Source organism: Rhizobium sp. R693, from assembly GCF_002211315.1.
In the GTDB taxonomy this organism is placed as follows: Bacteria; Pseudomonadota; Alphaproteobacteria; order Rhizobiales; family Rhizobiaceae; genus Rhizobium.
Genome location: NZ_LOKY01000046.1, coordinates 288,358 through 333,212, shown reverse-complemented (window position 1 = coordinate 333,212; position 44,855 = coordinate 288,358). Strand labels below are relative to the sequence as shown.

Here is a 44,855-nt window from a genome sequence, read left to right as displayed (position 1 = left end):
CCCGGCGGCACCGGGTTCTTTGCAATGTCTGCCGGCATGTAGAAATAGGCAACCGATTGGCTGAAGGCGAACATGACGAGCAGCACGGCGGCAATGATGAAGCTCATGCCGCCAGCGATGATCGCCAAGCGTTTCTGCTTGCGCGTCATTCGCTCATTCCTTCCGTCGCAATCTCGAGCTCTCGCGCCAGGGCCAGCAGTTGCTTGCCTTGTTCGCTGTCGGCCGGAAACGCCGCCAGTCCGCGTCTGAGCGCCGCCAGCGCCTGTCCGTCGTCTTTGAGGATCGCGTAGGACCTGATCAGCTTCAACCAACCGTCGAGATTATTCGGGTCGGTGGTCAGCCTCGCATCCAAACCGTCGACCATTCTCCGGATCATCTCGGCCTCCTGGCCAGACCGCATCGACCCGGCCGCCGCTGTGTCGGTCTTCCCGGGTCTTTCGACAGGCGCGCCGCTGTTTGCGGCGATGTGTTCCCTTACAAGGGGCATCCAAGGAGCTGTCATTGGCGACGTCGCCGCAAGCGCTTCGAATGCCTGTCGTGCGCCGACTTTGTCGTTTGCCTGCTCCAGCGACAGGGCAAGGTAAAACCGCGCCCGCGGATTTTCGGGCTCAAGCTCAAGCACCTGGCGCAATACGGCCTGCGCCTGTGGCGTCACCGTGCCTCCCGATTGCGCCATTAATGATTCTGCAAGACCGTCGAGACGCGGAACGCCCTGCCCTAGAATCCGAACGGCGTTGCGGTAGGCGTTCTCTGCATCACCGGCTCTGCCTATCTTGAGCAGAACCGGGGCGATCACATCCCAACCGCGTCCGTCGGCGGGGTCCTGAGCGAGGTGCTGCTCGGTCTTTTGAATGAGGATCGCAACGTCCTGGCCGGGATTTCTCAAGCGAGCCTGCAGCGGTTGCGAGGATAGCTCCGGCGAACCAACGGCGACATATACGCCGATGCTCAAAAGCGGAAGCAGCGATACGATTGAGACCCTGAGCCACAGATGGCTTCGCGGCCACATCGCCTGCTCCGGCACCTTGTCCTTGGTCCTGAGAAGACGGCGGGCGGTTTCGGCGCGCGCGAGTTCATACTCGCTTGGCGCAATCTGCCCGGCTTCCTTTTCCTCTTCGAGCTCGAGAAGCTGGTTCCGGTAAACCGTGGACGCCGTTTGCGATACGCTTGGCCGCCGGGAGCGACCGGCGGACGCCAGCGGGTGAAGAAGTGCTGCTGTTGTTGCGGTCGTGATGACCGCGAAGAGAATCCAAATTGCCATTGTCTTTAGACGCCTTTGTGCGCCCGGAGACTAGCGGAGTTCATCACCCGAACATTGATGCGGATCAATTACTGGCGACTTAGGCGACCCGTGAACACATATCCAACCCCACGGACTGACTGGATCAGAGCCGGCGCCTTCGGGTCCACTTCGATCTTCTTGCGCAGTCGCACAATCTGGGCGTCGATCGCCCTGTCAAAGGCTTCCAGGTTTCGGTTTCTTGTCTGGTCCATGAGCGTCTCTCGCGACAATACGCGGCCGGCATTGCGAACGAACACCAGAAGCATGTCGAACTCCCCCGTGGTGAGAGGCACGTCGCCGCCGCTCGGTGCGGTGAGCCGTCTGCGACCAAGGTCCAGCCGCCAGCCGTCGAAGACGAGGCTTTCCTCATCCTCGGCCAGAGCGCGCGAGGGAAGCGTCGCCGACGTGCGTCGACGCAAGACGGTCCTTAAGCGTGCGAGAAGTTCGCGCAGATGAAACGGCTTGGCTATGTAGTCGTCGGCGCCCACTTCCAGTCCGACAACCTTGTCCGTGACGTCGTCCTGGCCTGTCAGCATCAGCACTGGCACGTCCGACGTATTGCGAAGCTCCCTCAAGAGCTCCAGACCGTTTTCCCCATTCGGAAGGACGAGATCGAGGAAGACGGCGGCGTATGTCGCCTTCGCGAGTTCCGCGCGCATGGCCGAGCCGTTGCTCACGGCATGCACTCGGTAGCCGTTGTCCTCAAAGTAACGGACCAGCATCTGCCTGATCCGGGCGTCATCATCGACTACTAGAATGCGATCGGATTCCATTTCGCTCAATCGTCCCGCTGCGAACTTGCAACGGAGGAATAGCGCATGATTTTTGCCAACGCCACAGGCAGGATTGCAAATCCGAAGCCAGGAATGGAAACTCGACTGCGGCTCGCAGTCACCCTTAGCCTTTCGAGGGTTGGCTTAGAAGCCCTCCACTGGCTCGCGATACTAGCAGGCCTCTTTCAATAGGCTCACGCTCTCGACGGAGATGTTCTTGCCTTTGACGGCGACGCCCAATGGTGCCAGTGCGGCAAACGCGCGCGAGAGGGCTTCGGGGGCCAGCCCCAGCTTTCCCGCAAGTATTCGTTTCTGATAGGGCAGGCGTAATGTGGCACGCGAAACGGAAGGTGGGCATCTGGCGACGAGGTAATTGGCGACCCGCTGGGCCGCCGTGTGAAGCCGGTCTCCTGCAATGCAATCGAGCGCGCCGAGGAGATGCCTCGCCATTATGTGCATGATGTTTTGTTGAATACCCTGATGCTGCTGGGCGAGTGACCGCAGCTGCTTGAGATCGAACATTACGATTTCCGTAAACTCTGCCGCCCAGGCACCATGTGCATATGTGGTGCCGCCGGCAACGAGGTATTCCCCGAAGACGTCCCCGGATTCGCAGATGGAGACATCGGCTTCGCGGCCGGCCGATTCCTTCTTTGTAAGGCGCACGAGCCCGCTCGTGACGCAGAAAATGAACCCGGCTTTCTGTCCCTCTTCGACGATTTGTTCGTGGGGAGAGAATGTTTGCACTTCGGCCAATGCAGACAGCGTCTCCACGGTTTCTCGGTCCAATCCTGCGAGCAACTCGGATCGCAGAAGCACGGGATTTCTTGCAAGCATCGTCCTTCCTTTCGTGCCTGAGGCAACCGTTACGGTGTCGGTTCGTTTTCATCGTCCGCGAGTACACGCCAGGCAGCACCCTGAAGGTCCTCGTACTGGCCGCTTTTAAGCGACCAAAGGAAAGCGAGGAGCCCCATGGCGCCCATAAGCAGCGCGATTGGGATCAGGTAGATCAACATGTTCATGCTGCATTGACCTCTCTCGTGGTCGTCATTGTTCGTTCTCGCCGCTGGTGCATGCCGAGTGTGTTTAGCCGCAATGCGTTGGTGACGACGATGATCGAGGAGGTGGACATCGCCACCGCGGCGATCAGCGGCGTTGCATATCCTGCGATCGCGATCGGAACCGCCAACACGTTGTAGCCAATCGCGAGGGCGAAGTTCTGACGGATGAGCTTCGCAGCTTGTTTGGCGACCGCGATAGCCTGGGGCACGGCCTCCAGCCGCTCGTTGAAGAAGACCAGATCGGCGGCCTGGCGACCAATGTCGGAGGCTGTGGCGGGAGCCATCGAAACATGGGCCGCAGCAAGCGCCGGGGCGTCGTTGATGCCATCGCCAACCATCAGAACCCGATGGCCATTGGCACTGAGCCGTTGGCACTCTTCAACCTTCTGCTGTGGCCCGAGAGCGCCCAAGGCCTTGTCGAGACCCAGTACGAGAGCCGTGCTGTCGACCACGCTCTGGCGGTCGCCCGACACGATCACCGTTTCATATCCGCGCAGATTGAGCTCATCGACGGCGTCCCTGGCACCCGGTCGAAGCGTGTCCTCAAAGAGGAAGCGAGCCTGGACTTCGTCGTTTCTCGAGAGCACGACCTCGGAAAAGGGGCCGTCGTCACTGGGCGATGCCGCGGTGGGGTCTGCGAAGGCCGCGTTGCCCAGTCGATAGGTCTCGCCTGCGCGGCAAGCCTGAAGCCCGCCCCCGGGGATCTCGCTCACCCGATCGAATGGCGTCGGAGCCGGCCCCCCACTTCGCGCCAGAGCCTGCGACAGTGGATGCCGCGAATGAACCGCCAGGCCCTTGGCCTTCGCAATGAACCTGTCATCCAAGGCTGTGGTCGCGACAAGCCGTGGCACACCAATGGTTAGTGTGCCCGTCTTGTCGAAGGCAACCGTGTCGACCTCTGCCAGTCTTTCCAGGGCCGAGCCATCCTTCACCATGACCCCTTTTCGAAAGAGTTCGCCGGCCGCGACGACCTGTACAACCGGGACTGCAAGGCCGAGTGCGCACGGGCAAGTGATGATAAGAACGGCGACTGCGACCAGCATCGCATGCTTCCAGTCGCCGCCGAAAAAACCCCAGGCGAGAAACGAGACGAGTGCTAGAAGGTGGACTGCCGGCGAGTAGAGGGACGCAGCCCGGTCGGCGATGCGGCGGTAGCGAGCGCGGCCGCCTTCGGCCGCTTCCATCAGATTGATGATCTCTGCGAGGAGAGAGTTCTTCGCAAGTTTTGTCGCACGCACGACGAGCGAGCCAGTCAGGTTCATGGCTCCGGAACTGACCTGGCTCCCACCGGCGACCGCCACGGGACTGCTTTCGCCGGTAACGATGGAGAGATCAATGTCGCTTTCTCCGCTGACGATCGTTCCGTCGACCGGAATGCGCTCCCCGGCCGCGATCGCGACTTCGTCACCAACAGCTATGTCCTCGATTGGAATGTAATGCCGTGATCCGTCGCGCATCAGTAGCAGCGCCCCGCGGGGAGCCAGTCTTGCCAAGCCATTGATCGCCGCGCGAGCCTTTTCGCGCATCACGTGATCGAGGGTTCTTCCAATGAGAAGAAAGAACAGCAGCGAAACCGATGCGTCGAACCACGCGTGCTCGCCGTGATGCATGGTCTCCCACAGCGAAACCGCGTACGAGAGTGTGACCGCCAGGGAAATGGGCACGTCCATGTTGGTCCGCCCGTGCTTGAGCGCGTTCCATGCCGACCGGAAGAAGAAGCGCCCGGCGTAAACCAAGGCCGGGGCCGCGATCAACGCGGAGATCCAATGGAACATGTCTCGGGTTGCGGCGTCGGCCCCCGACCACACCGAAACCGACAAGAGCATGATGTTCGTGGCTGCGAAACCGGATACTCCGACGGCAAGCAGGAGCTGATTCCTCGTGGTGTCGTTTTCTGAGGCGGTGGGCGTGAAAAGATGCGCTCGATATCCGGCTGAGTTGATTGCTAAGATGATGCCGGTCGGATCCGTCGTTTGCTTATCAAACTCCTGCCGGTAAATGCACGTCACTCGCCGAGAAGTAAGGTTCACCCTTGCCTTTGTAACGTAGGGGAGCGCCGACAGCGCCCTCTCGATAGTCGAAATGCAGGCACCGCAATGGACGTCGGGGACGCTTAGGTCGAGCTGGCGAAGGCCGTCCCCCAGCGGGTGGCTTACAAGCGCGATCTCCTCGGCGCTGAACGATGTCGCGCTCATTGCCAGCACGCTCTCTGTATTCAGGTCGCAACATGTCATTGGCCGAACCCCGCCGTGTCGATGCGAGCCGCTTCATGCATGACGATGGCATCGCCCTTGCGCGAGATCACTTCGACGATCCAGTCGCCCGACGCGAGACGATGGCGCGCTTCGAACCGCCCTTCGCCCACCTTGCTGAACGGCAACTGGAAGTCCTCGTGGTCGCCGACCGGGCGCTTGAAGTTCGCGGTCACCTCATCGACCGCTGCAGGAGACCGATCCTTATTACGGATGTCGTAGTGGATCACGTCGTCCTTCAGCGAGAGTTCACCGACGATGCCCGATGCCGCCATCGCCTTCATGACCTCGGCCTTGCGATTGAATTCCTGGCTGGCGACGTAAGTGTTCTCCACCACCAGACCACTCCAGCTCGACGATGCGAACCAGGCCATCGTAACATTGACGCAAATGACGACCGCGAAGAAGGCGGAGGTGATGAGAAGCATGTGTCGGCCAGTGAATCCTTGAGCGCGAGTGGTCATTTGACGTCTCCTGGGGCGTTGAACGCGGCGCGGTAGGTCGCCCGATTGGAATGGTCGGCGTCCTCGATGATGAAAAGGAAGTCGTTGACCGCGCCGCCTGTCTGCTTGCGTGTGACGAATACCTTCAGCGAGGTGGCGACATCGGGTTGAGCGTCCACGGTGAAGCTGCGGGCATCCTCTTTCCCGAATTCAGGGATGCGCATCGTCGCCCCTTCAAGACCGGAAAGGCTGACCTGTACTTGCTTGGGCTGCGGCACCATGTTCAGGATACGCAGCGTGTAGCCATTTCGGATCGAACCGTTGCTCTCCAGAACATATTGAGGGTTGCGGTCATGGACGACATTGAGTTCGAGCCGATCCCGCAATGCCAGATGCACGAGCATGGCAATACCGATCAACGACCAGACGACCGCGTAGAACACCACTCTCGGACGAAAGATTATGCGCCAGTTGAAGTGCCGGATCGCCTCCACGAACGTGCCGTCGGCATTCCGCACCCTGGCGGGCTGGACATGTGTGCGCCCGTTGTCGGTGGCAAGCGCCATGTTGCTCGCATACTCGCTAAGCGTGGCGTATGCGATCAGTCCGCGGGGTTTGCCAAGTTTGTCCATGACCCCGTCGCAGGCGTCGATACAAAGGGCGCAGGTGATGCACTCCATCTGCTGGCCATCTCGAATGTCGATGCCCATGGGACAGACGGCGACGCAGGCGTTGCAGTCGACGCAGTCGCCGACGGCTGTTCCGTTGGTCTGGGCCTTCTTGGCGTGACGCGAGCGGGCTTCACCGCGCCAGTCGTTGTAGGTCACGACCAACGAGTTCTCATCAAGCATGGCGCCCTGGATGCGAGGCCAGGGGCACATATACGTGCAGACCTGTTCGCGCATCAGGCCGCCGAGAACGTAGGTCGTTGCTGTGAGGATGGCGACGGTCGCGTAAGCCACGGCGGGTGCCTGTCCGGTAAACAATAGAGACGCGAGATTGGGCGCATCTGCGAAATAGAAGATCCAGGCCCCGCCGGTGGCAACGCCAATGACGATCCAGGTCGTGTGCTTGACGACGCGCTTTTTAATCTTGTCGAAGCTCCATGGCCCGGCGTCGAGCTTCATTCTGGCGTTGCGATCGCCCTCGATCGCGCGCTCGACGACCAAAAACAGATCGACCCAGACCGTCTGGGGACAAGCGTATCCGCACCAGGCGCGTCCGACTGCAGACGTCACCAGGAAGAGGCCAAACCCGGCCATCACAAGCAGCCCCGCTACGTAGTAGAACTCCTGCGGCCAGATCTCGATGAAGAAGAAGAAGAAACGCCGCGACGACAGGTCGACCAGAATGGCCTGGTCCGGGGCATAGGGCCCACGGTCCCAGCGGATCCACGGCGCAAGATAGTAGATGCCGAGCGTGATCAGCATCACGATCCATTTGAACTGACGAAATCGACCTTCAGCTCTCTTGGGAAACACTTTTTTTCTGGCGGCGTAGAGCGGCTGACGGTTTCGGCGGGCGTTGACGGGCTCGGCGTTCAACCGTTCGATATTCTCGGGATCTGGCGCGGTATATAGGTTCATGGGACGTGTCCGAATTTTATTTGCCCGTTCTTGCAGCTTCTCGACCACCCTTCCTTGATGCAGATCAAGAATGGGCGATCCGAAAAAAAAGCCGCGCTCCGGACAGAAGACGGGGCCTTAATGGCGCTGGACAAGCAGCGCATAACGGATTTTGGGCTTGTTGTTCTTTGAGCCACATCAACGATGCGGCGCGATCGAAAACAAAGAATGGCCACGCCTTGGAGAGAGGCGGCGTGGCCCGGAAGATCTGCGGGGGGAGAAGATCCGCGACAACCTTCCCTTCGACGGCAGGAATCTTGAGAGTTTGGTGTGGCCGCCGTCTTTGGGATTGGCCAACTGCCACGAGGCGCCCAGCGCGGGAAGTGTCGCAGCCAGTATGCCGGACCCGGATCGCGCAGTGCGCAGCTTTTAAAGGCGGCGACTGGCAACAGGAAGATCAAAAAAATGGCCGCATCCGAGGGGATGCGGCCCAAAGTCTATACTGGGAGAGGATGCGCGCTCACATCCTCGACAGGACAGGCGCCACTTTAGCGGCTTGTGGTCTTGTGGTCTTTGAGGCAGGTCAAATTCACAATCGAACTGCCGATCTTTTCAGGGTCGTCCTGTTCACTGACGGGCGGCGCCGTTTTCGCACGTGCCGATACGCGCGAATGGATCACGGCGCGCGGAGTACCGTAGAGACCGAGGAGTGGGTTGTGGTCGTGGTTTGTCATTGTGACCTCCTTACGTCCCGCCGCCCAGCGAGTGGACGAAGACTGTGAGCTCTTTCACCGCGGTCTCCCCCAATCTTGCGGACCAGGCGGGCATCATGCCGTGCTTCGGCGAATTGACCTGACGGATGATTGCATCTTCACCACGTCCCTTGAGCCAGATCGCGTCGGCGAGATTGGGGGCACCCATATCGGCCTTGCCTTTGGCGTCCTCCCCGTGACACGCGGCGCAGTTGTCCGCAAACACCTGCTTTCCAGCTTCCGCAAGCTCCGGCTTGGATGGAGTGTTCGTCAGCCCCCACACGTAAGCTGCGACCTGCTTTGTCTGCGTTGCGTCCAAAATCTCCTTGAACGCCGGCATCTCCGAAACGTGGGTATCGGCGTCCGCATCGAAGCGAATTCCGTGCGCGATCGTCTTTTGAATCGAGTCGAGATCGCCACCCCATAGCCAGTCGTCATCATTCAGGTTGGGGAAGCCTGGGCCACCACTTGCTCCCGAACCGTGGCAGGGGGCGCAGTTGACCTTGAAGGCCGATGCCCCGCCTGCGATCGCGAACTCGCGCAGCGCTGGATCCGCATCGATTTCCTGAACGGTCTTCGTGGCGATCATGTCATGGAACTTCACCTGGCTCGCCTTCGCCAGGTCGAGGTCCTGCTGAAGCTCGGCGCGGCTCGAAAAGCCAAGAAGTCCCTTCGTCGTCGAGGTGATCATCGGGATCGCAGGGTATGCGACGGCATACCCGACTGCCCACAGAATCGTTGCGTAGAATGTCCACACCCACCATCTTGGCATCGGGTTGTTCAATTCGCGGATGCCATCCCACTCGTGTCCGGTGGTTTCGACGCCGCTGACTTCATCGATATGTTTTTCCGACATCTCAATCATCCTTCAAGGGAATATCGGCGGCCTCTTTAGCCGTCTGCTTGCTGCCGGGACGAAGCGTGAAGACGACTGCGCCTACGAAAAACGCGGCCATTGCCACGAGACCCCAACTATCGGCGAAGTGCCGCATTGCTGTGTAAGTTTCCATCAGATCACCTCAACGGTAGCCGGTCGCATCGTCGTAGGTCGAGAAGTCGACCAACGTTCCGAGCATCTGCAGATAGGAAACGAGGGCATCCATTTCCGTGAGCCTGGCCGGGTCGCCGTCGAAATCGCCGACCTTCGCCTTCGGATAGCGGGCCAGGAGTTCCGTCGTGTCCGCGTTCGGATCAGCCTGTGCCTTCATGTCGGCTTCGGCGTTCGCAAGCATGTCGGCGGTGTAGGGAACACCAACGTCTTCGTTGGCCTTCAGGTCCATTCCGACGTCCTTGACGGTGATCACCTGCTCCTTGAGGAAGGCATATTTCGGCATGATCGACTCGGGAACGACGGCCCGAGGATCGGAAAGATGCTGGACATGCCACTCATTCGAGTAGCGTCCGCCGACACGGGCGAGGTCCGGACCAGTGCGTTTTGAGCCCCACTGGAAGGGATGGTCGTACATCGACTCGGCGGCAAGAGAATAGTGTCCGTAGCGCTCCACTTCGTCACGGAACGGCCTGATCATCTGGCTGTGGCAGAGGTAGCAGCCCTCACGGATGTAGATATTCCGCCCGGCCAGCTCCAGGGGCGTGTAGGGACGCATCCCCTCGACTTTCTCGATCGTGTTCTGCAAGTAGAACAGCGGTGCGATCTCGACGATGCCGCCAATACTGACCACGAGAAGCGAGCCGACGAGAAGCAGCGTGGCGTTCTTTTCGAGGATTTGGTGTTTGTCTAATATCGATGCCATATTTCACCTCACTCGGCAGGCTGTGCCTGGGGCACGTAAGCGGTCGGGATAGCGGCTTCGTCACGGATGCGTCCGCGGATCGTCATGAACACGTTCCACGCCATCACGATGCCGCCTGCCAGGTACAGCGTCCCGCCAACTGCTCGCAGCACGTAGTAGGGGATCATCGCGGAGACGGTTTCGGCGAAGGAGTAGACGAGGAAGCCCTGCGAATTGTACTCGCGCCACATCAGACCTTGCTGGATGCCGGCGACCCAAAGAACGGCTGCGTAGATGACGATGCCGAGGGTGGCGAGCCAGAAGTGCCAGTTTACCATTCGCAGGCTGTAGAGCCGGTCGCGTCCCCAGAGCTTGGGCGTCAGGTAATAGACCGCTCCGAAGGTAATCATACCCACCCATCCGAGGGCGCCGGAATGGACGTGACCGATTGTCCATTCGGTATAGTGGCTGAGCGAGTTGACGGTCTTCACCGACATCATCGGACCTTCGAAGGTCGACATCCCATAGAAGGCGATGGCGACGATCATCATGCGGATGATTGGGTCGGTTCGGATCTTGTCCCAGGCTCCCGAGAGCGTCATCAGGCCGTTGATCATGCCGCCCCAAGAAGGCATCCACAGCATGACGGAAAACACCATGCCCAGTGTCTGCGCCCAGTCGGGCAGCGCGGTATAATGAAGATGGTGCGGGCCGGCCCAGATGTACATGAAGATCAGCGCCCAGAAGTGAATGATCGACAGGCGGTAGGAGTACACGGGACGGTTTGCTTGCTTGGGAACGAAGTAATACATCATCCCGAGGAAACCTGCTGTCAGGAAGAAGCCGACAGCGTTGTGGCCGTACCACCACTGTGTGAGCGCGTCCTGCACGCCCGAAAACGCGGAGTAACTCTTCGCCCCGAGGAACGAGGCGGGAACCGCAAGGTTGTTTACGACGTGAAGCATCGCGATGGTGACGATGAAGCCGAGATAGAACCAGTTCGCAACGTAGATATGCGGTTCCTTGCGCTTCAGGATCGTTCCCAGATAGACGATGAGATATGCGACCCAGACGACCGTCAGCCAGATATCGACGTACCATTCCGGCTCGGCGTATTCGCGTGCCTGGGTGATGCCCAGCACATATCCGGTTGCCGCCATCACTATGAAGAGCTGATAGCCCCAGAAGACGAACCATGGCAGAGTGCCGCCGAACAGGCGCGCGTGACAGGTGCGTTGCACGACATAGAACGAGGTCATGATGAGAGCGTTTCCGCCGAACGCGAAAATGACCGCGGACGTATGAACAGGACGCAACCGTCCAAAATTCAGATACGGCGCGATATTCAAGTCGGGGAAAGCCAACTGCAGCGCGATGATCACCCCGACGAGGAAGCCGACGACGCCCCAGAACACCGTCGCGATCAAACCATATCGAATGACTTCGTCGAAATAGCCGGAGGCCTCGACCTTTGGCACCCTGCCCGCCGGCGAGAAATCCAGGTTCCTCATCAGCAGTACGGTGCCGACGAGAAGGCAGAAGGAAAGTATGCCCATATGGACTGCAAAAAGGTGATCGTGGGCAAAGGCGGCACCCAGCAATGCCAGGAACGCCCCGACTGCGACCACCATCGTTTCTGTTGTGTACTTCATGAATGTCGTCCCCAGTGCGCAGACGACCGCTTTGCGGCCGGCTCTCTCGTACTTTGCGGGAAGGACTGTCACGGGCTCGAGATTGGCACCTTGATCTAAATCAACGACGCCTGACTTTCGGTCGAAACATGGTGCTGTTACAAACTGTTACAAATTCTCACCCTTTGGAACCATTCGATCATTCCCGTGTGACTCGACGACGGTCTAGTGCCCTCATCAACCAAGAGGGACGCGACGATGCTGATGCCGAACAACACCGCCTTTGAACATGCGCAAGCAACACATGACCGAATGAATGGGGCGCAGTCCCTCGCGTGCCTCTTCATGACGTCCGCGACGGAAACCATTGCGGCCGGAAAGGCGATCTGCTGGGAGGGCGACGCGGCCAAGCATCTTTTCCAGGTTGTCGAAGGCGTCGTGCGTCTCCACCGCATTATCGGCGAAGGTCGTCGCGTCATTACCGCATTCCATTTTCCAGGCGATCTCATCGGGGCGTCGCTCCAAAGCGCCTTTCTCTTTACGGCGGAAGCAGTCAGCGATTGCAAGATCCGGCGTGTGTCGCGCAAGAGCTTTCATGATGAAATCGCGCGCTCCGACGCTCTGCGTCCCGTCTATATCAACCTGCTCTGTGAGGAGACCGCGGCGGCCAACAACCAGATGGTTCTTTTGTCAAAGCTTAACGCGGAAGAACGTCTGTGCAGTTTTATCGTCAAGCTCGCATCACGCAGCGACGCCAAGATGCAACACGGCCTGCTTCGCGTCCCCATGAACCGCCAGGACATAGCGGATTACCTCGGCCTTACGATCGAGACCGTCTCCAGGACGATTACCAAGCTCGCATCGCGCAACATCGTCGTGCCGGAAGGACGGCACGATCTCCGAATCGTGAATCTTAGCCGCCTGGTTCAGTTGTCGGGGAATGGAGATGATTTCTCGGACAAAACCTGCCATAGCGTCAGCCTGCACTAATGCCATGAACCCAGCAGGTAAAGCCATGCCGCATCGCCTCATATCACCGCGTACTGCGTCGTCTCAGGAACTGGACGCTCTGGTGCACGTGCTCGATGGTGCGGACATTATCGTTCATCGCCTCGAGGGGACCATCACACACTGGTCGATCGGCTGCGAGAACATGTATGGCTGGGCGCGAGAGGAGGCCGTCGGCGAAAATGTGTACGAGCTACTGGCGACGCAGTTTCCAGAGCCGGTCGACAGTATTCATGCGCAGTTAAAGTCTCGCGGCTTCTGGCAAGGCGAAATCATTCACCGCCACAAGAGTGGACACGACATTCACGTCGCAACCCGCTGCGTGCTGGTGAACCTGACCGACGGCGATCTGGCGGTCATTCAAGCGAACAGCGACGTCAGTGCTCTCAGACGGGCCCAGGACGCGGTAAACGCGCGCGAGGCTCACTTGAGCTCGATCCTGGACACGGTTCCGGATGCCATGGTGGTGATCGACCATAGGGGCAATGTGCTCTCGTTCAGCAAGGCGGCCGAGACGCTCTTCGGCATGTCGGCCGAAGAGATCTGTGGCCGCAACGTCAGCAACCTGATGCCCAATCCTTACCGTGACGCTCACGATGGCTATATCGACCATTATCTGACGACAGGCGAAAAGCGGATTATCGGCTACGGCCGCGTTGTCACGGGCCAGCGAGCCGATGGATCCCAATTTCCGATGGAGCTTCACGTCGGCGAAACGACGGCAAACGGCGAGCGGATATTCACCGGTTTCCTGCGCGACCTCACCAGCCGCTTCAAGATCGAAGAGGATCTCCGTCAGTCCCAAAAGATGGAGGCGGTCGGTCAGCTGACCGGCGGTATAGCCCACGACTTCAACAATCTCCTGACCGTCATCAGCGGCAACCTTGAAATGATCGAGGACAAGCTTCCGCCAGGCCAGCTTAGAGATATTTTGCGGGAAGCCCAGGGTGCCGCCGCCGACGGTGCGAAATTAACCGGACAGTTGCTGGCCTTTGGGCGGCGTCAGCCGTTGAATCCGAAGCCTGCGGACCTTGGACAGCTTCTGACCGGCTTCTCGGATCTTCTAAGGAGAACCCTCGGGGAAAACATCAAGTTGTCGACCGTTATCTCCGGGTCGGGTCTGAATGTCCTCGTGGACAGTTCGCAGCTTCAAAACGCAATTTTGAACATCGCGTTGAATGCTCGAGACGCGATGCCGAAGGGCGGAAGTCTTACCACCGAAATTTCGCGCGTGCACCTCGATGCCGACTACGCCAAGATGTATCCGGAAGTGCGCAGTGGCAACTTCGTGCTCGTCTCGATGACCGATACCGGCACCGGCATGTCCGAGGAGGTTAAAAAGCGCGCCATCGAGCCATTCTTCACGACGAAGGGAGTCGGAGCCGGAACCGGCCTCGGCCTCAGCATGGTTTATGGCTTCGTGAAACAGTCCGGTGGTCACCTCCAACTTTACAGCGAGTCTGGACGCGGAACCACGATCCGCATCTATCTGCCCGCCATGAGCAGTTCCGGATCGCAGGAGCGCAGTCAGACAGCGGAGCCTGTTGAAAGCCCCCTGCCCCAAGGGACAGAACTGGTCCTCGTCGTCGAAGACGATCCGCGCGTTCGCCGTGTCGCCGTCGCAAGGCTGTCCTCCATGGGATACTCAGTTCTGGAGGCAGAAAACGGGCACCGCGCTTTGGAAATCCTGCAGGCCAACGACAACATCGCTCTGCTGTTCACCGACATCGTGATGCCCGGCGGAATGACCGGCGATGAACTCGCCCGCGAAGCGCGAGACCTTCGCCCTGAAATAGCAGTGCTCTTCACGTCGGGATATTCCGAGCCCGGCTTGGTCGGACAGGATGGCGTTCATGGAGCTCAGTGGCTTCGCAAGCCCTATACGGCGCGGGACCTGGCGGCGACGATACGGGAACTGCTCGATGCGAACTGATGCTGACAAACCTGACTTTGCACGAAATCCGTCCTGAACAGCCAAGCGATGTCGCGGCGATCCGCCAGGTCACCAAGGCGGCCTTCGCGCCGATGCCATACGGCAGCCGGACAGAGTCAGACCGACAGCTCTTTGGCGCGCGCGTTGATCTGGTCGCAGGTATCCCCGAACGGATCGCGCATCGGCACCAGCAGCGAAGCGCCAAGCAGAAGAAGCGCTTTCAAGTGCGCCCGGCCGCCTACCTCGCCCAGCACCGTCGCATAAGGTGCCATGGCGGTGTGCTCGTCACCGGCATACAGGCGCTTGTACTCGGCAAAATTGGAGAAGTTCTCGTGATTGCTCTCCGAGGGACGGAAGGTCTCGGCGGCGGCACCTTCGGCAAGGATGACTTCGTGGGTACTGAGCAGGACTGCATAGTACTCGATCGACGTGTCGTCGGCCGGCACGACCGGCGCGATTGTCGTGCCGTTCACGAGATCCCTCACGCGGATCAGAGCGCCATTCAGAAACAGCGCATGGCCGGGCGACAGGTAGAGATCGGAATGCGGCGTGCGGCTATCCAGCGCGTGGCGGCAAACCCGGATCGGCACGACCCCTTCATGCCAGCGCGCGCCGCTCTTCTTGAAGACCTGGCGGCCGACCCACCTGACTGGACGGGCGCTCCCGTCCGGAAGGGCAACATTATCACCGACGCGCAAATCCTCGACAGGCTTCTCGCCGCAATCCGTGAGGATCGCCGTCCCACGCAGAAAGCACCGCGCGCCGCCGTCACCGCTGCCGTCAGAACCTCCGTGCCCGCCGGAGCCGTTCCCGCCTCCACCGGAGTGACCCCGCCCCCAACGCCGGCCCATCGCACTCGCGGGAGACTTGGAAACTGCCGCCGCCAAGGCCGTGAGGCTGGCGAGCCGAGCACCGGCAGCTGCGGCCACGCCTAGAAAATGTCTTCGCGCGTTATTGCGTGGCAGCTGCGGATCTTCCTTGAGTGACATGCTGGCAACCTCTGAAAAGAGTAACACTAGCCCATACTATAATAAGTTGTTGTATTTCATTGAACTTCGCACAATTGCTCTGACCCCTACTGAAAAGGGCGTAGGTAAGGCATGTCGTTGCCTCGATAGGTTGAAACATGGCAACCAAACTTAATGTGAGATACGCAACGCGTTGCCGATTTCCGGAGCATCTTCACCGTCGCTAGACGGGCTCGACACGCTCACGCCACACCGAGAGAGACGCGGCGAGCGGACCAATGGTGACACCGCACAACTGGCCTTGTCAGCTAGACGCGCTCGACTCTCTTGAGCTCATCCTTCTGCAACGCTCTTCCTCTTGTGCCTCGAGTCATCACGCGACACAAACGCGATTCCTCAATCTGCGGCAGGTTTGTCTCTCAGTTTGACGAGCGTCAAAGATCATCTGCATCACGTGTCCTAAAAGCGTTCCCGAGGCCAAGACGACCTCGAAGAACAGGAGATATACAAATGCGTTTGAAGTACGGTCTGCTTGCCGCAACGGCAGCCTTGATTGCGTCGACGGCGCCGCTGATGGCTGCTGACCACCAGGTTCAGATGCTCAACAAGGGCACCGCCGGGGCCATGGTATTCGAGCCCAGTTTCGTAAAGATCGCTCCCGGCGATACGATCACGTTCGTTCCAACTGACAAGAGCCACAACGTCGAGACCTTCAAGGGGCTCATCCCGGATGGTGCGGCCGAGTTCAAGTCCAAGCCCAGCGAACAGTACCAGGCCAAGTTCGACCTTCCCGGCGCCTACGTCGTGAAATGCACGCCCCATGCCGGCATGGGCATGGTCGCCCTGATCCAAGTCGGCGATGCGCCTGCCAATCTCGAAGCGATCAAGACTGCCAAGGTGCCGAACATGGTTCGCAAGCGCCTGGACGCCGATCTCGCGCAGGTGACCCAGTAATCAAATCTGCTGCGGGTGGCGGCTTGCCCGCCATCCCGCAGGATGGAGAAATCTCATGATCAAGCAAGTCTCGCTGGCCGTCATGGCAGGGCTCTTTGCCGTGGGCGCTGCCCATGCCCACGCAACGCTTGAGCAAAGCCAAGGCATTTCCGGCAAGGCCTACAAGGCGGTCGTCCGCATCGGACACGGCTGCGAGGGCAAGCCAACGATCAAGGTTCGGGTCAAGGTTCCCGAGGGTCTTTTGTCCGCCAAGCCTATGCCCAAGCAGGGGTGGACAATCGAAAAGGTCAAGGCGCCCTACGAAAAGAGCTACGATCTCTACGGCAAGCCCGTCAAGGAAGGCGTGAGCGAGATCGTGTGGAGCGGCGGTAGTCTGGCTGACGACGAGTACGACGAGTTCGTCTTCCGCGCGACGGTTGCCAAGGAACTGCCGCTTGGGACGCGGATCTATGTCCCTATCGTCCAGGAATGCACCGACGGGGCTTCCGAACGATGGATCGAGATTCCAGCTGCCGGCAAGACGTCCGAGGACTACGAGAACCCCGCGCCGTATTTCGACGTGATCGAGCAGCCTCGTTCCTAGCATGCGAGTAGTCGCCGATGCGCTCAAAGGCTCTCAACTGGGCGACATCGCTCCTTCAACCGGCAGCGCTTCTGCTGATGTTTGCATCGGCCATGCTCCTGCCGGCTATCGCACATGCCCATGCCGTCCTCGTCAACTCGTCACCGGCCAGCAATGAGACCCTGACGACGCCAGCGGGGGCTGTGCGGCTTCAATTCAACGAGCCTGTGCGGGTCATCCGGGCCGTCGCCAGGGACGCCGATGGAGACAGTCAGAACCTGGCTGCGGACCTGTCCGGAGCGACCGTAACGCTCCATCTTCAAAATCCGATCGAGCATGGCTCGGTGATTGTCAGCTATCGCGTCGAGTCCGAAGATGGACACCCCATCGGCGGGTCCCTTGTATTTCACGTCGGCGCGCCCTCCGCCTCCACGGCGGTAGTGCCTCAGAGCGCGACGTCCGCCCTGGCTGTCGCGATATGGGCGCTACACACCATCTCTGTCCTTTACCTGGCGATCGTCGTCGGCGGAGCGCTCTTCAACCGTTGGCTCAATCCCGACCGCGTAACACCGGTACGGACGGTCGCCACGGTCGTTTCTGGCGCTGTTCTGCTTGTGGCGGGACTGTATCTGCAGGGCCTCGACGAGTTGGGCGTCGGCCTGGCGTATGCTGGGCTTGAGCCCCTGGCGAGCGCGGCTCAGGGCAATGGCATGATTGCGGCTGCGCTCGCGTTGCTGTCGATCGTCCTGGCTTCGCTTTCGATCCCTTCCAATCGTCGAGTTGCTCTTGGGGTGGCCGTGCTTGCGATGGTCACCGCGTCAGCTGCCTTTGCCTTTACCGGGCACTGCAACGTCGTCGAACCTCGCTGGCTTGCCAGGCTGTGCATAATGCTTCACGGCGCCGCCTTGATGTTCTGGATCGGAAGCCTGCTTCCGCTTTGGAGGCTCAGCAACACCCGCTTGAACCAGCGACCGCTTCTTCGCTTTTCGCGTGTCATCCCCGTGCCATTCGGCCTCATGCTGGTGGCCGGCGCAACACTTGCGTTTATTGAACTTCCGGAAATCTCGCACCTCGTTTCCTCCCTCTATGGTCGGGTACTCGTTTTCAAGGTGGGCCTTGTCACTGCCTTGTGTGTTCTGGCGAGCTACAACCGGTTCTGGCTTACCAAGCCGGCCTTGGCGGGAAATCCAGGAGCCAGGGTCCGGCTCCGCCGAAGCATAGCTTGCGAAATCGTGTTGGCGATTGCGATCGTTGGCGCAGCGTCGCTATGGCGCTTTGCGGGTCCGGCTCCATCGACAGCCGAGCAGCCAAGCTTCAAAGTTCACCTGCATTCTGCCAAAGTCATGGCTCAGCTCGAGCTAACCCCGCAGCCTGCCGGCACGGCGAACGCACGGGTCGTCCTGATGGGTCCCGACTTTGGATCACTCGAGCCACGCTCGGTATCCCTTCGCCTTATGAATCCGGACGCCGGAGTGGAACCGATCAAGTACCCTCTCGCGAAGTCGACAGAAGGTGGCTGGCAGGCAGACGTATTGACCTTGAGTGACCCAACAGGATGGAAAGTCGATGTTGAGGTCTTGATAGATGACTTCACGTCCGCCCACCTTGAGGGGAGCCTGCTCACCCAGTAGCAGGCGCTGCGCGGAGAATTCTCAAGGGCATCCATTGTTCCAGCGGCGGTGTCTCGGACCTTGGATAGAAAGCCGGATACGGGCAAGCTCTGACAGAGCTCGCCCGAGAGGCAATCATGCTGCCTCTGTCTCTACGGTCCTGGTTACTGGACTACCGCCACCAGTCGCCATCGCCTTTTTGATCAGGCCCACAATCTCCCGCTCGGAGCGAATATGTCGGCGCATCGAGCCGAAGAACGAGCGGAGCTGATATCCAACTGCATCCCAGGAGAGCGCACATCTTCCCGCTCGTAGAGAGAGAAGCGTTTCCACGACTTCCTGGGCTGCGTCGTAGTCGAGGAGCCTGCTGGCGCGCCGACGTTCGTCGGCCTCCCTAAACTCTTCGTCGTTCATGATCAGTCCAAGACCCGGGCAGACAAGTCGTTCCTCAAGCTGCTGGCTTGTGGCCAGAAGCGGGACAAGCCCAACGGTTATGGTCTCGCAAAGTCGCTCGTCGACATGGCAAGGGAGAAAGTCCGCGATCGCTTCGAGAAGATCGCACCACGAAATGAGCTGTCCATAGCAGGCCTCGAGATCAGAGAAGGCGTTCGATGTCATATCTTTCATGTCACCTCTGCAGGAACAGGCTTGCGGCGATCGCGATCGCGGCGATGACGGCCGACACGACGCCGGTTCGCTGCAGCACACCCATGCGGTAAAGGGTAATCGCAAACAGAACGATCACCGGGGTCGCTATCGAGAGTCCTATCTGTGCGTCTGTCATTACCGTCTCCTTTTCCGGCGACCATAGACGCGATGATTGGTGGCATCTTTGCGATCGATCAAAGACGGGTCGCCGCGAGGCAAATAGCTTGCCACGCCATGGCGGCGATCATTGCGACTGGAAAAGACGACTACGCGGGTGATGGATCGGATGATGATCTGCTGACCTGGATTTTGGCCTGGAGTGAACTTGTCGCGTTCGGCGCGCTGCTTGCGGCATTCGTCGTAGTGTCATGGCTGCAGCCCGGAGAATTTGCAGCCGGCAAGGCCCGGCTCCATCCAGTTTTGCCGGTTCTCAATACGATCGTTCTGCTCGCAAGCGGCTGGTCGGCCGCTGCTGCGACGTCGGAGACGGGCATGCGACAACGCCTCGGACTCTCGGCAGCGGCTCTTGGTGGCCTTTTATTCTTCTCCCTCAAGATCTACGAATATTGGCTGGAAGGCGCAACGCTCGTTTCGAGCGACATGTTTGCGCAGCTTTACATCCTGCTGACCGGCTTTCACCTGGCCCACGTCGCCTTCGGGTCGCTGGTGCTCCTGCTCGTTGCCAAGTTTCCTTCCCGTCAGAATGTCCACCTGATCACGACACTCTGGCACGTGATCGACATCGTCTGGCTCGTCATGTTCCCGGTGGTCTATTTGCTATGAACGGTCCAAGAGGGCTTTCGGCCAACCCGCAGCGTGCGCTGTTCTACCTGATCATCCTGACGATCAGCATCCTGGCCGTGATGGTCCTCCTTCCCAATACGTCGGCAAAACCGGCTGCACCGATCGTGGCAGCAGCGCTTGCGCTCCTGAAAGTACGTCTCGTCGTGCTCGACTTCCTCGGCCTTCGATCGAGGGGCGCGCATACCAGGAGGGCGTTAATCGCCTGGGCGGCGGTCGTACTGGCAATCGCCTTGGTGAAGGTCATCGCATTCTCGGCTGTCTTTGCGAATTGACAAAGACCCGTCTGCTCATTTCGGCCATCAAAGTCATCGCGAGCCCCTGGCTCGGTTTCCGACGTCGCGGCGTATCCGCCACTGACATGAAAGGATAATCGATGGCTGAACGCCTAACAAAAACCGCGGCCCGAAACGTGTTTTACGGCGGGTCGGCATTCTTTTTCGCCATTTTCGTGGGCCTCACCGCCCATAGTCACTATTACATCCGAACCGTCTCAACCGACGAGGCGACCCTTACGGAGGGTGTCGCAAGAGGCAAGCACATCTGGGAGAAGAACTCCTGTATCAACTGCCACACGCTGGATGGTGAAGGCGCCTACTTTGCGCCCGAACTGTCAAACGTATGGATTCGCTGGGGCGGTGACAAGGATCCCGCCAACGCGCGCGAAGCACTGCACGCCTGGATGGCGGCGCAGCCTTCCGGCATCGAGGGCCGCAGGCAGATGCCACAGTTCAACCTGACCGACCAAGAAGTGAACGATCTAGCCGACTTCCTCGAATGGGTCAGCAAGATGAAGACACAGAATTGGCCGCCGAACCAGGCCGGTTGACAGGCGAGAGGATCAAGCAATGAAGTACAAGACTCAAAGCGTCGCCATGCTCTATTTTTACGGAGCACTCGGCCTTTTCATGGCGCAGCTCCTTTTCGGCGTGCTGGCGGGCACGATCTACGTGCTGCCGAACACGCTATCTGTCGAGCTGCCATTCAATATCGTTCGCATGATCCATACGAACGCGCTCATCGTTTGGCTGCTCATGGGTTTCATGGGCACCACCTATTTCCTGCTTCCGGAAGAGTGCGAGACGGAACTCTACAGCCCAAAGCTTGCGATTGCGCAGTTCTGGATCTTCCTTGTGGCGGCAGCGGTCGCCGTCGTCGGCTACCTGTTCCATATTCACGAAGGTCGCGAGTTCCTTGAACAGCCGTTTGCGATCAAGGTTGGAATTGTCATCGTTGCATTGATGTTCCTGTTCAACGTCACGATGACGGCCCTCAAGGGACGCAAGACGACGATCACCAACATTCTGCTCTTCGGCCTCTGGGGTGTGGCAATCTTCTTCCTGTTCGCCTTCTACAATCCGATCAACCTGGCGCTGGACAAGATGTACTGGTGGTACGTGGTCCATCTGTGGGTCGAGGGCGTCTGGGAACTGATCATGGCCTCCGTTTTGGCGTTCCTGATGATCAAGCTCAACGGCATCGATCGGGAGGTCGTGGAAAAGTGGCTCTACGTCATCATCGGCCTGGCACTGTTCTCGGGCATCCTTGGCACCGGCCACCACTACTACTGGATTGGCGCACCCGGCTACTGGCAGTGGATCGGCTCGCTCTTCTCGACGCTCGAAGTCGCCCCGTTCTTCACCATGGTCGTCTTCACCTTCGTCATGACCTGGCGGGCAGGACGCAAGCATGAAAACAAGGCGGCGCTCCTGTGGTCGATCGGCTGCTCGGTCATGGCCTTCTTCGGCGCGGGTGTCTGGGGCTTCCTGCATACGCTGTCGTCGGTGAACTACTATACCCACGGAACGCAGGTGACTGCAGCCCATGGCCACCTCGCCTTCTTCGGCGCCTACGTGATGCTCAACCTTGCTGCAATGGCCTACGCGATACCGCAGATTAAGGGTCGCGCTCCCTATAACCAGTGGCTCTCGATCAGCAGCTTCTGGATCATGTGCGGGGCAATGTCGGTCATGACCTTCGCGCTGACGTTCGCCGGCATCATCCAGGTCCACCTGCAGAGAGTGCTCGGTCAATCCTACATGGACGTCCAGGACCAGCTCAGCATGTTCTACTGGGTCAGGCTCGCCTCCGGCGTCTTCGTCTTCGTGAGCGCGATCATGTTCATCTGGTCGGTGCTCGTCCCCGGACGTGTCCGGGCAACCAACACAGTAGCCCAGCCCGCCGAATAGGCGGGCTCCTTCTGGAGATCAGAAATGACCATAGCTCTCAAATCCCCGCTCAATCCGAACACTGAGATCCCGCACTACACCAGACATGGCAACGAATGTGCGCTTTTCGAAAGCGCATGGACGCGGCAACTGCCTGTGCTCCTGAAAGGACCGACAGGTTGCGGAAAGACCAGATTTGTCCACCACATGGCGGCGCGTCTGGGACTTCCGGTTTCGACAGTATCGTGCCACGACGATCTTACCGCAGCCGATCTGACCGGACGTTACCTGCTCAAGGGCGGCGAGACAGTGTGGGTGGACGGGCCGTTGACAAGGGCGGTCCGGAACGGCGGGATCTGCTACCTCGACGAAATCGTCGAGGCTCGCAAAGACGTCGCCGTGGTTCTCCACCCGCTGACGGACGATCGGCGAATTCTTCCGCTCGAAAGGACTGGTGAACTTCTGGAAGCCCAGCCGGGCTTCATGGTCGTCGTTTCCTACAATCCTGGCTACCAGAACCTCATGAAGGCGCTGAAGCCGAGCACCAGGCAGCGGTTCGTGTCCATCGAGTTCGATTTCCTTCCACGGGATCAGGAGATCGTCACCGTTTCTCTCGAGAGCGGGCTAGCGGAAGGCAAGGTGGCTCCGCTGGTGGACCTTGCGCGCCGCCTGCGGGTCCTGAAGGGGCAGGATCTGGAGGAAGGGGTTTCCACGCGCCTCCTTATCTACTGCGCGACGCTTATTGATGCCGGGCTGCCTCCTGCCGACGCGGTGCGAGCCGCCATCATCGAACCGCTCACCGACGAGCCGGACGTAAAGGCCGCTCTGGTGGAGATTGCAAAAGCGACGGTTGGGTAGGTCGGACATGCTGGAATTTCTGGAACTCGAGGAGACGGTCGGACGAGCGTGGCACCGGTTCGTCGGCGACACCAGCTCCTGGCCACGTCATCCGGCGCATGCCGTGCATCTGGCCGAGATCAAGTCTCAACTCGCCGTGTGTTTTCGCGCGTTCGGCGGTGAAGCGACCCTGCAGATCCAGAAATCGCGGCAGAAGACTTCCCTGCATCGGCTGCGCTTGCGCCAGGTTGTCGGACTCGGCGAGGAGCGGAGCGACCATCCGACGTGGGACGGCTCCGCCATCCACCTCCCGGCGGTCATAGACATGTTCGAGGACCGGTCCCTGAACCGGGAGCTTTACTTCTGGCTCGCCGGCTATATCGCGGTCGCGCCAATCGCGCAGCCGCGGCCAACCGACCCGGCGCTTGCCGACATTGCTCGAATCGAAGCCGGCCGGACAAATTCCGCTCGTGTCATCGAAATCTTTCCCGGCATGGGAGAGCGATACGCGCGTCTGAGCCACGCCATACTTGCGTGCCGCACGCGCGGCAAGCTGCCAGGCGCAGAGAGGCAGATCGAGGAATTCGCCAAAGCCGCGCTCACTTTTCCTCTGCGGCACCCCCTGCCTGACGCCTCGCGGCCGACGATACGTGTGGCGCCTGCGGGATATCTTCCGATGCTGCCACTTCCGATCTGGCCGGACTATGCCGGCAAGGCGGAGTGTGACCCATCGCATCGTGACGATCTTCCGTCGGATGGAAGCGACGGCAATGCCAACGGGCCGTCGCATGAAGCCAGGCGAAAGAAGGATGCCGACGATCGGAAGCGCGATCCGTTCATCTTGAATCGCTTTGAAAAGATCCTTGCGATGGCAGAGATGGTCAACGTCGACCGACCGACGGACGACCGGGAGGATGAAGATGCCGCAGCGGCCGAGGAGCTTGACGAAATTACCCTGAGCGAGACGAAAGAGCGGCCAAAGTCGAAGTTCCACTTCGATTTGGACCTTTCTCCCGAAGCCTTCGATCCATCGCGAATAAAGGCCGAACTAACCTACCCGGAATGGAACTTTCGAAAGCAGGAATACCTGCCGGATCATTGCCGCGTGGTGCTTGGCATGGCATCGGAATCGGACGACAAGCCAATTGCCAGCGATCAGGCGATTGTTCGGAAGGTGAAGCGCCAGTTTGAAACGCTGCGGCCGAAGCGCGAAATTCGAAGAGCGCAATTGGATGGCAACGAACTCGACGTCGAGGCCGTCGTCCGCTCGCGTGTGGATCTGGTCGCAACCGGACAACCAGACGACCGGATCTACGAATGCGCCCGCCCCGCAGCACATGAGTTGGCGACGTCCATATTGGTTGACGTTTCGCTGTCGACCGATTCGTGGGTGGACAACCGAAGAGTTCTCGACGTCGAGATCCAGGCGCTGGACGTTTTGGCACGCGGTCTTGACGCCTGCGGTGATAGGTTCTCCATCGACACGTTCACGTCGCGCCGTCGCGATTGGATACGGATAGAGACCGTCAAGGGCTTCGATGAGAGGTTTTCGCCGAACGTCGCAAGGCGCATCGCCAATTTGAAGCCCGGCTACTACACCCGCATGGGAGCTGCCATCCGCCACGCTTCCAAGCAGCTCGATGATCAAGGTGCGCGAAAGAGATTGCTTCTGATCCTGACCGATGGAAAGCCGAACGATGTTGACCACTACGAAGGCCGGTTCGCTCTTGAAGACTGCCGCCGTGCGGTGATGGATGCCCGGGGTTGCGGTCAGGCTCTGTTTGCGGTCACCGTCGACCGCAATGCGGGCGACTACCTTCCGGCCATCTTCGGTCGAGCCGGGTTCGCCCTGGTTTCGGACATCGCCAAGCTTCCAAGCGCCCTTCCGGCGATCTACCGCAACCTGACGGCCTAGCAATGGGCCAATACCGGGCGAAGTGGACTTCGCCCGGGTTCAGCTATGCCATTGGGATTTTGCCTTTACGCTGACACCCGCAGATGTTTGGCGCGGCACCTAGTTTAGTTAGGGGGCGGTTTACGTTCGCGCCGAATGGTCGCGCTCGCGTCACAGAATGCGGCGTCGCAACCCGTGTTCATTCATGCCGTAGGTGGATGCAGCCTTGTATCGAGAGCAAAGGCCTCCTGGAACTTGAGGGCATAGGTGTTTGTCGCGCCCCTAGCGAGAAAAATCAGGTTCCAGCTGTGCAGCGAGACCGCGCTCGGGATCGCGACGAAACGGTGGCGTCGCAGCAGAGCGTCTCCGAAGGCTTGCTGTCCTGCGCCGGGAATGCCCCGGCGACGCCTTGCCCCGACGGCCAGGTCCTTGCAAAAGGACTGCCCCGTTCGGCCTGTTCAATTGAAACGGTAAGCTGAGGATCCGGCACGCACGGCCAGCCCACACCGAGCAAGGTTGGCGGCCGCATTTTTGAAGCATGTTGTTGTCTGTTGCCGTCCTTTGCACTTAGGCCGTGGCCGGGCACAGGTTGACCGTTTCAGGCGGTCGCAAGCCATGCAAAGGATCCAGTTCAGCGCCCACCTGCCGACATCGACGGTCACTAGGCGGCCTTGCTGTGTGTCCTTCCCAACGATCCGAAGTAGGCATCGAAAGCTGCAGCGACCGCGCGGACCATGAAACGAGCGTCCTTTGATACCGTGACCCGGCCGTCGACGACAGTCGCTACTCCGTCGGTCACGAGCTCCTGAAGTTTCTCGTTCCTTTCGAGCAGGAAGCGGATGTCATGGCCCGCCTCTTCGCTCAGCTTGGGCAGATCGACTTCGAAGTCGCACATCAGTCTCTCAATGACCCTCGCACGAAGCTTGTCTTCGTCGGTGAGGAGATATCCTTTCGCAGTGGGAAGGACGCCTGAGGAAACCATCTCGGCATACCTGCCGATAGCCACATGGTTTTGATAGTACCCGGATGGCAGACGTCCGATTGCGGACGCGCCGAGACCAATCAGGGTGTCGCACTCGTCGGTCGTATAACCTTGGAAATTCCTCCGAAGCAATCCGGAGAGGGAAGCGATTGAGAGCTGATCATTGGGCAAGGCGAAATGGTCGAGGCCGATCCGGACGTAGCCCGCGCTGACAAGCTCTTGCGCAATCGCCTCGGCTTGCTCGTTGCGTTGGCGCGCATCTGGAAGCGCAGCTTCCTCGATCAGGCGCTGATGCTTCTTAAAGGCTGGCACGTGCGCGTATCCAAAGACCGCGAAGCGCTCGGGTCTGAGCTCCGTCGCCAGTCTGACGGTCTGGATACAGGATTCAACCGTCTGGTGCGGGAGGCCGTAGATCAGGTCGAAGTTGATGCTCGAGGCGCCGTAAGCGCGCAGCCCGGCGACCGCCGCCTTAGTCTGCTCAAGAGTCTGAATTCGGTTGATCGCCCGCTGGACCACCGGATCGAAACTCTGGACGCCCAGGCTTGCTCGATCGACGCCGTTCTCTCCCAATGCCTCGATCATCGACGGGGAGAGGGTCCTGGGATCGATTTCAACGGCAACGCTGGCATCGTCCTCGAACTGGAACGCGCTTCGAAGCTTTCGCATGAGCGCCGTAAATTCCTCTGGCTTCATGATCGTGGGGGTGCCGCCACCAAAATGAACGTTCTTCACCCGCAGAGAATTTCCTGCGGCGAACGAAACGATCTCGATCTCCTGGTTCATCACATCGAGGTATTCGAGAACAGGGGCATCCTGCCGCGTTATCGTCGTATGACAGCCGCAATACCAGCACATGGAGCGGCAGAATGGAACATGAAGATAGAGGGAGACCGGTCCCGATTCCGCAGCGTTAGCAAGCCCTTGCATGTAGTCGTCGGGCCCAACAGCTGCCGAAAAGGCGGGCGCGGTTGGATAGCTGGTATAGCGCGGGAGCCGGGCTTCGCCGTACTTTGCGACCAAATCTGACATCGTGGCATCCTTCATAAAAGTCGTGATGCTTATGATGGTGATCGGCTCTGCGTTCCTTGTCCTAGATCAATAAACACCGGTCTGGCGAAATCTCCGATATTTGTCCGTCGTCAAAGTCGGTCCCTTCAATGGCGCCTATCGTAGACTTCTGACATGTGGCGAGCCGCGGTCCTGTCAGTGGTCAAGCCTGCGGCGAAAAGGAACCAAGCCAGAATGACTGATGTGCAAACTCCCCCTGCCGAAGCTCCGCATATAGACGTGCGCACGCTTCCTCACGCTCAGCGCCATATGCAGATATTTGGCACGCTCGGTTCCCTGACCCCCGGCGGCACCTTGTTGATCACCAGCGACCACGAGCCCCGCCCCCTTCACTATCAGCTCGAGACCGCGTTCCCTGGCAAATTCTTGTGGGAGTATCTGGAGCAGGGACCGGAAGTCTGGCGCGTCGAGATCACCCGCCTTGACGCGGGCTGCGACTGCTGCTGCGGCAGCCACTAGGAGTGGAGAAGCGCGATGATGCCCGTGGGCACCACACTGTCGCGTTGGACAATGGCGTATTTCGGCGCGGCGGTATTCTTTTTGCTCTTCGCCGAAATCCTGCTTGCGGCGGGTGCGTGGACGCCGTCGTTGGACATCGCGGAGCCCCACGCACTCATTGTCGTGCACTCCGTTACCATAGGTTGGCTTGGTCTTCTGATGATAGGAGCGCTGCTGCAGTTTGCGCCTGTCATGACAGGCCTGAGCCTTCCGGCCGATCGAATTGACGCGGCAAGCCTTGGGGGCCTCGTCGTGGGATTGGGTCTTCTGCTGTTCGGATTTCATTTGATCGATACGGGATCGAGCGCTGCGGGACTGACGATGGTTGCGGCGTCGCTGGTACTTTTGGCTTCCATCCTGTCGATCGGGCACGTTCTTTTCGTCGTTCTCTGGCGCGGCAGAGCCGCTCACGCTGCGTCGCCGCTCGTCCTTATTGCTATTGCATGCCTGATCGTGACAGCAGCACTTGGGTCGCTTTTCGCTGTCGCTGTCTCCGGTGTCGTGGGTGCAGCAGCTGTCGTCCAGTTCGTGACGAACGCGGTGCCATTTCACGCAAGCTTTGGATTGCTCGGCTGGATGACCTTTGCCGCGATCGGGGTGAGCTACAAGTTGCTGCCAATGTTCCTGCTGTCGGACGATATGAAAAGATCGCCCTTCATCCGTCTCACCGGATCGGCCGGTATCTCGATGCTGGCGATCGCCACGTTCTGCGTAATGTTCGATCCTGCCTTGGCACGCAGCATCTTTCTGATGGGCGGACTGGTCCTCCAGTTCACGATCGCCGCATACTTGCTAGAGCTGTTCGGCACTTATCGCTCGCGGCGTCGCAAGACGCTGGAGCTCAACACGTCGGGATCCTTACCCGCGTTTGCCCTTTTGGGCATTTCGGCTCCGATGCTGGTGCTGGCACCTTTATTCCACGCCGGGTCGCAGCTCGTGACTGCTGCTGCCTACCTGTTCGTCTTCGGATGGCTTTCTGGTCTGGGATTGGCGCAACTTTTAAAGATTGTCCCCTTCCTGACCTGGATCGAGGCATTCGGACCCCTTTTAGGTCGCAGGCCGACGCCACGCCTGGGGGACCTGATCGCTGGAAGCCGCGCTGCCGTCTGGCTTGGAATGTTCTACTTCGCCGTCGTTGCGGCCGCCGCGGCGATCGCCGCCGGATCCGACCTGGGCTTTTACGCAGCCGTCATTCTTCAGACTTTCGCCACGGCGGCCCTTGCCGTCGAACTTCTGCTTGCCCGCGCGCTTGCAAACGTGGAGCCAGCCACCAAAAGAGCACCATTTCAACAGCCGGCGCTATTCTTCGCCGCAAACCACAGAGGTAACGCCAATGGTTCAGCTTCGTGAACTCGATGTTCGACAGGTCCTGCGTGACGGCGGGATGCCCTTCCAGCTCATAATGGATACGTTTGCCTCCCTCGATCCCGGCGAAGGAGTGCGATTGCACGCGATATTTGAACCGGTCCCGCTCATCCGACAACTCGAACAGCGGGGCTTTGCGCATGTGTCCAGACGCGTCGCCGACGACGACTGGGAAATCGAATTCGTTCCGCGTGAACCTCCACAGGACATTCAACCCGCAGCCGCGGCGTCGGAAGCGATCTGGCCGGACCCGACCTGGAACCTCGACCTGACCGATCTTGCGCCTCCTGAGCCGATGGAGCGAATTCTTTCGAGGCTCGAGACCATGAGCAGCGGCGAAGTCCTTTTTGCGCTTCTGAACAGGGAGCCTGTCTTCCTGTTCGACCTGCTGAAGGAACGCGGGCACGAATGGATTGGAAATTTCGATGAAACGGGAAAGGTGTACAGGATCATGATCCGGGCCACCCCCTCGGATGTGACCGATGTCCGGACCTAGCCTCACGCGCGACAATATCCTTGATGCGCTCCGAGAAATCGAGGATCCGGAGGTCGGAACCGGAATCGTCGACCTCGGATTGATCTATGATGTCTGGATTGCGCAGGACGGTTTTGTTACCGTGGAAATGACGACAACCACGCGCTTCTGTCCTGCTTCCGGCTTTCTCGCCGAAGCGGTAAAGATGCGGTTGCAGGCCTTGGAGGGGGTGAGAGAGGCACAGGTTCGACTTGTCTACGACCCGCCTTGGTCGCCTGAAATGGCGGCGTCGTTTTCATTTTAGTCCCGTAGAGAGCGGCAGGCATGACCATCAAGGCGAAAGTTGATCTCGACGAGCTGACGGTCGACGCATCCTATCTGGCGGACCGGTTTGGACTGTCGCCACAAGCCCTTCGACGTTATATGGCGCAGGGTCTTGTTCGCAGCAGGGTTGAAATGGGTCAGGACGCGGACCTCGGAAAGACACGCCTGACAGTTCGCATCGGGAATCGAATATGGGTTGCCGTCCTGGCGGCCGACGGCAGCGTTGTGAGCGAAGAAACCAGATTTGCGGCGTCGGCCCCTTCTCGCCAGGCGACATAGACGATCTTGCTATCTGACTTCAGTCCTCCGTCCGGCACTTGCGTCGTCCAACTCGTCGACTTCGTGTATGACCGGGGGCGCAGGCGCAGGATGGCTCGCCGTTTCCGATGGTGTCGGTGCTGCGAAGAATCCGCTTTACCTTGACAGCCTTCAATCCCAAGCCTTTCCAGGCCTCGCGAACTGCGGGCAGCGGCAATGAACCTGTGGACGAAATCTGTGCGTCAGGCGTTTGCGTTGTGAACAAAGTGAACAGGGCCTCGACCTCGTTCGAGTTTGAAGACCTTGCTCATCCCATAGCCATTGATGATTTTGATTATCATGCTACATATATAACCATGATAATCGTATCGGGAGATGTCTCCATGGTCGCAGCCAACAAAACCATTGAATTCCCACGTGTTGGGACCCTCGCGGGGACGCCCGAGCAGGTCCGAACCGGGCTCGGCCGACTAAAGGCCGAACAGGTCGTCGCGCTGACAATTGAGCACGGCAGTGAATCCGCTGCGAAAGCTCTCGCCCAGGTGGTTGCCAGCCTCGCCCCTTTGGTCGGTGCCATTCTCAAGCGCCGGCAGGATGAGACTTTCAATTCGATCATCGAGGCGCTAGTGCCGGAGGTTCCTCCTCCACATCATAAGCTCCTCGAGGCGCGCATGGTGGCCGACGCGCGTAAGGCGGTGCTTGAGAGTGGTGACTGGCTGACAGCCGCCGAAGTCGCGAAAGTGGCTGGCTTTAGCGCCAGCAACCCCAGTGCCCAGCCGAATAAATGGAAGAAGGAGGGACAGGTTTTTGCTGTGCGGCATCGCGGCGTCGACTACTTCCCTGGATACGCGCTGGATCCCTCGACCGACTTCCGTCCAGTGAAGGCCCTGGCAAAAGTGCTTGTCGCCTTCCGGGGAAAGAAGGACGATTGGAGCCTCGCCTACTGGTTTGCCTCGGTCAACAGCTTCCTTGGTGGAAAGAGGCCGCAGGATCTCCTCATCAGCGAACCCGAACGCGTCGTTTCCGCGGCCGAGGACGAGGTGGCTGGCGTGCTCCATGGCTGACCGGAAGTCGCGGACGATACGTCCGCCTGTCGCGGGCAAAAGCGCCTCCCAGCCTAAGAACGACCTTGGCCCACTGATCAAGACTGTGACCTGGCCCGCCGGCCAGGTCATTCACAGAATCCACCTCGGCCTCTATGGTGGAAGCGCTTTCAATCCCGGAATCGTGGGGAACGCCCGTTTCAGTCCAATTCAAAACGCGGCCGGAGCGAGCATTCCAACGCTTTACGGTGGAACGACCTTCGACTTTGCTGCGATGGAGACGGTGTTTCACGACGTGCCGATTGCACCGGGGCTGAAGACATTCGACCAGGCGAAGCTTGCTGAACAGGTTTATTCGACGGTGACGCCCAGAAGGGACCTCGTGCTGGCCGACCTGAGTTCGACTGCGCTGAGGTCGCTCGGACTGCGCCGCAGCGATCTTATCGATACCGAAAAGGACCAGTACCCAGGCGCGCGAAAGTGGGGGGAGGCCATTCACGAGCAGTGCCCTACTATTGAAGGCTTGTGCTGGGTTTCGCGCCAGGACGATCGAGCTCGCGCAGTTGTCCTTTTCGGTGATCGCATCCCGGCAAGCGACCTCGCTCTTGCGGGCGCCACGCGCAGCATTCTTAACGATATCGAGCTTTTCTCTGACCTGCTGATCCTGGCCGATCGCATCGGCGTTAACGTCGTTTAAGCGCTCGGCTACGGCACAGGAACTGGATGCTACTGCGAACAACGAACGGGGCAGGCTAGCCTGGCGCTGATCCGTGTACTTGAAATTGAGAACTTTTGTACCGTCAGAGAGCTTCGATGCTACCGGGCTCAAATATGAACTGCCTGATCGGACCCGGGGACAGTGGTAAGTCCACGATGCTAGATGCCATCGACCCATGGCTTGGCGGCAGACGGTCGCTCGCGCATCAGCGGCGAAGAAGATCGCTCCGCTACACCTTCGCCTCGCTGGCGTTAAGTTTACGATGCCCTCAGGCTCTACGGCAGCAAAGGTGCGCCCTTGCTCGGGGTCGACCGGAGGTCGATCGACCGATCGCTAGCATTTCCAGACAAGCAAAAGAAAAGCTGGAGCGTGGCCGTTTGCTCAGGCGCATAGCATATTGCCATCTCACCCTCCATCGCCAGAACATGTATGGTTTCAACTTGCGCATATCGGCAGCGGGCGCTTGCTGCGGTCATTGCGCCGAACTCATCATCTGCTCGCCAAGGGCTTCCTCTCACGGCACAGGAACGGAGCATGCTCATGCGCAAACATGCAGAAGGCGACCGTCCAGCCGATCGCCGACGCCATCAATATTTCAGAGCTGAACGAGGGTATCAGCTCTGCGGTCGGCCGTAGAAGCGCGACGGCTGCCAGTATGACGTAGGAGTAGTTGGTCAGGCGGCTGGATTTTACCTTTCGGCCGGTATGCCCTCGGGTGGCTCTCGTCATGACTGCCAGCATCATCAAGGAAATCGCGCCGATCGCAAAGACATGCAGGACTGCAAGCTGAGGCATTCCCAATGTTCCAAGAGCGACGGCGGCAAAGCCGAGTGGCACGAACAGGTAAGCGCCATGGAGCACGAACAGTATCGGTTCCGGCCAAACGTTCCAGCCCCGCCAGCGATAGAGCCTGACCCCGTTCATGGCCGCAGCGATCGCTGCGCACAGGCCGGTGATCAGCGCTTCAGGTGCCACGGCCCAGGCAGCAAGCGCAACGGCGCCCATGATGATGGAGGCGGCGTCGTAATGGTTGTAGGGAACCGGAAACTCGGTGCGACCGAACTGATTCAACCAATTACGCGTGAAACTCGGAAGGATTCGTCCGCCAACGATCGTCACGAGCAGCACATAGGCTCCGAGGCCAAGACGGATCGGGAGTTCGGGATTTTGTCCGGCGATCGCCTGAACATGAAAGAGCGCGTTGGCGATGGACAAAACCACGAGACCGGCGATGACTTTGAGGTCCTTCCACTTCTTGCCCGCCACCACTTCGCGGGCGCATAGTACCAACATGGCAGGCAGAAAAAGGCTGTCGACAGTGACAGCAGGCACAACTCCGATCCACGAACTCATGAGCATGGCAATTCTGCCAGCACACCAGACAGCAAAAAGTATCGCGAGAGGACGCCCCGCGATCGGCAGCCTGCCCGTCCAGTTAGGGATCGCCGTCAGCAGGAAGCCGGCAAGGATTGCCGGCGCAAAGCCGAAGATCATCTCATGGGCATGCCAGAAGAGCGTACCATACTCGGTTGCGACGGGAATTCCAAAGCGAAGGGAGGCAGCCCAGAGATCGATGCTGGCGATGGCCCACAATGCCGACGCCAGGAAAAACGGGCGGAAGCCGTAAGAGAAGAGGACGAGGCCTGAGCGCGACATTCCACGCGGAACGTGCTCGTCCTTGGCCATTACTTTCTGCATGATCAGTGTCTCCAGATTGATCACACAGCAATGCAGGATTTCAAGACGCAGGTCGTTGAGATTACGCAAAGAAGACGCCTGGAACTTTGCGCTGCCACAAATTGCCAGTTTGCGCCAAATCAAAGAGTTCATTGGGGTTTCTACTAGTTTCCAATCTCGACCGGGCGGCGTTCGCTCCGTCTTCGACTTCAGGAGAGTGGAAATGACCAACAATATGCAAATGACCCGGCGCACTATGCTGACCGGCGCTGCTGTCGCCGGAGCACTGACGCCAATCATCGTAGCCAGCAATGCCGCGAAGGCAGACGATGCACATTCGACGGAAGCACTCAAGCCGAGCAGGAAGCCGGCTGTTGACCTGTCGAAGCTCCCTCGCGAAAAGGTCGAGCTTGTGAAGCCGCCGTTCGTCCACGCCCATGACCAGAAAGCCAAGAGTGGCCCGAAAATCAAGGAATTCACCCTCACCATCCAGGAAAAGAAGATGGTGCTCGACAAGGAAGGAACCGAAATCAACGCCATGACGTTCGACGGCTCGGTGCCCGGTCCGTTGATGGTGGTTCACCAGGACGACTACGTCGAGCTGACACTCGTAAATCCTGAAACCAACACGATGCAGCATAATATCGACTTCCATGCCGCCACCGGTGGGCTCGGCGGGGGTGCCTTGACCGTCGTCAACCCTGGCGATACCACGGTTCTCCGCTTTAAGGCGACCAAGGCAGGCGTCTTCGTGTATCACTGCGCACCTCCCGGAATGGTGCCCTGGCACGTCACCTCGGGCATGAACGGCGCGATCATGGTGCTACCGCGCGAAGGCCTAACCGATGGCCACGGGAAGCCGATCGTCTACGACAAAGTCTACTATGTCGGCGAGCAGGACTTCTACGTTCCGCGCGACGCGAACGGCAAGTTCAAGAAATACGACAGCCCCGGCGAGGCCTACGAGGATACCGTGGCGGTCATGAAAACGTTGACGCCGACCCACATCGTCTTCAACGGCGCCGTCGGTGCATTGACCGGCGACAATGCAATGACCGCCAAGGTCGGCGAGACGGTTCTGATCATCCATTCGCAGGCAAATCGTGACACTCGTCCGCATCTTATCGGCGGCCACGGCGAGTACGTCTGGGCGACGGGCAAGTTCCAGAACGTTCCGGACACCGATCAGGAAACCTGGTTCATACCGGGCGGCACGGCAGGCGCGGCGGTGTACACTTTTGCCCAGCCGGGTATCTATGCCTATGTAAACCACAACCTCATCGAGGCATTCGAATTGGGAGCGGCTGCCCACTTCAAGGTCACGGGCGACTGGAACGATGACCTTATGACTTCGGTCAGGGCGCCATCGGCAAGTTGACCTGGCGGCGGGGCGGTGCGCGGGCTGGGGGTAGCCTGCGCACCATCGTTTGTAGAGAGGCGCTACGTGCGTAAAAACCATGGCTCGGAACGCTGCCACTGAAGCGGTTTCAGGCATATCCATCGCGGTTCCCCTTGCACTCCTTGCGATCCTTTCAGGAGCGGTCGCAGTGGAGTCTGGATTCGTTGTGATGAGAAACAAAGAAGCGACCGTCGCCTCGCCAGTGTTGGTGACCGTGGAGCCTCAAGCCTTCGCCTATCGTGAGGCCACGGAGTATTTCCGACACGGCCTGGCGATCGACGCTCCCAAGCGCGAGATCGCCGTCAGATCGCGCGTGGACATCACGAAGTTTCAGACCACGCTCGGTGAATATAACCGCTGCGTGGACGACGGCATTTGCTCGCCAGCCGAAGGAAGAGATAGCCTGTCGCGAGAAGACATTCCGGTGACGGGCGTCAGCTACGACGATGCGGTGCGCTACGCAGCGTGGCTGTCTGATCGTACCGGAGAGGACTGGCGGCTACCGACGGATTTCGAGCTTGCCTATGCCGCCGCCGACCGCTTTCCCGACGACGCGCTCGGCATCGACATCGACGACAACAACCCTGCGACACGATGGCTTGCCGATTACGAGCGCGAAGCGCGCCGGGCTGCGTCGATCGATCCGCGGCCACAAGCCAAGGGGTCGTTCGGAACAAGTAAGACGGGGTTGGTGGACTTCGGCGGAAACGTATGGGAGTGGACATCGACCTGCAACAAGCGCGTCGATCTTGACAGCGGAGCCAAGCCCGAGGAACCAGACCCGCGGACCTGCGGTATCATGATTGCGTCCGGCAGGCATCGCTCGCCCATGAGCAGCTTCGTCCGAAATCCAAAGGGTGGCGGATGTACGGTCGGAAGTCCTCCAGATAATCTTGGCTTCCGCCTGGTCCGAAGACAATCCTTCTTTGAGAGCGTCAGAGAGTTCGCGCGCAAAACCGCAGCGGACACCTTTGGCTTGTTTGTAAGCGCGCCAATGAATCGGAGCCATGATGAAGGTTGATCGCACCATCTTAAAATCGTTGCCGCTCTTCGAGCGGATGACGGATCCCGACCTCGACATCATGCTCGAGCATGCGGTTCCACGTCGTGTCGCCCAAGGCGATGCGGTTTTCGAACAAGGTGCTCCAGCGCGATCGTTCTTTTTGCTGTTGCACGGACGATTGAAAGTCACTCAGGTTACCCAGGACGGACAGCAGATTATCGTCCGGATGGTGCATCCGGGCGATTTGTTCGGTTTTGCCATGGCCCTTCGCAGATCGGATTATCCTGGGACCGCGTTGGCCGCGGCCGAGAGCCTGGTTCTTGGCTGGCCGACAGATATGTGGCCGCGCTTCGTCGAGCAGAACCCCCGCCTCGCTGTCACGGCAATGCAGACGATCGGACAACGGCTCGAGGAGGCGCATACGCGCATTCGGGAGATGTCGACCGAGGAAGTGGAAAAACGCGTAGCCCACGCAATCCTCCGGCTCTCCAAGCAGGCGGGACGCCCGGTTGCAGCAGGTATTCGCATCGACTTTCCGATATCGAGACAGGATATCGCCGAGATGACCGGGACAACCCTTCACACGGTGTCACGAATTCTCAGTGCATGGGAAAGCAAGGGAATCGTGGAAGGCGGTCGTCAGAAACTCACGGTGTGTGATCCCCAACGCCTTCTCAGTCTCGCGGACGGCGCGCGCGACTGACCTATTGTCACGACGGTTTTGCTCGACAACGGACCGCTGCGCTAAAGAGCTTTTCGATCGACTTTTAAAGCATTGAGACATGCGAGGCGCCCTGATCGCAGTTGCGTGGGCCTCCATTTTATTGGGCTGTGTCGGTGCCTTCTTGCCACTTCTGCCGAGAGCCCATTTCTCCTGCTATCAGCGGCCATTTTCGCCCGCACCTCGCTCGATTTGAAAGGTGGCTCCTGTCGCATCCGACGTTGGGCAAATCAGTAAAGGCATGGCGTCGCAATCGCGCCATTCCTCGCAAGGCCAAGCTTGCTGCAGTCACAACCATGGGGACTGAGCTTTGGAATCACACTTTGGGTAGCTGCGTCCAGCCTCTTGGTGACATCTGCTATTGGAACGGGGATGATGTCGTGCGCTCTCTTCATAGTCGCCCGGCATCGGCATAGCTCCGCCAGTTGACGGCGTCGCGGGCCTTTGGTTTGGATCCGTCTCGAGGTTTTTGAAACTCGCCGTGCTAAATTAGGATAGGAAGACGACGAGCCATCCCCATGAGAACGCAATCGTCGGAATGGATATAAGCGTCGTTGCGAGCGCTCGGCGCTGGACGCTTGCGGTGTACAGTGCCGCTATCCGACCGGCTATTGCCACCGACCAGGCGCCGGCAAGAAGTACGATGATCCCCCGGCCGCGGTCGATGAACAGCAGATCGATGCCATCGGAGCGGAGCTGCGTGATCGTCAATGACAGCAAGCCGCAAAAGAGCGAGGCGGCCGCCACCGGGATCAGTGCTTGCGCAAGATGGTGGATGACATGGCGGCCCCGGCCAAGGACGAAAGAGCAAACGACCAGCGCAACAACGAACATGATAGACGCCAGCACGCCAGACATTGCGATCAACACCAGCAGCGACAGGCCATCAATGACCGTCATAACGTCGCTTGCCGACGGATAGTTTGTGAGCGCCCACCAAGGCAGGCGAACCGACAGCGGCCAGATCCAGTGCGCGCTCACACACAGCTCCGCCAGCCATTGTCTGATGGACACAAACAGGCTGCTGCTGGACCAGTGGAGCGCGGCTGGCACGAGGCCGAGCAACACCGGTACGATCAGAAACGTCTCGAAGCGTGTGGCGGCCCTCCCCGAGCCGTACACAATATCACTGGCAGGTCTTCGCCATGCGAGCCGGATGGCACCCCTGTGACCGCTGCACCGTCCGCACATGTGGCAGGCCGAGCCGCCCTGCATGGTTTTGATCGGTATCAAGGGAGCGCAGTTGACGGCGGCGATCGTGCCAACCTGTGTTGCGGGCCGCTTCCAGACTTCGGTCTCCACTTTGAAATGCAAGGGCGCGATCTTGCTTACGAGGCCAAAGACGCCGCTCACCGGGCATAAGAAGCGGCACCAGACCCGCTTGGCCTTGCCATAGCGCGCACCGACCACCATCGCGACCAAAGTGGATCCGCCCAGTAATAATGCGGCAGGCTTGGGATACTGATAGATGCTTGTAAGCTGGCCATAGACGGTCGTCGAGATAAATGACACGACTGGCCAGCCCGACCACTTCATCCAGCTCGGAATCGCCCTTCCCGCCCCTCTTTCGCTAGCGAACTCCGAAAGGGCTCCTTCGGGGCATAGAAGTCCGCACCAGAAGCGACCGATCAGAGCGGTTCCGAGGATCACGAACGGCCACCAGAGTCCCCAGAAGACGAATTGCGCGAAGCGCGTGAGGTTATTCCACATGAAGTCCCGGTTCGTGGGAAGCGGTAAAAACAGGGGCAGCACGAGGAGAACAGCGTAAAGGACAATCGTCGTCCACTGCAGGCGTCGGATGAATGCCTTGTGGCGCACAAGCAGATCTCCGACACCCGCGACCAGCGCGTCGGCCCTCGCTCTCATAGGGCTCATGCCGAAAGCCTTGCATCAATTGGTCGGACAAAGGCAAAGGAGGTCGTTGCCCAGTAGATCGCCATTCCAAGGACCGGCAACAGCTCTGGTCGCGAACGATAGCCGATGACGCCGGCCAGAAACGCGCCAAATCCGCTGGAGTCGTCGAGAAGCCAACTGGAATCCCATAGGGGCGCGGACATCGGGGAGACGAGTTCAATGGAAATCGCCTTGTCGATAGCGGTCATCATGAGACCGCTTCCCAGGGCCAGCAGCAAGCCTTGGCTGACGCCAAGAAATTTCCTCTTCGGTATGCCGAAAGAACCGAGCTTGAAGGACCAATAGGTGGCCGCAGCCAAAAGCAGGCCTGCACCTGCGGGCAAGACGCCGCGTCCAAGATTAACCTCTGTCGACGAGAGTATGCCATAAAGAAAGAGGACCGTCTCCGCACCCTCCCGCGCCACGGCAAGTGCCGTTAGCGCAACAAGGCCGAGCCAATCTTGGCCGCTGGTGCGAGCCATCGCCTGGGCAGACAGGTCGCCGGTGGCGCCCTTCTCGATGCGACGCATCCAAAATACCATTCTTATGATAAGAAGGCAGGCCGCGAAGGCTATGAGCATCTGAACGATGTCCTCGACCTGGCCGTTGAACGCGCTCGCGGCATAGTTGGTCAAAGCCGCAAGCGCAGTCGCGAGCACCAGCCCCCATACTACGCCGGCAGCAATTGCGCGCATGGCCAGTCGGCCCTTGTCGGGCGCGCTCTTCAAGGACCATGTCACCAGGATGCCGACGACGAGAAGCGCTTCAAGAGATTCCCGCCAGACCACGAACGCGATCTGGAAGGATTGCGCGGACATGCTGAGGGTCATCTGGCGACAATCCTCGCAGGGGGCATGTCCAGATGAAAATCATCGAAGAAAGCGTAGTTTCCGGGGTCCAATGGGTGGAAGACTATGAAACTCGAGGCTCCCGGCGCGAGCACCTTTTCCTTGCGCAGCGCGGTGCTTTCAAATTCGATGGGTGTGGAGCCCTCGTTGCGCAGTTCCAACTTGAAGCGACTGTTGGCCGGCACCTCGATCACGGACGGCGATACGATACCATTGCTGAAGTGTACCTCGAATGTTGGATATTCCTGATCTGCCGCTGCTGGAAGCGTCGCCGCAACAAGCACAAAACCGGCCAGGAAGGACGGGAAAGCCAGCTGGCTCATTAGTAGCCTCCCTTCTTGCCAACGCCGGCGAAGACGAACTCGTAGGTCAGCGTAAACGCCTCGGGCCACGGCGCGACGCCGGTTTCCTTGTCGACATGGCGACCAAATGCCATGTCTCCATGTCCGCCGGGATGGACAGTCAGTGCCAGCGTATAGCGGCCGGGACCCGAAAGTTTCACATTGTCGCCATAGTGCGGTCCGTCGCTGGCTACCATGGCTTCAAGCGCGCCGGATTCCTCCTTTCCGGTGTCGTCGTTCTTGACGCTGTATTCGACGTGAAGATTGGGCACCCAGTCGCCTTCCGCAAACCCGTTCGTGTTGGTCTCGGTCGCGTGTATGTCGGCTTCCAGATGAATATCCGACTGATCGGCCGGCAGCATCATCCCGGGTGGATCCATCTCGATCGGTTGCAGATAGACTGCTGCGACCTCCATGCCGGAAAAGACCTTTGGTTCGCCAACTGGATATTCTGCGGCGTGCAGGACGAGAGGTGTCGCCGCATAAAGGATTGGAGCAAAGCAAAGGCAGGAGGCACGAAACATGACGATGATCCCTTAAAGATGACTAATCGCGTCACCTTTATCAGGGAAAAGGGCCAGATCTTTGCGCTGGCGCAAAGACGGGTAACGCGGCGTCGAGGTCTCACCTCGCCCGCGCCGGGCACCGGATTGGCAAAGTCTTCCAAGACACCTGCAAGCGTTGACCAACGATTGGCGACTAATGCCCTGCGAAGCGCAACGCGGTACCGGCTCCTTTCTTTTACTGGTGAATTCAAGTTCTACGTCTGCTTGACCCTGATCAAAATGAGCATCGCGCGCATCTGCTACGACTGCCGTAGAAAAGGAGGTAACATGATCGCATTCGTGTCCGCATTCGCGGTTTTCTTAATTCTGCACTCCGTCCCGGCGGTTCCGGCGATCCGTACGGGCATCATAGCGCGCGTCGGCAGGCCGGCCTATTTTGTCGGCTATTCCCTCGTTTCGACGATTGTGCTGATCTGGGTCTTCGCAGCCGCTCTATCCCTTGACTACATTCCACTTTGGGAGCTTCGACCATGGCATGCGGGCGTCACGTTCGTCCTCGCGCCCTTGGGCATCTTTCTGGTGCTGGCCGGACTACTGAGTGGGAACCCGCTGTCGGTTTCGGTTCGCTCAGGCTCCAATCTTGGAGCAGTCACGGGGATTACGAGGCATCCGGTTCTATGGGGCTTTGCGCTCTGGGCGATCGGACACCTGGTCGCTAACGGCGACTTGCGGTCGGTGCTGTTGTTCGGCGGATTCGCAGCATTCGCTCTGGCCTCTATTCCGATGGCCGAAAAGCGCGCCAAGCGACGGCTCGGCAAAGACTGGACGCTGTTGTCCGCACAAACGTCAATCTGGCCACTCGCAGCCTTCCTACGAGGGGCGCGGCCAGCGGTCGACCGGCCCCTTCTGCTCGCCGCAGTTTTCGCTGGCCTAACAGTCGCCTGGCTACTTTTGGGGGGCGGCCACAGCATGCTTTTCGGAGCCGACCCCCTGGCGGTCATCGGCTGAGCGAGCGTTTGATTCTCCCTGCCACGCCGTCGCGAGGCGGGGAACCGGTAGCCCGAGCAAATCGATTGCCCGGCGAGCAAGGTGATCGACGATGTCTTCGATCACCTGAGGTCGATTATAAAACGCGGGGACCGGAGGCATCACGACTGCCCCCATTTCCGTCGCTGACGTCATATTTCGCAGGTGTCCCAGGTGCAAGGGCGTCTCGCGTGTCATGAGTACAAGGCGGCGACGCTCCTTGAGCTGGACATCGGCAGCGCGTGCCACCAGGCTGTCTGAAAGACCGGTCGAGATGGCTGCGAGACTTTTCATCGAACACGGAGCGATGATCATACCCGCGACAGGATAGGAGCCGCTGGCAATTGCAGCCCCAATGTTCCTGTTGTCGTAATGTCGGTGGGCCTTGATCAGCATCTTGCCGTGAGCCTCGGTCCCGACTTCGTGCGCGAGCGTTCGCTTGCCGCCGTCCGACACGACCAGATGAACCTTAACGCCGATATCGGCAAGCTGGTCCAATACGGCCACTCCGAGCGCTGCACCGGAGGCTCCGGTAACTGCGAGAACCACATTGAGGCGTTCATCCGATGATGTCATGCTTGATCCTATCCCACATTGCCGATGCCTTCTGGGTCAGTTCATCCGACATCCGAAGCTCGCGGCCCCATTCCCTTTCAGTCTCGGTCGCGATCTTGTTTGTCGCATCGATCCCCATTTTGGTTCCCAATCCGGCCTTGGGCGAAGCAAAGTCCAGATAGTCGATGGGGGTGTTTTCGATGACGACGAGGTCTCTGGCAGCGTCGAAACGAGTGGATACCGCCCACATGACGTCTTCCCAGCTACGCACGCAGATGTCGGGATCGACGACGATTATGAGCTTGGTGTAATTGAACTGAGAAAGCATCCCCCAAAGGCCCATCATCACCCGGCGAGCCTGCCCCGGATACCTCTTGTCGATCGAAACGACGGCTGCACGGTACGAGCAGGCTTCCGGAGGCAGCCACAGATCCTCTATCTCGGGAAACTGGCGTTTTGCTATCGGGACGAAAAGCTCGATCATTGCCTCTCCCAGGCGCGAGGGTTCGTCGGGCGGGCGACCTGTATAGGTCGACAGATAGACCGGTGAACGCCTGGTCGTGATGGCGGACAATCGCACGACGGGAAAGGATTCGACCGAATTGTAGTAGCCGGTGTGGTCGCCATAGGGCCCTTCCGGTGCCATCTCTTTGGCGGACACCACGCCCTCAAGGATGATTTCGGCGTTCGCCGGTACCGGAAGCGGGACCGTCACTGCCTTGCTGACGTCAGTCCTTGCTCCCCGAAGAAGACCGGCGAAATTAAGCTCGCTCATACCTTCTGGCAGCGGAATGACGCCCGCAAGCAAAGTGGCAGGGTCGGCCCCGATCGCGATCGCAATCGGCATGTCCAATCCCTTTCGTTGCCATTGTCGATGGTGCTTTGCGCCGCCGCGATGGGCAAGCCACCGGACGATCAGCGAAGCCGGGTCTCGAACCTGCATACGGTAAATGCCGACGTTGATGTCGCTCGGGTCGTCAGGGCTTCGCGTGATGACCAAGGGCCAAGTGATGAGCGGAGCAGGCTCGCCCGGCCAGCACCATTGCACCGGGAGCATTCCAAGATCGATATCCTTCCCCTGGTAGACGACGTCCTGGGACGGCCCTGCTCGTCGATGTCGCGGCCGCATGCTGATGGCTGCCTTCAGCATGGGGAGCTTGCTCCAGGCATCGGAGAGCGACTTCGGTGGCTCGGGACGCTGCATCTGCGCGAGTTCATCCCCCAAACGCTGCAGTCCGCCTTCCCCAAGACCAAACCCCAGCTCGATGCGTTCCCTGGTGCCGAAGAGGTTTGCAACGACCGGCACTGGAGAACACCGGCCATCTGCATCGATCGGTTTCTTGAAGAGAAGCGCAGGGCCGTTCTCACTGAGAACCTTTTGATGCAGCGCGGTCATTTCGTGAACGAGGGAAACTGGCTCGTTCACGACAACGAGCAGTCGGCGCTGATCGAGCTCCCGCAGAAAAGATTGCAAGTCGCTGTGCCGTTGAATTTTGAAATCGTCGTTGCGCATTGACGATGCAATCAATGAGGAAACAAGCGCTGTCTTTGTCACAGATCAAATAGCGGCGGTGCAATTGACCCTAGGATGCCTCGTCCAATTGAAGAGGCCTCAATGTTTGCCTTACACCGCCTGATGGCCCCAGTGCATATGGTGCCGTTGCCGATCGCAGCGCGCATCGCATCCATGCTCTTCCAGCAGGTTCTTAAAACCCACCCCAATTTGTTCGACCGGTTGGGAGAATATAGCCAGTCCCGTTTCGGATTCGTCCCGACCGATCTTCCCTTCGCCTTCTCCATCCGGCCGGGGTCTCGCGACATTCAAACAGTTCGGCGAGGTGCCGCGCTTGCCACTGACGCAACGATCACTGGCCCTTTATTCCTCATGCTGGCTCTTGCGGAAGGGCGTGTCGATGGAGACGCAATCTTCTTTGCACGCAAGCTTGCGGTAACCGGCGACATGGAAGCAATCCTGGCGCTTCGAAACGCACTCGATGACAACGAGATCGATCTGGCGAAAACGGTCGGGAGCTTTTCCGGGCCACTGAAGTCTTCGGTGTCGGACCTCCTCTCGTCAATCAGACGACAGGCCCTGAAGGCGCACGGTGTCGCATGGAGCTGATTTGCCCTGCCGGAACCCCCTCCTCGTTCCGCGAAGCCGTCGAGGCAGGCGCCGATGCCGTTTACTGCGGCTTTCGCGACGAGACCAACGCGCGCAACTTCCCTGGATTGAACTTCGAGCTTTCCGAGCTTCGCGAAGCAATCGGCTATGCGCGAGCGCGCAATGTGAAGACGTTCGTTGCACTGAACACTTTCATGACCGCCGGGAAAGAGGACCTCTGGTATCGGCGAGCACACGAAGCAACGGATGCGGGCGCCCACGCTCTGATCGTCGCCGATTTTGGGCTTATGGCCCACGTGGCGGAACGGCTTCCGCAGCAGCGCTTGCACATTTCCGTTCAGGCGTCAGCCTCCAACCCGGACGCACTCAGCTACCTCGTCGAGAACTTCAACGCTCAGCGCGTCGTTCTGCCGAGAACCCTAACCATATCGGATATTGCGCGCATTTCCCGGCGTGTGAGTTGCGAGCTCGAAGTTTTCGTCTTCGGCGGCCTTTGCGTCATGGCGGAGGGCCGTTGTTCTCTCTCCTCCTACGCCACCGGCAAGTCGCCAAACATGAACGGCGTCTGCTCACCGGCCAGCCACGTCAGGTATCGCCAGGCGGGCAGTGACATGATGTCGGAGCTCGGCAGTTTCACGATCAACAGGTTCTCGGCGAACGAGCCGACAGGCTACCCGACATTGTGCAAGGGACGCTTCGAAATCGCAGAAAGCAAGACCTACGCTTTCGAGGATCCCGTGTCACTGGACGTGATGGATCAGCTCGACGAGCTCCGTGCAGCCGGAGTGAAAGCGCTGAAGGTCGAAGGGCGACAGCGTGGCAAGGCGTACATATCGGAGGTCGTTTCTACCCTCCGCGCGACGCTGAATGCTGCTGCGCCTGAGCGCGCCGCTCTGATGAGCCGTCTGAAAGCATTGAGCGAAGGCCAGCAAACGACCCATGGCGCTTACGAGAAACGCTGGAGATGATCGCATGACGTCCTCCCTTAAACTGACGCTCGGTCCCCTACTCTACCTCTGGTCGACCGCCCGCTGGCGTGACTTCTATTTTCAGATCGCTGACGAAGCGCCGGTCGACGTCGTCGTCGTCGGGGAGACAGTGTGTTCGAAGCGGCTTCATTTCATGGAGTCCGAGTTCGCAGCGGTGGTCGAGCGGCTT

50 protein-coding genes and 1 pseudogene (1 of these 51 running past the window's edge) are annotated in these 44,855 nt (G+C 59.4%); 26 read left to right on the top strand and 25 right to left on the bottom strand.

Features of this window, described 5'->3' with window-relative positions; all coding sequences use genetic code 11:
- The 13 genes from ATY79_RS26260 to ccoN form a co-directional block, all read right to left on the bottom strand.
- Positions 1-149, bottom strand: a 149-nt coding sequence (locus ATY79_RS26260; RefSeq protein ID WP_189637999.1) for a cytochrome c maturation protein CcmE, incomplete at its 3' end; no start/stop codon positions are given.
- Entirely contained in the window at positions 146-1,261 is a 1,116-nt protein-coding gene (gene ccmI / locus ATY79_RS26255) for a c-type cytochrome biogenesis protein CcmI (protein WP_088705404.1), read from the bottom strand. The genes ccmI and ATY79_RS26260, both read right to left, overlap by 4 nt.
- A gap of 68 nt (positions 1,262-1,329) precedes the next feature.
- A complete protein-coding gene (locus ATY79_RS26250; RefSeq protein ID WP_088705403.1) occupies positions 1,330-2,055 on the bottom strand; it encodes a response regulator in 726 nt (241 codons plus the stop codon).
- Positions 2,056-2,226: 171 nt separating this feature from the next.
- The gene (locus tag ATY79_RS26245; protein WP_088705402.1) at positions 2,227-2,892 is read right to left on the bottom strand and encodes a Crp/Fnr family transcriptional regulator; all 666 of its coding nucleotides are present in this window, start codon (positions 2,890-2,892) and stop codon (positions 2,227-2,229) included.
- Positions 2,893-2,921: 29 nt separating this feature from the next.
- Complete coding sequence (gene ccoS / locus ATY79_RS26240) at positions 2,922-3,077, bottom strand: cbb3-type cytochrome oxidase assembly protein CcoS (protein WP_088705401.1); 156 nt, start codon at positions 3,075-3,077, stop codon at positions 2,922-2,924.
- The gene (locus tag ATY79_RS26235) at positions 3,074-5,350 is read right to left on the bottom strand and encodes a cation-translocating P-type ATPase (RefSeq protein ID WP_088705400.1); all 2,277 of its coding nucleotides are present in this window, start codon (positions 5,348-5,350) and stop codon (positions 3,074-3,076) included. The genes ccoS and ATY79_RS26235 overlap by 4 nt, the downstream gene beginning before the upstream one ends.
- Positions 5,347-5,832 carry a FixH family protein gene (locus ATY79_RS26230; RefSeq protein WP_088705399.1) on the bottom strand — a complete coding sequence of 162 codons (486 nt, stop codon included), beginning with the start codon at positions 5,830-5,832 and terminating at the stop codon, positions 5,347-5,349. The genes ATY79_RS26235 and ATY79_RS26230 overlap by 4 nt, the downstream gene beginning before the upstream one ends.
- Positions 5,829-7,397 carry a cytochrome c oxidase accessory protein CcoG gene (gene ccoG, locus ATY79_RS26225; RefSeq protein WP_088705398.1) on the bottom strand — a complete coding sequence of 523 codons (1,569 nt, stop codon included), beginning with the start codon at positions 7,395-7,397 and terminating at the stop codon, positions 5,829-5,831. Before ccoG ends, ATY79_RS26230 begins: the two co-directional genes overlap by 4 nt.
- Positions 7,398-7,924: 527 nt before the next feature.
- Positions 7,925-8,110, bottom strand: coding sequence for a hypothetical protein (locus tag ATY79_RS26220; protein WP_088705397.1), 186 nt, complete (start codon positions 8,108-8,110; stop codon positions 7,925-7,927).
- Between the two features lie 10 nt (positions 8,111-8,120).
- Positions 8,121-8,984 carry a cytochrome-c oxidase, cbb3-type subunit III gene (gene ccoP / locus ATY79_RS26215; protein ID WP_088705396.1) on the bottom strand — a complete coding sequence of 288 codons (864 nt, stop codon included), beginning with the start codon at positions 8,982-8,984 and terminating at the stop codon, positions 8,121-8,123.
- A gap of 1 nt (position 8,985) precedes the next feature.
- A complete protein-coding gene (locus tag ATY79_RS26210; protein WP_088705395.1) occupies positions 8,986-9,138 on the bottom strand; it encodes a cbb3-type cytochrome c oxidase subunit 3 in 153 nt (50 codons plus the stop codon).
- A gap of 9 nt (positions 9,139-9,147) precedes the next feature.
- Positions 9,148-9,882: a cytochrome-c oxidase, cbb3-type subunit II gene (gene ccoO, locus ATY79_RS26205; protein WP_088705394.1), complete on the bottom strand. Its 735-nt coding sequence runs from the start codon at positions 9,880-9,882 to the stop codon at positions 9,148-9,150.
- Between the two features lie 8 nt (positions 9,883-9,890).
- Positions 9,891-11,513, bottom strand: coding sequence for a cytochrome-c oxidase, cbb3-type subunit I (gene ccoN, locus ATY79_RS26200; protein ID WP_088694149.1), 1,623 nt, complete (start codon positions 11,511-11,513; stop codon positions 9,891-9,893).
- 237 nt (positions 11,514-11,750) lie between these two features.
- Between ccoN and ATY79_RS26195 the strand changes: the two genes are divergently transcribed.
- Together ATY79_RS26195 and ATY79_RS26190 are read left to right on the top strand one after the other, a co-directional pair.
- The gene (locus ATY79_RS26195; protein WP_088705393.1) at positions 11,751-12,482 is read left to right on the top strand and encodes a helix-turn-helix domain-containing protein; all 732 of its coding nucleotides are present in this window, start codon (positions 11,751-11,753) and stop codon (positions 12,480-12,482) included.
- A 25-nt stretch (positions 12,483-12,507) separates the two neighbouring features.
- The gene (locus ATY79_RS26190; RefSeq protein ID WP_088705392.1) at positions 12,508-14,433 is read left to right on the top strand and encodes a PAS domain-containing sensor histidine kinase; all 1,926 of its coding nucleotides are present in this window, start codon (positions 12,508-12,510) and stop codon (positions 14,431-14,433) included.
- Positions 14,434-14,549: 116 nt separating this feature from the next.
- Here the strand turns inward: ATY79_RS26190 and ATY79_RS26185 are convergent, their stop codons facing one another.
- A complete protein-coding gene (locus ATY79_RS26185; protein ID WP_088705391.1) occupies positions 14,550-15,422 on the bottom strand; it encodes a Hint domain-containing protein in 873 nt (290 codons plus the stop codon).
- A gap of 489 nt (positions 15,423-15,911) precedes the next feature.
- Here ATY79_RS26185 and ATY79_RS26180 point away from each other — a divergent pair, with 489 nt between their 5' ends.
- From ATY79_RS26180 to ATY79_RS26170, 3 genes are read left to right on the top strand one after another with little or no spacing between them, the layout of a single operon-like run.
- Complete coding sequence (locus tag ATY79_RS26180) at positions 15,912-16,355, top strand: pseudoazurin (RefSeq protein WP_088694096.1); 444 nt, start codon at positions 15,912-15,914, stop codon at positions 16,353-16,355.
- Between the two features lie 55 nt (positions 16,356-16,410).
- Positions 16,411-16,938 carry a DUF1775 domain-containing protein gene (locus ATY79_RS26175; protein ID WP_088705390.1) on the top strand — a complete coding sequence of 176 codons (528 nt, stop codon included), beginning with the start codon at positions 16,411-16,413 and terminating at the stop codon, positions 16,936-16,938.
- A 17-nt stretch (positions 16,939-16,955) separates the two neighbouring features.
- Complete coding sequence (locus tag ATY79_RS26170) at positions 16,956-18,548, top strand: CopD family protein (protein WP_088705389.1); 1,593 nt, start codon at positions 16,956-16,958, stop codon at positions 18,546-18,548.
- 114 nt (positions 18,549-18,662) lie between these two features.
- Here ATY79_RS26170 and ATY79_RS26165 read toward each other — a convergent pair whose 3' ends face one another.
- Both ATY79_RS26165 and ATY79_RS31045 read right to left on the bottom strand, forming a co-directional pair.
- The gene (locus ATY79_RS26165; RefSeq protein WP_088705388.1) at positions 18,663-19,154 is read right to left on the bottom strand and encodes a hypothetical protein; all 492 of its coding nucleotides are present in this window, start codon (positions 19,152-19,154) and stop codon (positions 18,663-18,665) included.
- 1 nt (position 19,155) lies between these two features.
- On the bottom strand, positions 19,156-19,311 hold the full coding sequence (locus tag ATY79_RS31045) for a hypothetical protein (protein WP_088694100.1): 156 nt from the start codon (positions 19,309-19,311) through the stop codon (positions 19,156-19,158).
- A gap of 98 nt (positions 19,312-19,409) precedes the next feature.
- On the opposite strand from ATY79_RS31045, the gene ATY79_RS26155 reads away from it, so the two are divergent.
- The 6 genes from ATY79_RS26155 to ATY79_RS26130 all read left to right on the top strand — a co-directional run bounded on the left by ATY79_RS26155 (position 19,410) and on the right by ATY79_RS26130 (position 24,896).
- The gene (locus tag ATY79_RS26155) at positions 19,410-19,958 is read left to right on the top strand and encodes a cytochrome c oxidase subunit 3 (RefSeq protein ID WP_088705387.1); all 549 of its coding nucleotides are present in this window, start codon (positions 19,410-19,412) and stop codon (positions 19,956-19,958) included.
- A complete protein-coding gene (locus ATY79_RS26150) occupies positions 19,955-20,251 on the top strand; it encodes a cytochrome C oxidase subunit IV family protein (RefSeq protein ID WP_088705386.1) in 297 nt (98 codons plus the stop codon). The genes ATY79_RS26155 and ATY79_RS26150 overlap by 4 nt, the downstream gene beginning before the upstream one ends.
- A 101-nt stretch (positions 20,252-20,352) precedes the next feature.
- Positions 20,353-20,805: a cytochrome c gene (locus tag ATY79_RS26145; RefSeq protein ID WP_088705385.1), complete on the top strand. Its 453-nt coding sequence runs from the start codon at positions 20,353-20,355 to the stop codon at positions 20,803-20,805.
- Positions 20,806-20,824: 19 nt separating this feature from the next.
- Positions 20,825-22,165 (top strand): cbb3-type cytochrome c oxidase subunit I, encoded by a 1,341-nt coding sequence (locus ATY79_RS26140; RefSeq protein ID WP_088694103.1) that lies wholly within the window; start codon positions 20,825-20,827, stop codon positions 22,163-22,165.
- A gap of 24 nt (positions 22,166-22,189) precedes the next feature.
- On the top strand, positions 22,190-23,002 hold the full coding sequence (locus ATY79_RS26135) for a CbbQ/NirQ/NorQ/GpvN family protein (protein WP_088694104.1): 813 nt from the start codon (positions 22,190-22,192) through the stop codon (positions 23,000-23,002).
- A 7-nt stretch (positions 23,003-23,009) separates the two neighbouring features.
- Positions 23,010-24,896 carry a VWA domain-containing protein gene (locus tag ATY79_RS26130; RefSeq protein WP_088705384.1) on the top strand — a complete coding sequence of 629 codons (1,887 nt, stop codon included), beginning with the start codon at positions 23,010-23,012 and terminating at the stop codon, positions 24,894-24,896.
- Between the two features lie 182 nt (positions 24,897-25,078).
- Here ATY79_RS26130 and ATY79_RS26125 read toward each other — a convergent pair.
- Together ATY79_RS26125 and hemN are read right to left on the bottom strand one after the other, a co-directional pair.
- Positions 25,079-25,279 (bottom strand): annotated as a pseudogene (locus ATY79_RS26125) (RES domain-containing protein); the annotation flags it as partial.
- A 257-nt stretch (positions 25,280-25,536) separates the two neighbouring features.
- Positions 25,537-26,886, bottom strand: a complete 1,350-nt coding sequence (gene hemN / locus ATY79_RS26120) for an oxygen-independent coproporphyrinogen III oxidase (RefSeq protein ID WP_088694114.1) — start codon at positions 26,884-26,886, stop codon at positions 25,537-25,539.
- Between the two features lie 213 nt (positions 26,887-27,099).
- Between hemN and ATY79_RS26115 the strand changes: the two genes are divergently transcribed.
- From ATY79_RS26115 to ATY79_RS26085, 7 genes are all read left to right on the top strand, one after another.
- A complete protein-coding gene (locus ATY79_RS26115) occupies positions 27,100-27,384 on the top strand; it encodes a DUF2249 domain-containing protein (protein ID WP_088694106.1) in 285 nt (94 codons plus the stop codon).
- A 15-nt stretch (positions 27,385-27,399) separates the two neighbouring features.
- Positions 27,400-28,773 (top strand): hypothetical protein, encoded by a 1,374-nt coding sequence (locus ATY79_RS26110; RefSeq protein WP_189638078.1) that lies wholly within the window; start codon positions 27,400-27,402, stop codon positions 28,771-28,773.
- Positions 28,757-29,284: a DUF2249 domain-containing protein gene (locus ATY79_RS26105; RefSeq protein WP_088705383.1), complete on the top strand. Its 528-nt coding sequence runs from the start codon at positions 28,757-28,759 to the stop codon at positions 29,282-29,284. The genes ATY79_RS26110 and ATY79_RS26105 overlap by 17 nt, the downstream gene beginning before the upstream one ends.
- A complete protein-coding gene (locus tag ATY79_RS26100; protein WP_088694108.1) occupies positions 29,271-29,567 on the top strand; it encodes a metal-sulfur cluster assembly factor in 297 nt (98 codons plus the stop codon). Before ATY79_RS26105 ends, ATY79_RS26100 begins: the two co-directional genes overlap by 14 nt.
- Before the next feature lie 20 nt (positions 29,568-29,587).
- Entirely contained in the window at positions 29,588-29,866 is a 279-nt protein-coding gene (locus ATY79_RS26095) for a DUF6522 family protein (protein ID WP_088694109.1), read from the top strand.
- Positions 29,867-29,973: 107 nt separating this feature from the next.
- On the top strand, positions 29,974-30,909 hold the full coding sequence (locus ATY79_RS26090; RefSeq protein ID WP_245312455.1) for a hypothetical protein: 936 nt from the start codon (positions 29,974-29,976) through the stop codon (positions 30,907-30,909).
- Entirely contained in the window at positions 30,902-31,585 is a 684-nt protein-coding gene (locus ATY79_RS26085) for an RES family NAD+ phosphorylase (RefSeq protein ID WP_088705382.1), read from the top strand. Before ATY79_RS26090 ends, ATY79_RS26085 begins: the two co-directional genes overlap by 8 nt.
- Positions 31,586-32,095: 510 nt before the next feature.
- On the opposite strand, the gene ATY79_RS26075 is transcribed toward ATY79_RS26085, so the two are convergent.
- A complete protein-coding gene (locus ATY79_RS26075) occupies positions 32,096-33,304 on the bottom strand; it encodes an NnrS family protein (RefSeq protein WP_088705425.1) in 1,209 nt (402 codons plus the stop codon).
- Positions 33,305-33,506: 202 nt separating this feature from the next.
- Between ATY79_RS26075 and nirK the strand changes: the two genes are divergently transcribed.
- From nirK to ATY79_RS26055, 4 genes are all read left to right on the top strand, one after another.
- Positions 33,507-34,661 (top strand): copper-containing nitrite reductase, encoded by a 1,155-nt coding sequence (nirK, locus tag ATY79_RS26070; protein WP_088705380.1) that lies wholly within the window; start codon positions 33,507-33,509, stop codon positions 34,659-34,661.
- A 79-nt stretch (positions 34,662-34,740) separates the two neighbouring features.
- Positions 34,741-35,703 carry a formylglycine-generating enzyme family protein gene (locus ATY79_RS26065; protein WP_189638077.1) on the top strand — a complete coding sequence of 321 codons (963 nt, stop codon included), beginning with the start codon at positions 34,741-34,743 and terminating at the stop codon, positions 35,701-35,703.
- The gene (locus ATY79_RS26060) at positions 35,693-36,388 is read left to right on the top strand and encodes a Crp/Fnr family transcriptional regulator (RefSeq protein WP_088694113.1); all 696 of its coding nucleotides are present in this window, start codon (positions 35,693-35,695) and stop codon (positions 36,386-36,388) included. The genes ATY79_RS26065 and ATY79_RS26060 overlap by 11 nt, the downstream gene beginning before the upstream one ends.
- A gap of 128 nt (positions 36,389-36,516) precedes the next feature.
- A complete protein-coding gene (locus ATY79_RS26055) occupies positions 36,517-36,822 on the top strand; it encodes a DUF454 family protein (protein WP_348627578.1) in 306 nt (101 codons plus the stop codon).
- Positions 36,823-36,895: 73 nt separating this feature from the next.
- Here the strand turns inward: ATY79_RS26055 and ATY79_RS26050 are convergent, their stop codons facing one another.
- The 4 genes from ATY79_RS26050 to ATY79_RS26035 are packed head-to-tail and all read right to left on the bottom strand — an operon-like array spanning position 36,896 to position 40,012.
- The gene (locus tag ATY79_RS26050; protein ID WP_088705379.1) at positions 36,896-38,281 is read right to left on the bottom strand and encodes a 4Fe-4S binding protein; all 1,386 of its coding nucleotides are present in this window, start codon (positions 38,279-38,281) and stop codon (positions 36,896-36,898) included.
- On the bottom strand, positions 38,278-39,129 hold the full coding sequence (locus ATY79_RS26045; protein WP_088705378.1) for an FTR1 family protein: 852 nt from the start codon (positions 39,127-39,129) through the stop codon (positions 38,278-38,280). The genes ATY79_RS26050 and ATY79_RS26045 overlap by 4 nt, the downstream gene beginning before the upstream one ends.
- Entirely contained in the window at positions 39,126-39,470 is a 345-nt protein-coding gene (locus ATY79_RS26040; RefSeq protein WP_088694062.1) for a cupredoxin domain-containing protein, read from the bottom strand. The genes ATY79_RS26045 and ATY79_RS26040 overlap by 4 nt, the downstream gene beginning before the upstream one ends.
- Positions 39,470-40,012 (bottom strand): iron transporter, encoded by a 543-nt coding sequence (locus ATY79_RS26035; protein WP_088705377.1) that lies wholly within the window; start codon positions 40,010-40,012, stop codon positions 39,470-39,472. Before ATY79_RS26035 ends, ATY79_RS26040 begins: the two co-directional genes overlap by 1 nt.
- A gap of 309 nt (positions 40,013-40,321) precedes the next feature.
- On the opposite strand from ATY79_RS26035, the gene ATY79_RS26030 reads away from it, so the two are divergent.
- Positions 40,322-41,002 carry an NnrU family protein gene (locus ATY79_RS26030; protein WP_088705376.1) on the top strand — a complete coding sequence of 227 codons (681 nt, stop codon included), beginning with the start codon at positions 40,322-40,324 and terminating at the stop codon, positions 41,000-41,002.
- Here ATY79_RS26030 and ATY79_RS26025 read toward each other — a convergent pair.
- Positions 40,940-41,596, bottom strand: a complete 657-nt coding sequence (locus ATY79_RS26025) for a UbiX family flavin prenyltransferase (protein ID WP_088705375.1) — start codon at positions 41,594-41,596, stop codon at positions 40,940-40,942. The genes ATY79_RS26030 and ATY79_RS26025 overlap by 63 nt on opposite strands.
- Positions 41,580-43,088: a UbiD family decarboxylase gene (locus tag ATY79_RS26020; RefSeq protein WP_088705374.1), complete on the bottom strand. Its 1,509-nt coding sequence runs from the start codon at positions 43,086-43,088 to the stop codon at positions 41,580-41,582. The genes ATY79_RS26025 and ATY79_RS26020 overlap by 17 nt, the downstream gene beginning before the upstream one ends.
- A gap of 102 nt (positions 43,089-43,190) precedes the next feature.
- Between ATY79_RS26020 and ATY79_RS26015 the strand changes: the two genes are divergently transcribed.
- The 3 genes in view from ATY79_RS26015 to ATY79_RS26005 are tightly spaced (at most 4 nt apart) and all read left to right on the top strand, a layout consistent with a single transcriptional unit that may run on beyond the window.
- A complete protein-coding gene (locus ATY79_RS26015; protein ID WP_088705373.1) occupies positions 43,191-43,697 on the top strand; it encodes an SCP2 sterol-binding domain-containing protein in 507 nt (168 codons plus the stop codon).
- Positions 43,688-44,665, top strand: a complete 978-nt coding sequence (locus ATY79_RS26010) for a peptidase U32 family protein (protein WP_088705372.1) — start codon at positions 43,688-43,690, stop codon at positions 44,663-44,665. The genes ATY79_RS26015 and ATY79_RS26010 overlap by 10 nt, the downstream gene beginning before the upstream one ends.
- Before the next feature lie 4 nt (positions 44,666-44,669).
- Positions 44,670-44,855, top strand: partial view of a U32 family peptidase gene (locus ATY79_RS26005; RefSeq protein ID WP_088705371.1) — the 5' portion only. It continues 744 nt past the right edge of the window; only the first 186 of its 930 coding nucleotides appear in the window; it begins with the start codon at positions 44,670-44,672; the stop codon falls past the right edge of the window.

What these genes read in the sequence shown, in the direction of transcription:
- ATY79_RS26115 (WP_088694106.1), top strand. Translation starts at nt 27,100, where the DNA reads ATGACTGATGTGCAAACTCCCCCTGCCGAAGCTCCGCATATAGACGTG.
- ATY79_RS26035 (WP_088705377.1), bottom strand. Translation starts at nt 40,012, where the DNA reads ATGTTTCGTGCCTCCTGCCTTTGCTTTGCTCCAATCCTTTATGCGGCG.
- ATY79_RS26100 (WP_088694108.1), top strand. Translation starts at nt 29,271, where the DNA reads ATGTCCGGACCTAGCCTCACGCGCGACAATATCCTTGATGCGCTCCGA.
- ccoO (WP_088705394.1), bottom strand. Translation starts at nt 9,882, where the DNA reads ATGGCATCGATATTAGACAAACACCAAATCCTCGAAAAGAACGCCACG.
- ATY79_RS26230 (WP_088705399.1), bottom strand. Translation starts at nt 5,832, where the DNA reads ATGACCACTCGCGCTCAAGGATTCACTGGCCGACACATGCTTCTCATC.
- ATY79_RS26015 (WP_088705373.1), top strand. Translation starts at nt 43,191, where the DNA reads ATGTTTGCCTTACACCGCCTGATGGCCCCAGTGCATATGGTGCCGTTG.
- nirK (WP_088705380.1), top strand. Translation starts at nt 33,507, where the DNA reads ATGACCAACAATATGCAAATGACCCGGCGCACTATGCTGACCGGCGCT.
- ATY79_RS26180 (WP_088694096.1), top strand. Translation starts at nt 15,912, where the DNA reads ATGCGTTTGAAGTACGGTCTGCTTGCCGCAACGGCAGCCTTGATTGCG.
- ATY79_RS26185 (WP_088705391.1), bottom strand. Translation starts at nt 15,422, where the DNA reads ATGTCACTCAAGGAAGATCCGCAGCTGCCACGCAATAACGCGCGAAGA.
- ATY79_RS26130 (WP_088705384.1), top strand. Translation starts at nt 23,010, where the DNA reads ATGCTGGAATTTCTGGAACTCGAGGAGACGGTCGGACGAGCGTGGCAC.
- ATY79_RS26235 (WP_088705400.1), bottom strand. Translation starts at nt 5,350, where the DNA reads ATGACATGTTGCGACCTGAATACAGAGAGCGTGCTGGCAATGAGCGCG.
- ATY79_RS26135 (WP_088694104.1), top strand. Translation starts at nt 22,190, where the DNA reads ATGACCATAGCTCTCAAATCCCCGCTCAATCCGAACACTGAGATCCCG.
- ATY79_RS26220 (WP_088705397.1), bottom strand. Translation starts at nt 8,110, where the DNA reads ATGACAAACCACGACCACAACCCACTCCTCGGTCTCTACGGTACTCCG.
- ATY79_RS26075 (WP_088705425.1), bottom strand. Translation starts at nt 33,304, where the DNA reads ATGCAGAAAGTAATGGCCAAGGACGAGCACGTTCCGCGTGGAATGTCG.
- ATY79_RS26165 (WP_088705388.1), bottom strand. Translation starts at nt 19,154, where the DNA reads ATGAAAGATATGACATCGAACGCCTTCTCTGATCTCGAGGCCTGCTAT.
- ATY79_RS26175 (WP_088705390.1), top strand. Translation starts at nt 16,411, where the DNA reads ATGATCAAGCAAGTCTCGCTGGCCGTCATGGCAGGGCTCTTTGCCGTG.
- ATY79_RS26105 (WP_088705383.1), top strand. Translation starts at nt 28,757, where the DNA reads ATGGTTCAGCTTCGTGAACTCGATGTTCGACAGGTCCTGCGTGACGGC.
- ATY79_RS31045 (WP_088694100.1), bottom strand. Translation starts at nt 19,311, where the DNA reads ATGACAGACGCACAGATAGGACTCTCGATAGCGACCCCGGTGATCGTT.
- ATY79_RS26085 (WP_088705382.1), top strand. Translation starts at nt 30,902, where the DNA reads ATGGCTGACCGGAAGTCGCGGACGATACGTCCGCCTGTCGCGGGCAAA.
- ATY79_RS26140 (WP_088694103.1), top strand. Translation starts at nt 20,825, where the DNA reads ATGAAGTACAAGACTCAAAGCGTCGCCATGCTCTATTTTTACGGAGCA.
- hemN (WP_088694114.1), bottom strand. Translation starts at nt 26,886, where the DNA reads ATGTCAGATTTGGTCGCAAAGTACGGCGAAGCCCGGCTCCCGCGCTAT.
- ATY79_RS26145 (WP_088705385.1), top strand. Translation starts at nt 20,353, where the DNA reads ATGGCTGAACGCCTAACAAAAACCGCGGCCCGAAACGTGTTTTACGGC.
- ATY79_RS26195 (WP_088705393.1), top strand. Translation starts at nt 11,751, where the DNA reads ATGCTGATGCCGAACAACACCGCCTTTGAACATGCGCAAGCAACACAT.
- ATY79_RS26190 (WP_088705392.1), top strand. Translation starts at nt 12,508, where the DNA reads ATGCCGCATCGCCTCATATCACCGCGTACTGCGTCGTCTCAGGAACTG.
- ATY79_RS26045 (WP_088705378.1), bottom strand. Translation starts at nt 39,129, where the DNA reads ATGACCCTCAGCATGTCCGCGCAATCCTTCCAGATCGCGTTCGTGGTC.
- ATY79_RS26010 (WP_088705372.1), top strand. Translation starts at nt 43,688, where the DNA reads ATGGAGCTGATTTGCCCTGCCGGAACCCCCTCCTCGTTCCGCGAAGCC.
- ATY79_RS26060 (WP_088694113.1), top strand. Translation starts at nt 35,693, where the DNA reads ATGAAGGTTGATCGCACCATCTTAAAATCGTTGCCGCTCTTCGAGCGG.
- ATY79_RS26110 (WP_189638078.1), top strand. Translation starts at nt 27,400, where the DNA reads ATGATGCCCGTGGGCACCACACTGTCGCGTTGGACAATGGCGTATTTC.
- ccoG (WP_088705398.1), bottom strand. Translation starts at nt 7,397, where the DNA reads ATGAACCTATATACCGCGCCAGATCCCGAGAATATCGAACGGTTGAAC.
- ATY79_RS26040 (WP_088694062.1), bottom strand. Translation starts at nt 39,470, where the DNA reads ATGAGCCAGCTGGCTTTCCCGTCCTTCCTGGCCGGTTTTGTGCTTGTT.
- ccmI (WP_088705404.1), bottom strand. Translation starts at nt 1,261, where the DNA reads ATGGCAATTTGGATTCTCTTCGCGGTCATCACGACCGCAACAACAGCA.
- ccoN (WP_088694149.1), bottom strand. Translation starts at nt 11,513, where the DNA reads ATGAAGTACACAACAGAAACGATGGTGGTCGCAGTCGGGGCGTTCCTG.
- ATY79_RS26150 (WP_088705386.1), top strand. Translation starts at nt 19,955, where the DNA reads ATGAACGGTCCAAGAGGGCTTTCGGCCAACCCGCAGCGTGCGCTGTTC.
- ccoP (WP_088705396.1), bottom strand. Translation starts at nt 8,984, where the DNA reads ATGTCGGAAAAACATATCGATGAAGTCAGCGGCGTCGAAACCACCGGA.
- ATY79_RS26020 (WP_088705374.1), bottom strand. Translation starts at nt 43,088, where the DNA reads ATGCGCAACGACGATTTCAAAATTCAACGGCACAGCGACTTGCAATCT.
- ATY79_RS26245 (WP_088705402.1), bottom strand. Translation starts at nt 2,892, where the DNA reads ATGCTTGCAAGAAATCCCGTGCTTCTGCGATCCGAGTTGCTCGCAGGA.
- ATY79_RS26065 (WP_189638077.1), top strand. Translation starts at nt 34,741, where the DNA reads ATGGCTCGGAACGCTGCCACTGAAGCGGTTTCAGGCATATCCATCGCG.
- ccoS (WP_088705401.1), bottom strand. Translation starts at nt 3,077, where the DNA reads ATGAACATGTTGATCTACCTGATCCCAATCGCGCTGCTTATGGGCGCC.
- ATY79_RS26170 (WP_088705389.1), top strand. Translation starts at nt 16,956, where the DNA reads ATGCGCTCAAAGGCTCTCAACTGGGCGACATCGCTCCTTCAACCGGCA.
- ATY79_RS26095 (WP_088694109.1), top strand. Translation starts at nt 29,588, where the DNA reads ATGACCATCAAGGCGAAAGTTGATCTCGACGAGCTGACGGTCGACGCA.
- ATY79_RS26030 (WP_088705376.1), top strand. Translation starts at nt 40,322, where the DNA reads ATGATCGCATTCGTGTCCGCATTCGCGGTTTTCTTAATTCTGCACTCC.
- ATY79_RS26250 (WP_088705403.1), bottom strand. Translation starts at nt 2,055, where the DNA reads ATGGAATCCGATCGCATTCTAGTAGTCGATGATGACGCCCGGATCAGG.
- ATY79_RS26050 (WP_088705379.1), bottom strand. Translation starts at nt 38,281, where the DNA reads ATGAGCCCTATGAGAGCGAGGGCCGACGCGCTGGTCGCGGGTGTCGGA.
- ATY79_RS26210 (WP_088705395.1), bottom strand. Translation starts at nt 9,138, where the DNA reads ATGGAAACTTACACAGCAATGCGGCACTTCGCCGATAGTTGGGGTCTC.
- ATY79_RS26025 (WP_088705375.1), bottom strand. Translation starts at nt 41,596, where the DNA reads ATGACATCATCGGATGAACGCCTCAATGTGGTTCTCGCAGTTACCGGA.
- ATY79_RS26090 (WP_245312455.1), top strand. Translation starts at nt 29,974, where the DNA reads ATGGTGTCGGTGCTGCGAAGAATCCGCTTTACCTTGACAGCCTTCAAT.
- ATY79_RS26155 (WP_088705387.1), top strand. Translation starts at nt 19,410, where the DNA reads ATGGCGGCGATCATTGCGACTGGAAAAGACGACTACGCGGGTGATGGA.